Source organism: Humibacter ginsengiterrae (genome assembly GCF_054780115.1).
In genome coordinates this window covers 54,951-108,037 of the sequence record NZ_BAAGWY010000013.1, presented here as the reverse complement: position 1 = coordinate 108,037, position 53,087 = coordinate 54,951, and the positions used below count along the sequence as shown (strand labels likewise).

The 53,087-nt window shown below is 65.3% G+C and carries 53 protein-coding genes, 2 tRNA genes and 1 pseudogene (1 of these 56 only partly in view); 31 read left to right on the top strand and 25 right to left on the bottom strand.

What is annotated here, in order from left to right:
• Together ACYVII_RS15020 and ACYVII_RS15015 are read left to right on the top strand one after the other, a co-directional pair.
• Positions 1-127, top strand: a pseudogene (locus tag ACYVII_RS15020) (IS630 family transposase); the annotation flags it as partial.
• A 163-nt stretch (positions 128-290) separates the two neighbouring features.
• Entirely contained in the window at positions 291-1,160 is an 870-nt protein-coding gene (locus ACYVII_RS15015) for an SDR family oxidoreductase (RefSeq protein ID WP_460536508.1), read from the top strand.
• A gap of 117 nt (positions 1,161-1,277) precedes the next feature.
• Here ACYVII_RS15015 and ACYVII_RS15010 read toward each other — a convergent pair whose 3' ends face one another.
• From ACYVII_RS15010 to ACYVII_RS14995, 4 genes are read right to left on the bottom strand one after another with little or no spacing between them, the layout of a single operon-like run.
• Complete coding sequence (locus ACYVII_RS15010; protein WP_460536506.1) at positions 1,278-1,889, bottom strand: cation diffusion facilitator family transporter; 612 nt, start codon at positions 1,887-1,889, stop codon at positions 1,278-1,280.
• The gene (locus ACYVII_RS15005; RefSeq protein WP_460536504.1) at positions 1,886-2,305 is read right to left on the bottom strand and encodes a hypothetical protein; all 420 of its coding nucleotides are present in this window, start codon (positions 2,303-2,305) and stop codon (positions 1,886-1,888) included. Before ACYVII_RS15005 ends, ACYVII_RS15010 begins: the two co-directional genes overlap by 4 nt.
• Before the next feature lie 59 nt (positions 2,306-2,364).
• The gene (locus tag ACYVII_RS15000) at positions 2,365-3,030 is read right to left on the bottom strand and encodes a cation diffusion facilitator family transporter (RefSeq protein WP_460536502.1); all 666 of its coding nucleotides are present in this window, start codon (positions 3,028-3,030) and stop codon (positions 2,365-2,367) included.
• Between the two features lie 60 nt (positions 3,031-3,090).
• On the bottom strand, positions 3,091-3,714 hold the full coding sequence (locus tag ACYVII_RS14995; protein ID WP_460536500.1) for an NAD(P)-dependent oxidoreductase: 624 nt from the start codon (positions 3,712-3,714) through the stop codon (positions 3,091-3,093).
• Here ACYVII_RS14995 and ACYVII_RS14990 point away from each other — a divergent pair.
• A complete protein-coding gene (locus tag ACYVII_RS14990) occupies positions 3,713-4,357 on the top strand; it encodes a TetR/AcrR family transcriptional regulator (protein WP_460536498.1) in 645 nt (214 codons plus the stop codon). The genes ACYVII_RS14995 and ACYVII_RS14990 overlap by 2 nt on opposite strands.
• Positions 4,358-4,586: 229 nt before the next feature.
• On the opposite strand, the gene ACYVII_RS14985 is transcribed toward ACYVII_RS14990, so the two are convergent.
• Positions 4,587-5,153, bottom strand: a complete 567-nt coding sequence (locus ACYVII_RS14985) for a YbhB/YbcL family Raf kinase inhibitor-like protein (RefSeq protein WP_460536496.1) — start codon at positions 5,151-5,153, stop codon at positions 4,587-4,589.
• Between the two features lie 45 nt (positions 5,154-5,198).
• Positions 5,199-6,368 carry an MFS transporter gene (locus tag ACYVII_RS14980; RefSeq protein WP_460536494.1) on the bottom strand — a complete coding sequence of 390 codons (1,170 nt, stop codon included), beginning with the start codon at positions 6,366-6,368 and terminating at the stop codon, positions 5,199-5,201.
• A gap of 90 nt (positions 6,369-6,458) precedes the next feature.
• Here ACYVII_RS14980 and ACYVII_RS14975 point away from each other — a divergent pair, with 90 nt between their 5' ends.
• On the top strand, positions 6,459-6,914 hold the full coding sequence (locus ACYVII_RS14975; RefSeq protein ID WP_460536492.1) for a MarR family winged helix-turn-helix transcriptional regulator: 456 nt from the start codon (positions 6,459-6,461) through the stop codon (positions 6,912-6,914).
• 78 nt (positions 6,915-6,992) lie between these two features.
• Here ACYVII_RS14975 and ACYVII_RS14970 read toward each other — a convergent pair whose 3' ends face one another.
• The 6 genes from ACYVII_RS14970 to rpsF form a co-directional block, all read right to left on the bottom strand.
• On the bottom strand, positions 6,993-7,133 hold the full coding sequence (locus ACYVII_RS14970; RefSeq protein WP_460536489.1) for a hypothetical protein: 141 nt from the start codon (positions 7,131-7,133) through the stop codon (positions 6,993-6,995).
• Between the two features lie 281 nt (positions 7,134-7,414).
• On the bottom strand, positions 7,415-8,788 hold the full coding sequence (gene dnaB, locus ACYVII_RS14965) for a replicative DNA helicase (RefSeq protein WP_460536487.1): 1,374 nt from the start codon (positions 8,786-8,788) through the stop codon (positions 7,415-7,417).
• Positions 8,789-9,342: 554 nt separating this feature from the next.
• Positions 9,343-9,795 (bottom strand): bL9 family ribosomal protein, encoded by a 453-nt coding sequence (gene rplI / locus ACYVII_RS14960; RefSeq protein ID WP_460536484.1) that lies wholly within the window; start codon positions 9,793-9,795, stop codon positions 9,343-9,345.
• Positions 9,796-9,804: 9 nt separating this feature from the next.
• On the bottom strand, positions 9,805-10,068 hold the full coding sequence (gene rpsR / locus ACYVII_RS14955; protein ID WP_170025587.1) for a 30S ribosomal protein S18: 264 nt from the start codon (positions 10,066-10,068) through the stop codon (positions 9,805-9,807).
• A gap of 56 nt (positions 10,069-10,124) precedes the next feature.
• Positions 10,125-10,619, bottom strand: a complete 495-nt coding sequence (locus ACYVII_RS14950; RefSeq protein ID WP_460536482.1) for a single-stranded DNA-binding protein — start codon at positions 10,617-10,619, stop codon at positions 10,125-10,127.
• A gap of 4 nt (positions 10,620-10,623) precedes the next feature.
• Positions 10,624-10,986, bottom strand: a complete 363-nt coding sequence (rpsF, locus tag ACYVII_RS14945; protein WP_440295106.1) for a 30S ribosomal protein S6 — start codon at positions 10,984-10,986, stop codon at positions 10,624-10,626.
• Positions 10,987-11,153: 167 nt separating this feature from the next.
• On the opposite strand from rpsF, the gene ACYVII_RS14940 reads away from it, so the two are divergent.
• Both ACYVII_RS14940 and ACYVII_RS14935 read left to right on the top strand, forming a co-directional pair.
• The gene (locus ACYVII_RS14940) at positions 11,154-12,365 is read left to right on the top strand and encodes a glycosyltransferase (protein WP_460536480.1); all 1,212 of its coding nucleotides are present in this window, start codon (positions 11,154-11,156) and stop codon (positions 12,363-12,365) included.
• Positions 12,362-13,165 (top strand): PIG-L deacetylase family protein, encoded by an 804-nt coding sequence (locus tag ACYVII_RS14935; RefSeq protein WP_460536478.1) that lies wholly within the window; start codon positions 12,362-12,364, stop codon positions 13,163-13,165. Before ACYVII_RS14940 ends, ACYVII_RS14935 begins: the two co-directional genes overlap by 4 nt.
• A 38-nt stretch (positions 13,166-13,203) precedes the next feature.
• Here ACYVII_RS14935 and ACYVII_RS14930 read toward each other — a convergent pair whose 3' ends face one another.
• Complete coding sequence (locus tag ACYVII_RS14930) at positions 13,204-14,628, bottom strand: CCA tRNA nucleotidyltransferase (RefSeq protein WP_460536476.1); 1,425 nt, start codon at positions 14,626-14,628, stop codon at positions 13,204-13,206.
• A 235-nt stretch (positions 14,629-14,863) separates the two neighbouring features.
• Here ACYVII_RS14930 and ACYVII_RS14925 point away from each other — a divergent pair, with 235 nt between their 5' ends.
• From ACYVII_RS14925 to ACYVII_RS14900, 6 genes are all read left to right on the top strand, one after another.
• Positions 14,864-17,173, top strand: a complete 2,310-nt coding sequence (locus ACYVII_RS14925; protein ID WP_460536474.1) for a DUF6049 family protein — start codon at positions 14,864-14,866, stop codon at positions 17,171-17,173.
• Positions 17,166-18,779 (top strand): murein biosynthesis integral membrane protein MurJ, encoded by a 1,614-nt coding sequence (gene murJ / locus ACYVII_RS14920; protein WP_460536472.1) that lies wholly within the window; start codon positions 17,166-17,168, stop codon positions 18,777-18,779. The genes ACYVII_RS14925 and murJ overlap by 8 nt, the downstream gene beginning before the upstream one ends.
• Positions 18,780-18,865: 86 nt before the next feature.
• Complete coding sequence (trxB, locus tag ACYVII_RS14915) at positions 18,866-19,822, top strand: NAD(P)/FAD-dependent oxidoreductase (protein ID WP_460536470.1); 957 nt, start codon at positions 18,866-18,868, stop codon at positions 19,820-19,822.
• Positions 19,823-19,894: 72 nt separating this feature from the next.
• A complete protein-coding gene (gene trxA, locus ACYVII_RS14910) occupies positions 19,895-20,221 on the top strand; it encodes a thioredoxin family protein (RefSeq protein ID WP_460536468.1) in 327 nt (108 codons plus the stop codon).
• A gap of 132 nt (positions 20,222-20,353) precedes the next feature.
• The gene (locus ACYVII_RS14905) at positions 20,354-21,673 is read left to right on the top strand and encodes an aminotransferase-like domain-containing protein (protein WP_460536466.1); all 1,320 of its coding nucleotides are present in this window, start codon (positions 20,354-20,356) and stop codon (positions 21,671-21,673) included.
• Positions 21,674-21,730: 57 nt separating this feature from the next.
• Positions 21,731-22,702: a D-alanine--D-alanine ligase family protein gene (locus ACYVII_RS14900; RefSeq protein WP_460536464.1), complete on the top strand. Its 972-nt coding sequence runs from the start codon at positions 21,731-21,733 to the stop codon at positions 22,700-22,702.
• Positions 22,703-22,908: 206 nt separating this feature from the next.
• Here the strand turns inward: ACYVII_RS14900 and ACYVII_RS14895 are convergent, their stop codons facing one another.
• The 9 genes from ACYVII_RS14895 to rpmH all read right to left on the bottom strand — a co-directional run bounded on the left by ACYVII_RS14895 (position 22,909) and on the right by rpmH (position 28,878).
• Positions 22,909-23,565: a pyridoxine/pyridoxamine 5'-phosphate oxidase gene (locus ACYVII_RS14895; protein ID WP_460536462.1), complete on the bottom strand. Its 657-nt coding sequence runs from the start codon at positions 23,563-23,565 to the stop codon at positions 22,909-22,911.
• A 171-nt stretch (positions 23,566-23,736) separates the two neighbouring features.
• A complete protein-coding gene (locus ACYVII_RS14890) occupies positions 23,737-24,690 on the bottom strand; it encodes a ParB/RepB/Spo0J family partition protein (protein ID WP_460536460.1) in 954 nt (317 codons plus the stop codon).
• A 91-nt stretch (positions 24,691-24,781) separates the two neighbouring features.
• Complete coding sequence (locus ACYVII_RS14885; protein WP_460536457.1) at positions 24,782-25,708, bottom strand: ParA family protein; 927 nt, start codon at positions 25,706-25,708, stop codon at positions 24,782-24,784.
• Between the two features lie 83 nt (positions 25,709-25,791).
• Positions 25,792-26,424 (bottom strand): 16S rRNA (guanine(527)-N(7))-methyltransferase RsmG, encoded by a 633-nt coding sequence (gene rsmG / locus ACYVII_RS14880; RefSeq protein ID WP_460536455.1) that lies wholly within the window; start codon positions 26,422-26,424, stop codon positions 25,792-25,794.
• A gap of 42 nt (positions 26,425-26,466) precedes the next feature.
• Complete coding sequence (locus tag ACYVII_RS14875; protein WP_460536453.1) at positions 26,467-27,054, bottom strand: Jag family protein; 588 nt, start codon at positions 27,052-27,054, stop codon at positions 26,467-26,469.
• A gap of 5 nt (positions 27,055-27,059) precedes the next feature.
• Positions 27,060-28,043 carry a membrane protein insertase YidC gene (gene yidC, locus ACYVII_RS14870; protein ID WP_460536450.1) on the bottom strand — a complete coding sequence of 328 codons (984 nt, stop codon included), beginning with the start codon at positions 28,041-28,043 and terminating at the stop codon, positions 27,060-27,062.
• A gap of 8 nt (positions 28,044-28,051) precedes the next feature.
• Positions 28,052-28,351, bottom strand: coding sequence for a membrane protein insertion efficiency factor YidD (gene yidD, locus ACYVII_RS14865; RefSeq protein WP_460536448.1), 300 nt, complete (start codon positions 28,349-28,351; stop codon positions 28,052-28,054).
• Positions 28,351-28,710, bottom strand: a complete 360-nt coding sequence (rnpA, locus tag ACYVII_RS14860; protein ID WP_460536446.1) for a ribonuclease P protein component — start codon at positions 28,708-28,710, stop codon at positions 28,351-28,353. The genes yidD and rnpA overlap by 1 nt, the downstream gene beginning before the upstream one ends.
• Before the next feature lie 30 nt (positions 28,711-28,740).
• Positions 28,741-28,878 carry a 50S ribosomal protein L34 gene (gene rpmH, locus ACYVII_RS14855; protein WP_026940492.1) on the bottom strand — a complete coding sequence of 46 codons (138 nt, stop codon included), beginning with the start codon at positions 28,876-28,878 and terminating at the stop codon, positions 28,741-28,743.
• Between the two features lie 470 nt (positions 28,879-29,348).
• Here rpmH and dnaA point away from each other — a divergent pair, with 470 nt between their 5' ends.
• The 13 genes from dnaA to ACYVII_RS14790 all read left to right on the top strand — a co-directional run bounded on the left by dnaA (position 29,349) and on the right by ACYVII_RS14790 (position 42,249).
• Positions 29,349-30,788, top strand: a complete 1,440-nt coding sequence (dnaA, locus tag ACYVII_RS14850) for a chromosomal replication initiator protein DnaA (protein WP_460536444.1) — start codon at positions 29,349-29,351, stop codon at positions 30,786-30,788.
• 384 nt (positions 30,789-31,172) lie between these two features.
• Positions 31,173-32,318: a DNA polymerase III subunit beta gene (gene dnaN, locus ACYVII_RS14845; RefSeq protein ID WP_460536442.1), complete on the top strand. Its 1,146-nt coding sequence runs from the start codon at positions 31,173-31,175 to the stop codon at positions 32,316-32,318.
• A 44-nt stretch (positions 32,319-32,362) separates the two neighbouring features.
• Positions 32,363-33,250, top strand: coding sequence for an NADP(+)-dependent, decarboxylating phosphogluconate dehydrogenase (gene gnd, locus ACYVII_RS14840; RefSeq protein WP_460536440.1), 888 nt, complete (start codon positions 32,363-32,365; stop codon positions 33,248-33,250).
• Between the two features lie 55 nt (positions 33,251-33,305).
• On the top strand, positions 33,306-34,517 hold the full coding sequence (gene recF / locus ACYVII_RS14835) for a DNA replication/repair protein RecF (RefSeq protein WP_460536437.1): 1,212 nt from the start codon (positions 33,306-33,308) through the stop codon (positions 34,515-34,517).
• Positions 34,514-34,996, top strand: coding sequence for a DciA family protein (locus ACYVII_RS14830; RefSeq protein WP_460536435.1), 483 nt, complete (start codon positions 34,514-34,516; stop codon positions 34,994-34,996). The genes recF and ACYVII_RS14830 overlap by 4 nt, the downstream gene beginning before the upstream one ends.
• Positions 34,997-35,119: 123 nt before the next feature.
• Positions 35,120-37,111, top strand: coding sequence for a DNA topoisomerase (ATP-hydrolyzing) subunit B (gene gyrB / locus ACYVII_RS14825; RefSeq protein WP_460536433.1), 1,992 nt, complete (start codon positions 35,120-35,122; stop codon positions 37,109-37,111).
• 106 nt (positions 37,112-37,217) lie between these two features.
• Positions 37,218-39,869 (top strand): DNA gyrase subunit A, encoded by a 2,652-nt coding sequence (gene gyrA, locus ACYVII_RS14820; RefSeq protein ID WP_460536431.1) that lies wholly within the window; start codon positions 37,218-37,220, stop codon positions 39,867-39,869.
• Entirely contained in the window at positions 39,862-40,275 is a 414-nt protein-coding gene (locus tag ACYVII_RS14815; protein WP_460536429.1) for a DUF3566 domain-containing protein, read from the top strand. The genes gyrA and ACYVII_RS14815 overlap by 8 nt, the downstream gene beginning before the upstream one ends.
• Before the next feature lie 158 nt (positions 40,276-40,433).
• A tRNA-Ile gene (locus ACYVII_RS14810) sits at positions 40,434-40,510 on the top strand.
• Positions 40,511-40,521: 11 nt separating this feature from the next.
• A tRNA-Ala gene (locus tag ACYVII_RS14805) sits at positions 40,522-40,594 on the top strand.
• A 624-nt stretch (positions 40,595-41,218) separates the two neighbouring features.
• On the top strand, positions 41,219-41,476 hold the full coding sequence (locus ACYVII_RS14800; RefSeq protein ID WP_460536427.1) for a type II toxin-antitoxin system Phd/YefM family antitoxin: 258 nt from the start codon (positions 41,219-41,221) through the stop codon (positions 41,474-41,476).
• A gap of 1 nt (position 41,477) precedes the next feature.
• Positions 41,478-41,735: a type II toxin-antitoxin system YoeB family toxin gene (locus ACYVII_RS14795; protein WP_460536424.1), complete on the top strand. Its 258-nt coding sequence runs from the start codon at positions 41,478-41,480 to the stop codon at positions 41,733-41,735.
• Positions 41,736-41,850: 115 nt separating this feature from the next.
• Positions 41,851-42,249, top strand: a complete 399-nt coding sequence (locus tag ACYVII_RS14790) for a hypothetical protein (protein WP_460536422.1) — start codon at positions 41,851-41,853, stop codon at positions 42,247-42,249.
• Here the strand turns inward: ACYVII_RS14790 and ACYVII_RS14785 are convergent.
• A complete protein-coding gene (locus ACYVII_RS14785; protein ID WP_460536420.1) occupies positions 42,246-44,858 on the bottom strand; it encodes an AAA family ATPase in 2,613 nt (870 codons plus the stop codon). The two genes, ACYVII_RS14790 and ACYVII_RS14785, sit on opposite strands and share 4 nt — an antisense overlap.
• 854 nt (positions 44,859-45,712) lie before the next feature.
• Between ACYVII_RS14785 and ACYVII_RS14780 the strand changes: the two genes are divergently transcribed.
• Positions 45,713-46,258, top strand: coding sequence for a hypothetical protein (locus ACYVII_RS14780; protein ID WP_460536418.1), 546 nt, complete (start codon positions 45,713-45,715; stop codon positions 46,256-46,258).
• A 91-nt stretch (positions 46,259-46,349) separates the two neighbouring features.
• Here ACYVII_RS14780 and ACYVII_RS14775 read toward each other — a convergent pair whose 3' ends face one another.
• On the bottom strand, positions 46,350-46,994 hold the full coding sequence (locus ACYVII_RS14775; RefSeq protein WP_460536416.1) for a DUF1345 domain-containing protein: 645 nt from the start codon (positions 46,992-46,994) through the stop codon (positions 46,350-46,352).
• A 313-nt stretch (positions 46,995-47,307) separates the two neighbouring features.
• Here ACYVII_RS14775 and ACYVII_RS14770 point away from each other — a divergent pair, with 313 nt between their 5' ends.
• The 3 genes from ACYVII_RS14770 to ACYVII_RS14760 all read left to right on the top strand — a co-directional run bounded on the left by ACYVII_RS14770 (position 47,308) and on the right by ACYVII_RS14760 (position 51,705).
• Entirely contained in the window at positions 47,308-48,558 is a 1,251-nt protein-coding gene (locus ACYVII_RS14770; protein WP_460536414.1) for an LCP family protein, read from the top strand.
• Between the two features lie 74 nt (positions 48,559-48,632).
• Complete coding sequence (locus ACYVII_RS14765; protein ID WP_460536412.1) at positions 48,633-50,201, top strand: glycosyltransferase family 39 protein; 1,569 nt, start codon at positions 48,633-48,635, stop codon at positions 50,199-50,201.
• Positions 50,202-50,466: 265 nt separating this feature from the next.
• Complete coding sequence (locus ACYVII_RS14760) at positions 50,467-51,705, top strand: hypothetical protein (RefSeq protein ID WP_460536410.1); 1,239 nt, start codon at positions 50,467-50,469, stop codon at positions 51,703-51,705.
• An 84-nt stretch (positions 51,706-51,789) separates the two neighbouring features.
• Here the strand turns inward: ACYVII_RS14760 and ACYVII_RS14755 are convergent, their stop codons facing one another.
• Positions 51,790-52,110 carry a response regulator gene (locus ACYVII_RS14755; RefSeq protein WP_460536408.1) on the bottom strand — a complete coding sequence of 107 codons (321 nt, stop codon included), beginning with the start codon at positions 52,108-52,110 and terminating at the stop codon, positions 51,790-51,792.
• A gap of 180 nt (positions 52,111-52,290) precedes the next feature.
• On the opposite strand from ACYVII_RS14755, the gene ACYVII_RS14750 reads away from it, so the two are divergent.
• On the top strand, positions 52,291-52,677 hold the full coding sequence (locus ACYVII_RS14750) for a hypothetical protein (RefSeq protein WP_460536406.1): 387 nt from the start codon (positions 52,291-52,293) through the stop codon (positions 52,675-52,677).
• 185 nt (positions 52,678-52,862) lie between these two features.
• On the top strand, positions 52,863-53,087 hold the start of the coding sequence (locus ACYVII_RS14745) for a phosphatidylglycerol lysyltransferase domain-containing protein (protein WP_460536404.1). 2,301 nt of this gene lie beyond the right edge of the window; the window shows 225 of its 2,526 coding nt (coding positions 1-225); the start codon lies at positions 52,863-52,865; the stop codon falls past the right edge of the window.

Below are 53,087 nucleotides of genomic sequence, written 5' to 3'. Positions count from 1 at the left end.
AGACCTCCGCGACTGGGTCACCGCCTGGAACGAGAACCCGAAACCGTTCATCTGGACCAAAACCGCCGAAGACATCCTCGACTCCATCGCCCGATACCTGAAACGAATTAACGGATCAGGACACTAGGACAGGCCGCCGGGAGTACTCCATCGGTGAATCCGTAACTATCAGGCGACGCGCTGAAACTGGCATCCACGTCAGTAACTTACCAAAAGGTGGGTACCTCAGATCGGGAAGTAATGCGTCGGTGAGCGGGTTCTGACCAGTGACCGATCGAAAGGAACCTCTCATGACCATCGTCATCACCGGTGCAACCGGGCACCTCGGCCACCTCGTCATCGACTCGCTGCTCGAGCGCGGAGTCCCCGCGTCGCACATCCGGGCGACGGGCCGCAACACCGAGCGCTTGGCTTCGTTCTCCGCCCGCGGCATCGAGACCGTCTTGGCCGACTTCGACCGCCCCGAGACCCTGGTGCCGGCATTCACGGGTGCGGAAGCGGTGCTGCTCGTCTCGGGTTCGGAGGTCGGCAAGCGCGTCGACCAGCACCGCAATGCGATCGACGCCGCGCGCAAGGCGGGAGTCGGCCGCGTCGTGTACACGAGCGCGCCGCATGCGACGGACAGCGACCTCGTACTCGCACCCGAGCACGCGGAGACAGAACGGCTTCTGGCGGCCTCCGGGCTGCCTGTGACCATCCTGCGCAACAACTGGTACACGGAGAACTACGCCGGCACGCTCGAAAGCGCGGCGGCCACGGGCGAGATCATCGGCAGCGCCGGAACCGGACGAGTCGCCAGCGCTTCGCGTCGCGATTTCGCCGATGCGGCCGCGGTCGTGCTGACAACCCCCGGTCATGACGGCGCTGTCTACGAGCTGAGCGGCGACGTCGCGTGGACGTTCCACGACCTCGCCCGGGCCGCCGGACCGCTGCTGGGTCGCGAGGTTCGCTACCGGGATGTAACGCCCGAGGCGCACGCGGCCATCCTGACCGCAGCGGGTCTCGACGACGGCACGGCGGGATTCGTGGTCGCGCTCGACGGCAATATCCGCGACGGAGCCCTCGCCGATGTCACCCCCACGCTCAGGGACCTCATCGGCCGGCCGACCACTCCGCTTGCGGAGGGCTTGGCCGCGACTCGCGAAGAGAACGCCGCGTAACCGGATCACTCGGCGCTCTCCGGACGCCTCCGGCAACACCGGCCACCCTCACCATCGAATGACCTTCGGTCGCGAGAATCCGTGGTCGGTCGCCGGTGGATCCAGCACCCGCCGCGCTCATGGGTCTGGTTCAGTCCGTGTTGTGCGGTAAATGTCGATGGCTTCACGGACCGCGTAGTACACGATGACGAGGGAGGCGGCGGAGTCCGCCCACCACCATCCGAGCACGGTGTTCAGCAGCACACCGAGGAGGACAGCGCAGGCCAAGAGCCCGTCGATCATCGTCACGTGCCCTTCGGTGCGCAGCACGGGATTGTTCAGGGCACGCCCTGTTCGGGTCTTCAGCCCGGCGAGTGTGAACATGCATATTGCGGTGATGGCAGTCCAGACGATGCCGGCGATGCTGGCGCCGGGCCGGTGCCCGGTGAGGAGAGCGATCGCGGTCTGCACCAGGAGGTAGACCGCCAGTGCGATGAACGCTGCACCGATCAGTCGCAGCGCGATCCGCTGGCGTTGCTCGCCGGTGCCGGACAGTTCCCACAGCACGACGACGCTCGCGCCAATCTCGATGAGAGAGTCCAGGCCGAACCCGGCCAGAGCGACCGAACCCGACGTGATCGCCAGAACGGCCAGCACGACGACGCCGACGACGTTCCACGCCAGCGTGATTCCCTCCAGGACGAACCCGGTTCGGAGAAGTCGGGCATGAGCGTGTCTGGTCCCTGTCATTGATCTTTCTGTCGTGTTACGGGAGCCGATGTCCGGCGCCGGGCGTCGGTTCCTGGCGGGAAGAAGCTCCGGATCGGGAGCAGAAGACCGATCAGTGAGAGGGCGATGAATGCGTACTGGTGGACATGATCGGTTCCGGGCGGCAGGCGGAAGATCAGGTGGGCTGCCCAGAAGACGGGATAGAACCAGATCGCCCACCACGCCCAAGTCTCACGTCGTCGGTAGGGGATCAGTGTGAGCAGGCCGCCGTATAGGCCGAGCCCGATGCAAGCCAGCCCGTCTGCGATGTAAAGCAACTGGCCGGCGCCCGATGGGACGGCGATCACGATCACGCCGAACGCGAGGATGCCGAGGCTGACGACCGCCAGGCAGATCCAGCCGATGCGTAGGAGAACGATGTCGGTTTTCTGACTCATTACCGCGGAGTCGGTCCACGGCATCCTGTTCCCCCTCTGCGTGGGTGTCTCCGGGGCTGTTAGTCGTCGTCGAAGTCGACGTCTTCGCCGCGCAAGGCCGCCACGGCCTTGATCAATAGTCGCACCGCGGCGATCGCGATGACAGCGGAGATGATCAATGCCAGCACCGGGTCCAGCCAGTACAGGCCTCCCGTGGCCAGGATGATGACCCCGGCGATCGCGACGCCCGCGGCCGCGGAGGCGTCCGCGAGGGCGTCCAGCAGAACTGAACGCATGTGCAGATCCTCGGAGGCGGCCGAGGCGCCCAGCACCCAGGCTCCGGCCAACATGACCAGGATCGTGATCACGGCCACGATCACCACCGGCAGCCCCTCCACAGGCGATGAACCGGCCAGCAGCCGCGCCGCCGCCTCGATCACCACTGAGGCCGTGACCGCCAGCAGCAGCACTGAGTTGATCAATGCCGCAATGGCGATCGGCCGGTGCGCCTGCGGGTGGTCCGGGTCGCGATCGCGCACCGTCACCGCGATCAGTCCGATGATCAGCCCGAAGCAATCACCCACCGTGTCGGCTGCCGCGGCGAGCACACTCACCGAGTTCGCGGCAATGCCGACCACGGCCAGGGCGAGGATCAGTGCGGCGTTCAGTCCCAGCACGATCGACAGCCGCCGGCGCTGACTCCACCGCGATGTCCTACCTCGGCTTTCCAGCCCCGCGTTCCGCACCTGGCGATCATAGGCAATGCGGTATTTCCGTGTACGGATGCCGCCGAGGAGCCGAGGCTTCTAGCCGGTGATGAAGATGGCGTGGCGCGACCAGTCAGAACGTGCTAACGCGTCGATGGCCGCCCGGCCCACGGTGTCAAACCTGGTGTTGTAATGCCACCAGACCGCACGTTCGATTCCGCTTCGGTAACGGGGTGAGCCTTCGCCCGTCACCAGGCGAGAGGGCCGTAGCAGGGTCCATTCGGTGCTGCTTGTCCGGATCACGTCTTCCATCGCACGCGTGTCCACGTTGTTGGCTTTCAGTATTCGCTCCAGTAGAGGCTTGGCGAGGTATCGAGACACGGGATCATCCCCGGCGACGTACGCAGCGGCGGCCGAGATCGCCACCAGGCGTTGCACGCTCGCGACGGCCATGGCTTCGACGAGCGCGGCTGCGCCGTCGCGGAGCAGCGCGGGATCATCCTGGCCTGCAACGTGCCCGACACATGACACCACAGCACCGGCGCCGTGGATCGCCTCGGCCAATGCGGCGGTGTGGCGAGCATCAGCGACGGCAATCATCGTGCCCGCCGGAGCCCTTGCCTGATCGCGTACGACCGAGACAACGTCGTGTCCCGCGGCAAGGGCGTGTTGTACGGCGGCACTTCCCGAGCGTCCGGATGCGCCAAGGACGGCAACGCGCATGGAGTTCTCTCAATCAATGGTGAGTGAATACTTACTTACTATGATATTCAACATGGCTTCTCTTTCCTCCGTCAAGCCGCCTCGTGAACGCATCCTCGATGCCGCCTTCGAGGTGATGCATTCGCTGGGATTGGCGAAGGCGACCACGAAGCAGATCGCGCTCCAGGCCGGCTACTCGGAGGCCATGCTCTACAAGCACTTCGCGGACAAGCAGGAGCTCTTCCTGGCAGTTCTGCAAGAGCGCATTCCGCAAGCCGCTATCAGTGCAGCGGCAGGTGAGGGCGACCTGGTCGAGAACCTCACCGTCCTCGTTGAAGATCTGATGAGTTTCTTCGTCGCGGCGTTCCCGATCGCAGCCTCAGTGTTCAGTTCCCCTTCGCTACTACGTCAGCACCGTGAAGGCATCGCCGAGCGCGGCCAGGGTCCTGATAAGCCGGTTCGTGCGGTGGAGGCATATCTCAAGGCCGAGCAGGCATCAGGCCGTATCGCCCCGGGCGCTGATTGTGCTTCGGCCGCTCGCCTCCTTGTCGGTGCTGCGTTCCACCAGGGCTTCCTCGCTGCGTTCGCCGGCCACGAGACGGTCGACGATGCGCCCGACGTCGCGCGCGGAATCGCACAATCCCTCGGGCGCAGCCTCACCTGACAAGATCACGCCATCGCCCGACAGGTACATGTAGGTCCCGCGTCGGGATGTCGGTGATCGCCGGAGGTTCAGCGGGACTTGGCGGCGATATCGAGCACGGATTCCGCGCGAGATGGCGCATTCCTACAGAAGATATCGGCCACCATGTTTCACAAGGGGGCACGCTCACGAGCGCCTGTACGCGGCGGGCCCGTGCGGATCGAGTTGTGTGGATGACTCGTCGGCTGGGTTAGCGGATTTCGTAGATGCCGTCGAGTCGGGCGCGGGCGATGACGTGGCCGGCGATGGCCTTCAGCACGTCGTCGAGGGTGTAGGTGTCGGGCAGCTCGAGTCGCTGATCGAGGGCGAAGAGCTGAAAGGCATAGGTGTGAGGTCCGTGCGAGCGCATAGGTAGGGGGCCGATGTAGCCACGGTGGCCGAGGGCGCCTTTGCCGTGTGTAAGTCCGGGAACGCTGCTGGGGTGGGCGAGGCCGTTCTCGGGGATGCCCCCGAGGTCGGGGGCGATGCCGATGGCGAGACCGTGGGTGGCGGGCTTGCCGATCGGGGCGTCGGGGTCTTGCACGATGAGCACGAGCTCCGCGCTGCCTGCCGGAGGCGGTGTCCAGGCGAGGGCAGGTGAGATGTTCGGACCGCGCAGATGCCCCCGGTGGCGTTCGGGAATGGAGGTGCCGTGCTGGAACGCGGGGCTGGTGAGGGTGAAGCTCTCAGGTGCCTGCATGTCCGGGCGCCCCCAGGCGAGTCTGTGCTCTCCGGCATGGCGATTGCGCAGCAGGACGCCGAGGGGGTTGGCGGGCATGGTTCCATCTCTTTCTGCCTGTTTCAGGCCTGATTGGTGGGACGTTCAGGTGTGCAGCTGGCGGTCGAGGACCCAGAGCGCCATCGCGAGGACGCTGACGCTGATCATGATGAGCGCGATGAGGTGGAGGCCCGCATCGTTGACGCCGGTGCGGAAGACGATTCCGGTGATCGCGGAGGAGGCGATGGAGCCGATGTATCCGAAGGTGCGGAACAGTCCTGAGGCGACGCCGAGCTTTTCGGGTGGGGCTTGGGTGTAGAGGGCGATCTGGTTGCCGCTGGCCCCGGTACCGAGTGCGACGCCGACGAGCGGGGTGATCAGAACGATCCAGACAATGTTCGTGTCCGACGCGAACAACAACACGCTGGCGGAGCCGACCAGGCTCGCCAAGCCGGCGACGATGACGGGTCCGCGGACAAGGTTGCGGCGAGAGGTCGGCACGACTACGAGACCGGAGATGACGCTCGTCGGAAGAAGGAGCAGTCCTGCGCTGAGAGCGGTCGCGCCGTGCGCGGCTTCCAGCCATTGGCTGAGACCGTAAAGGACGATGTACACACACAGGGCGATGAGCGCATAGCGCAGGTACGTGCGGATCAGCGTCCCGTTGTGCACGAGCAGCCGCACATCCACGAACGGATGCTTCGCGCGCAGCTCCCAGAGGAGTAGCGCGGCGAACAGGACAACGGCCGCCACGAGGATGATCCAGTCCGGTTCGGGGAGCGAGAACAGGAACGCCAGCAGCGCGGTCATCGCCAACGCGAAGCCGATGATGCCGGTCGAGTCGACGCGGGAGACGACCTCATGGCCGTTCCGCGGCGCCTGCTGGGCCGGGTCGCGCGGAATCCAGATCAGCGCTGTGGTCAGGACGATAAGCGCGACGGGGACGTTGACGAAGAACACGGAACGCCATCCGGCGGCCTCGACGAGGACGCCGCCGATGGGCAGACCGAACGCGGCCGTGGCAAGGCCTGCGATCTGCAAACCACCGAGCACGCCACCTGGCGGACGGTCAAACCCGGCGGCCGCTGCACGCCGCGGGATGAGCATCATTGCCGTTGGGCACGCGCAGGAACTGCCCAGGCCGACCAGCGCGGTCGCGATCATCGAACTGTTGATTGCGTTCAACGCCGACCCCACGAACAACGGCGTGGTGAACCGCCACGAGAACGGCTTACCGGTCACGCTCGACGGGTTGGCAGTGATGAGTGATGTCATGGGACGCTCCGGCGAGGACGCATCGGCGATCGGGGGGAGATCCGGTGTTTAGGTGTACTAAAGACTTTCTATTAGGTAGACTAATAACTTATGGAGACGGATGCAAGCCTCGACCAATTCGGTACAGCGGAAGAGTCCGCGCTCGGCGCTCGTGTGCGATCGACGGTCGGGCAGCTCTACCGGCGGTTTCGTAGCGAACGTGCCGAAGGTGCCCTCGGCGACGCCGCACTTGAAGTCCTTACCTTCCTGCAGAAGAGCGGTCCGCACACCCTGACCGAACTCAGCGAACGCGGCCAGGTCTCCCCCGCATCGATGAGTCAGAGCGTGAACCGGCTCACCTCGGCCGGCTACGCTGTCCGCACACCCGATCCAAGCGATCGCCGGAAGGTACTGTTCAGCACCACCCCCGAAGGCGCCGAGCTGGCCGTCGCGACTCGCGCCCAGCGCAACGCCTGGCTGGATGTACAGCTATCCGCACTCAGCCCCGAGGACCAGAACGCAGTCGCTCGTGCCTGCTTTGTGCTCAGCACGATCGCCGACTCGTAGCTCCTGTCTTGGTCCATCTGCAAGCCAACCAGACGTCCGCCATCCGACGATCCGTCCGCGGGCAGTGCGGAGGCGTAGTCATCGAATGTGGTCGAATCCGACTTTGAGGCGGCGCAACTGGTAGTTCCAACGGGTCAGCCGTGGTTGCTCAAGCGCGAGCCCGCGGTCACTGGCGATCCATTCGATCACGTCGTCAGTCGTTCGCTCGTCGGTCTGCACCTGGGTGGCATAGTGAATCGCCCCGGGTTTACTGGAGGGCGGGTTTCTCCCAGCGCCGGCTGGTGCTGGGAATCCGTCTCACGGTAGTACTCGTTATCCTTCTCGATGGGTGTGAGGCGTCCGACTGCGGAGCGCAGCCGGTTCTCGTTGAACCAGTGCGGCCCGTCAACACCTGAGCGCTGGCCGCACCCCAATCGAATCTGGATACCGAGCAACCTGGCCGATCGGCCATCTGGCGGCCATCTTCCGTGGAATCGGCCATCTTCAAGCGGAACCTACAACTACATCGGCGCCATGTCGGCGAACCGCGAGAAGTGCCCCTGGAACGCGACCGTCACCGTGCGAGTCGGCCCGTTGCGGTGCTTCGCAACGATCAGGTCGGCCTCGCCGGCGCGGGGGTTGTCCTTCTCGTAGGCGCTCTCGCGGTGCAACAGGATCACCACGTCGGCATCCTGCTCGATCGATCCGGACTCACGCAGGTCGGCCAGAGCGGGCAGCTTGTCTGCACGCTGCTCGGGGCCACGGTTCAGCTGTGACAGCGCCACCACCGGCACCTGCAGTTCCTTGGCGAGCAGCTTCAGTGCACGAGAGAACTCGCTGACCTCCTGCTGCCGGTTCTCGACGCGCTTGCCGCTCGTCATCAGCTGCAGGTAGTCGATGACCACCATCTTGAGCCCGACCCGCTGCTTGAGCCTGCGGCACTTCGCCCGGATCTCGACCAGCGTCATGTTCGGGCTGTCGTCGATGTACAGGGGCGCGTCGTTGATGCGTCCACGCGTGGCGGCGATGGTCGTCCAGTCGCGCTGGTCGACCGTGCCCTTGCGCATGTTCTGCAGCGGAACGGATGCCTCGGCCGACAGCAGACGCATCGCGATCTCGCTGCGCCCCATCTCGAGCGAGAAGAAGATCGTCGGCAAGTCGTGCTTGATCGCGGCCGCCCTGGCGAAGTCCAGCGCGAGCGTGGACTTTCCGAGCGCGGGACGCGCCGCGACGATGACCATCTGTCCCGGATGCAGGCCATTCGTCAGCTCATCCAGGTCGGCGAAACCGGTCGGCACGCCGGTCATGCTGCCGTCCTTGTGCTTCGCCGCTTCGATCTCGTCGATGGCGGCGGTGACGGCATCCGTCAGCGGGATGTAGTCCTCGCTGTCGTTCGAGCCGGTCACCGAGTAGATCTCGGCCTGCGCCTCGTTGACGAGGTCGAGCACCTCGCCCTCGCCGTTGTAGCCCATCTGCGTGATGCGCGTTCCGGCCTCGACGAGACGGCGAAGCAGCGCGCGCTCGGCGACGATCTCGGCGTAGTAGCCCGCGTTCGCGGCGGTCGGCACCAGGCTGGTGAGCGTGTGCAGGTACTCGGGGCCACCGGCGCGGCTGAGGTCACCGGTCTTGGTCAGCTCGTCGGTGACCGCGATGACGTCCGTCGGCTCCCCGCGCGAGTACAACGACAGGATCGCCTCGTAGATCACCTCGTGCTTGGGAATGTAGAAGTCGCCGCCGCGCACGGTCTCGACGACGTCGGCCACCGCATCCTTGCTCAGCAGCATGCCGCCGAGGGCACTCTGCTCGGCGAGCAGGTCGTGAGGAGGGGTGCGCTCGGTGGAGCGGCTCTCGGATGCTGGCCGGCCATCTGCCAGACCCAGGTGTGCGATCGACACCCAGACCTCCTCCCTCATGACCGGCGTCTCCGACGGTGTTCCTGTTGCGGTGTGCGCTCCCCGTGTCGCTCGCCTTCTGCGGGCACGACGCGGCTGCGGTGGCTTCCGGCCGTGCTCTTACACGGTCTCAGCCACCCCCGACAAAGACCGCGATTCGCGTTCCGGCCACACACCGCGGTGCAACGCTGACCAACACTAGGGAGGGCGGATCATCCGCCACAACTTGCCCTGTGGATAACTTTGTGGAGAGTCTGGGCGAAACGCCGGGGGCGATGTGCAGAAGGTGTGAGTACATCTGGGGATAACTCACTGAATCACACGAGGATGTCTCCACTGATCAGCATAAAAGTTATCCCAGCCCTGTGTGGGAAAACTTGTTGGATGCCTGTGGCGACGACACTCCGCGACACTCCCGAGGTGTGGACAAACATTGCGGAAGAAGCGATCGGATGGTAGCTCCGATCCACGCTTGGCAAGCCCTCAAAAGGGTGCCGACGCAGACGAAACGGGCCGCATCCCACGAGGAGGATGCGGCCCGTTCTCGGCTCGGACGACTACTTGGCGGCGACCACCTGGAGGGTGATCGTAGCGTTGATGTCGTCGCGCAGCTTGATCGTGGCCTCGTGCTGCCCGACCGTCTTGATCGGTGCGCCGATCTCGATCTTGCGCTTGTCGACGGCGCCGATGCCGGCCGCCTCGACCGCTGAGGCGATGTCGGCCGTCTTCACGGAGCCGAAGAGACGACCCTCGGCGCCGGCCTTGACGGTCAGCCTCACCTTGGTGGCCTCGAGCTTCAGCTTGAGGTCCTGGGCCTCTTCGATGGTCGCGTGCTCGCGCGCGGCACGCGCGGACTTGATCTGCTCGACCTGCTTCTCGCCGCCGCGGGTCCACGCGATCGCGAAGCCCTGCGGAATGAGGTAATTGCGGGCGTACCCGTTCTTGACCTCGACGACGTCACCGGCCGAACCGAGGCCGGAGACCTCGTGCGTCAGAATCAGTTTCGACATGGGTGACTCCTAACGGCCCGAGCCTGCGTAGGGCAGCAGGGCCATCTCGCGGGCGTTCTTCACGGCCTTCGCGATGAGGCGCTGCTCCTGTACGGAGACACCGGTGATGCGGCGGGCGCGGATCTTGCCGCGCTCCGAGATGAACTTGCGCAGGGTGGCGACATCCTTGTAATCGATGACGCCGACGCGGACGGTCTTCGCCGGAGCGGCGTTCTTTCCGTCCTTACCCTTGCGGATCGGCTTGCGGCGGTCGCCGCTCGACTTTCCAGCCATGGTCTTTCCTTACTTGTGAGCGGATGCCGTCAGTCAGGCATCCGCAGAAGCGATTGTTAGAACGGGGTCTCGTCGTTGTAGCTGCCCGGCGCGTTCCACACGTCGGAGCTCGAGTCGGACCCCTGCGGGGTGGATGGCGCCCACTGGTCGTCGCTGGGTGCACCGCCGATGCGGCCGCCTCCCGACGACTGAGCGCGCGTGACGGACGCGGTGGCGTAGCGCAGCGACGGCCCGATCTCGTCGATCTCGAGCTCGATCGAGGTGCGCCGCTCGCCTTCCTTCGTCTCGTACGACCGCTGCTTGAGACGCCCGGTCGCGATGACCCGCGAGCCCTTGGTCAGCGATCCCGCCACGTGCTCGGCGAAGTCGCGCCAGACGCTCGCGCGCAGGAACAGGGCCTCGCCGTCCTTCCACTCGTTCGCCGCACGGTCGAAGGTGCGGGGAGTGGATGCGATGGTGAAGTTGGCAACGGCCAGCCCGTTCTGCGTGTAGCGCAGCTCCGGGTCGGCGGTGAGGTTGCCCACCACGGTGATGATGGTCTCGCCAGCCATGGCCTTAGGCGCTCGCCTTGTCGGCCTTGCGGGCCGCCTTCTCGTCGGCACGCTTCTGCGCAGCGGCGACCTGGGCGATGGCTTCCTCGGCACGCAGCACCTTGGTGCGCATGACGGCCTCCGAGAGGTTCAGCTGGCGGTCGAGCTCCTGCGTGGAATCCGAGTTCGCCGTGAAGTCGACGACGGCGTAGATGCCCTCGGACTTCTTGTTGATCTCGTACGCCAGGCGGCGCTTGCCCCAGATGTCTACCTTGTCGATGGTTCCACCATCCGTGCGGATCACGTTGAGGAACTTGTCAAGGCTGGGAGCAACGGTGCGCTCATCGATCTCCGGATCGAGGATGACCATCAACTCGTACTGATGCATGACTAACCCACCTCCTCTGGACTAGAACGGCTGCAGGCTTTCTGCAGCAGGAGGGTATGTGCATCGTCGTCGTGCTCACGGGCGGATGCCTGCGGCCGGACAACCTGGTAAGCATACCGGATGCCGGTCCCGTCGGCGAACCCGCGCCACGTACCTACGCTGGAGACATGGCCGAACGACCCTTGCACATCGCAGTGGTGGCGCTGCACACGTCGCCTTTCGCTGCTCCCGGGTCTGGCGACGTCGGCGGCATGAACGTGCTCGTGCGGGCGACGGCCGAGCGCATGGCCTCCGATGGCCACTGCGTAGAGGTCATCACGCGGCGCTTCACGCCCGACCTGCCCGCGGTGAGCACCCGTCCGTCGGGCGTGGTGCTGCGGCTCATCGATGCCGGGCCCGCCGCACTCCGGCCGAAGGGCGAGCAGGAGGCATTCGTCGCCGCATTCCGCGTCGGCCTCGATGACGTCGACGACGTCGACGTCGTGCATTCGCACCATTGGCTGGCCGGAATGGCCGGGCTGCCGTTCGCGCGCGACCGTTGCGTGCCGCACGTGCAGAGCTTTCACAGCATTGCGGCACATCCGTCCACGCAGCTCGCCGAGGGGGAGCGGCCGGAATCGCCCGGACGCCTCACCGGTGAGGCGCAGCTGGCACGGGAGTCGGATGCCGTCGTCGCGGTCAGCCATGCCGAGCAGCGCACGATCGTGGGCCGGCTCCGCGCGAGCGCCGACAGGGTGCACGTCGTGCTGCCCGGAGTGGATGCCACGCTGTTCCACCGCGGCTCCCGCCGCACTGAGCCTCGTCCGTACGTCGTGACCGCTGCACGCATCGAGCCGCTCAAGGGGCTCGACCTCGCCATCCGCACCATCGCCGCGCTTCCGGATGCCCGGCGGCCCGATCTCGTGATCGCCGGCGGTCCCACAGACGGCTATGAGCGGCACGTCGACGAGCTTCGAGCGCTGGCCGCCGAGCTCGATGTGACCGAGCGCGTGCGATTCGCCGGACCGCTGACGCGCGAGGATCTCGCCGAACTGTTCGCGCACGCCTCCGCGGTGCTCGTTCCGTCGCACTCCGAGACGTACGGACTCGTCGCCCTCGAGGCACAGGCGAGCGGCATTCCTGTGCTGGCGTCGGCGTCCGGCGGCCTGGTCGAGGCGGTCAACCGGCAGGCGGTGCTGCTGTCGTCGCGGGATCCGCGGGAGTGGGCGCAGCGGCTCGGCGCGCTCCTCGACGACCGCCCCTTGTGGGAGGCGCAGTCGGCGGCGGGCATCCGTTTCGCGGCGGAGCGCTCCTGGGATCGCACCGCACGCGAGACGGTGCGGGTGTACCGCGAGCTCCTCGGGCACGCCGACCACGCATCGTGGCGGAACTGCGCATGAGCCAGCTGGAAGAGCCCGGGCCCCCGGCCGACAGTTCGGATGCGGCCGACCCGTTCGAGGGCGCGCGCTCGGTGCTGTTCGTGCACGCGCATCCCGACGACGAGACGCTCTCCTCCGGCGGCGTGATCCTCCGGCTGGTCGAGCGTGGGGTGCGAGTGACCTTGCTCACCGCGACCCGCGGCGAGCGCGGCGGCATCGTGCCCGAGCTGCGGGAGCGGGTGGGCGACGACCCCGACGTGCTCGCGGGCATCCGGCTGGACGAGCTGAGGCGGGCCGTGCACGCGCTGGGAATCGCGGATGCATACTTCCTGGGCGAACCTCCCGCCCGCGCCGACGGTCTTCCGCCGCGCTGCTACAGCGACTCCGGGATGCGATGGGTCACCCCGACGGTTGCCGGTCCGGTCGACGACGCGCCCGCGGACGCCCTCACGTTGGCACCCGAGCCGGAGGTGGTGGCCGACGTGCTCGCTCTCATCCGTCACTCGCGCCCGGATGTCGTCGTGAGCTACGACGACCAGGGAGGGTACGGGCATCCGGACCACCGGTGCATTCGCCGAGCGGCGCTCCTGGCCAGCGGTGCCGCCGACGTGCCGTTCGTCGAACTCGTGGCTCCCGACGCGCCCGGTGCGTTCGTCGTAGACGTCTCAGACCGGCTGGATGCCGTCGCGGATGCCCTGCGTGCGCACGCCACGCAGGTCACGGTCGACGGGGACCACGTGGTGCACTGCGGCGGTCAGCGCGAGCCGATCGCCACGGTCGTCGGTGTGCGGCTGGTGCCGTCCACAACCTCGTCACCGTGACGGACGGCGCCCTCTCGCCGAATGCGTGATCGCCGCCGTCAGTTCCCGCGTGCCCACTCCCGCAGGCGCCGCTCGGCCTCCTCGGCGCCCAGCGGGCCCTCGTCGAGCCGCAGGTCGAGCAGAAACTTCATCGCCTTGCCCACCTCCGGCCCGGGCTTCAGGTCGAGGATGCGCATCACGTCGGTGCCGTCGAGGTCGGGGCGTACGGCTTCCAGTTCCTCCTGGGCCTGCAGCTGGGCGATGCGGTCCTCGAGGTCGTCGTACGCGAATCCGAGCCGGTCGGCCTTGCGGCGATTTCTCGTGGTGACGTCGGCCCTGGTGAGCTCGTGCAGTCGCTCGAGCTGGTCGCCCGCGTCACGCACGTAACGGCGCACCGCCGAGTCGGTCCAGGCGCCGTCGGCGTAACCGAAGAACCGCAGGTGCAACTCGACGAGCCGGCTGACGGCATCCACCGTCTCGTTGTCGAACCGCAGCGCCCGCAGCCGTTTGCGCGCGAGCTTCGCACCGACCACGTCGTGGTGGTGAAAGCTCACCACCCCGCCCGGCTCGAGCCGACGCGTGGCCGGTTTGCCGATGTCGTGCAGCAGCGCGGCCAGGCGCAGCACGAGGTCGGGCGCCTCGCCCGGATGCCGCTCCCGTTCGTACCCGATCGCCTGCTCGATCACGGTGAGCGTGTGGCGGTACACGTCTTTGTGGTGGTGGTGCTCGTCTATTTCCAGGCGTAGCGCCGGCAGTTCGGGGAGGATGCGATCGGCCAGCCCCGTCTGCACCAGCAGTTCGAGCCCCGGTCTCGGGTCGTCGCTCGTCAAAAGCTTCACCAGCTCGTCACGGATGCGCTCGGCACTGACGATCTCGATGCGGTCGGCCATCTCGCCCATGGCCGCCACCGTGTCGTCGCTCACCGAGAACCCGAGCTGGGAGGCGAACCGGGCGGCGCGCAGCATGCGCAGCGGATCATCGCCGAACGACACCTCAGGCGAGATCGGTGTGCGCAGAACCCCGGCCAGCAGGTCGTCCACGCCGTTGGACGGGTCGACCATCACGACCTGCGGCACCCGCAGCGCGAGCGCGTTCACCGTGAAATCGCGGCGCACCAGGTCGCCCTCGAGGGTGTCGCCGAACTCGACCTCCGGCTTGCGGGTCGCCCCGTCATAGCTGTCGGCACGGTACGTCGTGATCTCGACGGTGTCGTCACCGAGCCGGGCGCCCACCGTGCCGAACCTGCGGCCGATGTCCCACCAGGCATCCGCCAGCGGCTTCACGATCTCGATGGTGTGCTCGGGGCGGGCATCCGTGGTGAAGTCCAGGTCATGCACCGCGCGGCCGAGCATGGCGTCGCGCACCGGTCCGCCGACGAGGGCCAGTTCGTGGCCGGCATCGGCGAATGCTCGGGCGAGACGCGAAACGACGGGCGACTCGGCGGTTTCGCGCAGGCGCGCGAGGGACTCGGCGACGCTCTGCATAGTGCCGACAAGTCTAGGGTGTGTCTGAACATCCTCATCCGACCTGTGGATCGCGCTGCGCACCCTGGCAGCCCGCCTGAACGGCTGCCCGGCCGGTCCAGGTTTCCGGCACTGGGGCGCTCAGTACAATTGCGGGCATGCTCCCCGTCGACCCCTGCGCTGCCGCATGCGGTTGAGCAGCGGCGCCGTCGGGTCGCGTGGCGGTAGGAGCGAGCACCGGCGAACCCGAAGCCGCATGAAGGCGGTCGGAGGCGCCCTGCTGGGGGCACTCAGCGTCCTCGTGACAACGAGCGGGATGCTCGTGCCGGCATCCGCCCAGGCGCACGAACCGGCCAAGACGCCGTCGGCTGTTGCGGCCAGCGGCCAGGCTCCGACGGTGTCGCTCTACGCCGGGAATGCCGGAACGGAGTCGCCAGGACAGTCCGTCACCGTCACGATCGGCATCGACAACGCCTCCGCCGATGTCATCGGGCCAGGCACTGCGACCATCTCGATCACCGAGAAGCCCATCGCATCTCGTCAGGGTCTGGATGCCTGGCTCAAGCAGGATTCCGATCACGACGCCTCAACGCGCGCCATCCAGACGGTGGCCACCCAGGCCGTCACCGCTGGCACGAGTCAGCGTGTCGCCACGGTCACGATCCCGGAACAGGCGGTCGGACTGGGCGGCGACACGGCCGTGTACGGGCTCACGGCGACCGTGACAGAGGGCTCGGGCACGGTGGGGACCGGTTACTCGACCCTCACCTACCAGGGCACCGGCGCACAGCACCAGGTCGGCCTCGCGGTGGCCATGCCCATCACGGTGCCGCCGACCTCGACGGGGCTCATCGCCGCCGACGATCTCGCCACCTACACGGCGCCCGACGGTCTGCTCACCCGGCAGCTCGAGCTCGCGCGCGATCATCCGTCGGTCGCCATCGCCATCGACCCGATGATCATCGCGTCCATCCGTGTTCTCGGAACCTCGGCGCCTCAGAGCGCGCAGAACTGGGTCAACGACCTGAGCTCGCTCACCAACGACTCCTTCCCGCTTCAATACGGCGATGCGGACGTCGCCACGCAGCTGCAGTCCGGCGTTACCTCGCTGCTCACGCCGACGTCGTTCGGCTACGCCATGAATCCCAGCAACTTCCCCGGCCAGCTGACCGTCGGCGAGACCCCGCAGCCGACGCCCACACCGACGGCCACCAACCCTTTCGTGACGCCGACGCCGACGGCCACTCCCAAGCAGCCGAACGTTCCCACCACGGCCGAGCTGCTCTCGTGGCCGTACACGTTCAGCGGCATCGCCTGGCCGGCCGACGACAGCCTGCGCACCAGCGACCTCGACGCCCTGGCGGCCGACGGATACAAGTCGACGATCGTGTCCGGCTCCAACACGAATCAGTCCTCACTCTCGGTCACCCCGAATGCGCCGCTGCCGGTGAAGGGAGGAACCGCGCTCGTCACCGATCAGGGCGTCAGCGACGCACTGCGCAACGTGGTCTCTGCCGTCGGCACGGATCAGGAGAACGCCGCACTGGCATCCGTCTCGGCCCAGCTCGCCGAGATCAGCAAGCAGGGCTCCAGCGGCACGATCATCCTGGCCGGGCTCGACCGCGACTGGCCGGCGAACGAGGGGGAGGCGAGCCGCGCCCTGACCTCGGTGTTCACGCTGCCCTGGGTCACCGCGTCGTCGCTTCGGGATGCACTCACCGCACCGGTCTCCGAGGGCCTCAAGCTCGATGACGTCACGCAGGACCCGGCCAGAACGGCCTCCGTCAACCAGCTCACGAGCGCCGCAGGCAACATGGATGCCTTCGCCACCGTTCTCGCCGACCCGACCACCCTGACCGGCCAGACCCGCAATGAGCTGCTGTCACTGCTGTCGGTGGGATGGCGCCAGCCCGACAACAACTGGCCGGGTGCCGTGGCCGGCTTCGTCAAACAGGCGAGCGACACGGTGGGATCGGTCAAGATCGACCCGACCGGAAAGATCACGGTGGCGAGCGCCCAGAGCCTCATCCCGGTCACCGTGACCAACGCTCTGACCCTGCCGAACGGGGTGAAGCCATCGGTCAACATCGTGCTGCGCGCGACTCCCTCCAACAACCGACTCGAGGTCGACTCCGACACCGCGAAGACGATTCCGGCGGATGCCAGCGCGAAGGTGCTCGTGCCGGTCAAGGCGAAGCTCGGCAACGGCAACGTCAAGCTCGGCCTGCAGCTGTACAGCCCCACCGGTCTGCCGATCGGCGCCCCGCAGACGGCCGCGATCGACGTGCACGCGGACTGGGAGGGCCTCGGTGCGCTCATTCTCGGCATCGCGTTCGTGCTCTTCTTCGGCTTCGGCCTGACCCGCAGCATCGTGCGCAGGGTGAACGAGCGCCGCAAGGGGCGGGCGCAGGCGGATGCCTCGGCGGAGCAGGCAAGCGACGACTCCGAGAAACCGGCAGAGCCGGTTACGGATGCCGCGGACTCTGCCCTGCAGGGCGACGAGCCTCTTCCGCCGGCCGAGCCCGCCGAAAACGAACCCACCGACGAAGGGGGACCACGTGGCTAGCGTCGGACGCGCGAGCGCCATGCTCGCCTCCGGCACGATGGTCTCCCGCGTGCTGGGCTTCGTGCGGTCGTGGGTGCTGATCCAGGCGATCGGCGTCATCGCCGTCGGCGCGAACGCGTACGCCACGGCGACGCAGGTGCCGAACAGCATCTACGCGATCATCGCGCAGGGCATCCTCAGCGCGGTTCTCGTGCCGCAGATCGTGCGTGCGTCCGTTCACGCGGACGGCGGCAAGGCTTACATCAACAAGCTCGTCACCCTGGGCATCCTGATCTTCGCCGCGGTCGCGGTCGTCGCCACACTCCTTGCGCCGTTCCTGGTGCAGCTGTTCGGCACGCGCGGCTCCTATGCAGGGCTGGCGACCCTGTTCGCATACTGGTCGCTGCCGCAGATCTTCTTCCTCGGCCTGTACACGCTGCTCGGCGAGGTGCTCAACGCGCGCAAGTCGTTCGGCCCGTTCACGTGGGCGCCGGTGTTCAACAACGTGGTCAGCATCGCGACGCTGGTCGTGTTCATCCTCATGTTCGGTTCCGAAGCACAGCACCCGCGCCCGCACGCGGCGAATTGGACCCCCGGCATGATCGCGGTGCTCGGTGGCGGCGCCACCCTCGGCATCGCGGTACAGGCGCTCGTGCTGTTCTTCTTCTGGCGCAAGGTGGGCCTGACGTTCCGCTTCGACTTCCGCTGGCGCGGTGTCAATCTCGGAAGCGCGGGAAAGGCGGCCGCGTGGACGCTCGCCATGCTCGTGCTCACCCAGCTGGCCGGTCTCATCGAGACGAACGTCGCCAACACCGTGGGCGCCGGCGGCCGCTATGCATCCGTCGCCGCCATGACCCAGTCCTGGCTCATCTTCATGCTGCCGCACTCGATCATCGCGGTCTCCATCGTGACGGCGTTCTACACCCGGATGGCCGAGCACGCCCGCGAGGGGAACGTCGCCTCGTTCCGCACCGACTTCTCCACCGCAACCCGCTCGATTGCAGCTCTGATCAGCTTTTTCTCTGTCGCCATCATTATCGCCGCCTACCCGATCGCGCGGGTCTTCACCTCCGGCGACTATGCAGCAATGGGCAACGTGCTGATCGGGTATGCGGCCGGCCTCGTGCCGTTCTGCATCCTGTTCGTCATCCAGCGTGCCTTCTACTCGATGGGCGACACACGCACCCCGTTCCTGTTCACACTCGCCCAGGTCGTGGTCGTCATCGCCGGCGTGCTGCTCTGCCTGTTGGTTGCGCCTCAGGTGCGCGCCATGTCCATCGCATTCGCGGTGTCGCTCGCCGGCACCGTTCAGGCCATCATCGCGGCCGTGCTCCTGCGACGACGGATGCACGGAGTCGACGGGCGACGCATCCTCCGCGGTCTGTGGCGATTCCTGCTTTCGGCCGTGGTCGCGGGTGTGGTCGGGATGCTCGTGCTCGCTCTCCTCGGGGCGTACACCCGCGGCTTCGCCGTGGCGGGCATCCTCCCCGCCGTGCTCTCGATCGCTGCGGCCGGGGTGGTCATGCTGGCCGTCTACTCCGGGATGCTGCGCCTTCTGCGCACCGAGGAGTTCACGAACGCGTGGAACCTGCTGCGGCGCCGCCTGCCGGGTCGCTCACTGCGCTGATCCGCCCGGGTCGGCGGCCGCTCCGCTGGCTGGAATACCATCCGCCTACACTGTGTTGCACAGCACAGCAAGACGAGGAGCTTTACGTGCGGCAGATCATCATCATCGGTTCCGGCCCAGCCGGTTACACCGCGGCCATCTATGCGGCGCGTGCCAACCTCGAGCCGCTCGTGATCGCCAGTTCCGTCGAGGCCGGTGGCGAGCTGATGAACACTACCGAGGTGGAGAACTTCCCCGGGTTCCCGGACGGCATCATGGGCCCCGACCTGATGGCCAAGCTTCAGGTGCAGGCCGAGAAGTTCGGCGCTGAGGTGCTCTACGACGACGTGGTGTCGCTCGAGCTCGACGGCGAGGTGAAGAAGGTGCACCTCGGCAGTGGCGAGACGCACGAAGCCCGGTCGGTGATCTTCGCGACCGGTTCCGCCTACCGCAAGCTCGGGCTCGCCGAGGAGGAGCACCTCTCCGGCCACGGCCTGTCGTGGTGCGCCACCTGTGACGGATTCTTCTTCCGTGAGAAGACCATCGCGGTGGTCGGCGGCGGCGACTCCGCCATCGAGGAGGCCACCTTCCTGACCCGGTTCGCGTCGAAGGTGTACGTGATCCACCGTCGCGACCAGTTGCGGGCATCCAAGATCATGCAGAACCGTGCGTTCGAGAACGACAAGATCGAGTTCGTCTGGAACAGCGAGGTCGTCTCGATCAACGGTGAAAGCGCCGTCACCGGGGTGACCCTGCGCGACACTGTCACGGGGGAGGAGCGCGACCTCGCGCTCGACGGGCTGTTCGTCGCGATCGGCAATGACCCCCGCACGCACCTCGTGCATGGCCAGCTCGACCTCACCCCGGCCGGCACCATCGCCGTCGACGGTCGTAGCTCGAAGACCAACCTGCCCGGCGTTTTCGCCGCAGGCGACGTGATCGACCCGACCTACCGGCAGGCCGTCACCGCCGCGGGCAGCGGAACCGTCGCCGCCCTCGACGCTGAGCACTACCTGGCGGCACTCGACCAAACGGAACGCGAGGCGCTCACCCTCGCCACCTGACGCAAGGCCCCGGGCCGAACGCGAGAACTCCACCGCCACGTGCGGCGGAACCGAACCGATAGAAGGAGAACAATGTCCAGCGCCAAGTCCGTCACGGATGCCACGTTCCAGCAGGACGTGCTCGATTCCGACAAGACCGTGCTCGTCGACTTCTGGGCCGAGTGGTGCGGGCCGTGTCGTGCGGTCTCACCGATCCTCGACCAGATCGCCGCGGAGCACGGCGACAAGCTCGAGATCGTCAAGTTGAACGTGGACGAGAACCCCCAGACCGCTTTCAAGTACCAGATCACCTCGATCCCTGCGCTGAAGGTCTACCAGGGCGGTGAGGTCGTCAAGACCGTCATCGGCGCCAAGCCGAAGCCCGCCCTCGAAGCCGACCTGGCCGCCTACATCAAGTAGGCCGGTCGGCGCACCCTGAACGCCCGCCCGGCACCCGCCGGGCGGGCGTTCTGCATTTCCGCCCCTACGCCCGAAGGCGACGCCCATCGGGCATCCCATAACATGGAACGCACGCTCAGAACGGAATGACACGTGATTCACAACGGCGGCTCGCACTCTGCGGGCAACAATCTCGACCCCTGGTTCTCGTCGTACGCGCAGCGCACGGCCGGTCTTGCCGCCAGTGAGGTTCGAGCTCTGTTCGCCGTTGCCTCCCGGCCCGAGGTGGTCTCGCTGGCGGGCGGCATGCCGTACGTGTCGGCTCTTCCCGAAGACCTCGTCGTCGGTGCGATGGAGCGGGTCATGCGGGAGCAGGGACCGGTCGCGCTTCAGTACGGATCGGGCCAGGGCGTTCCCCTGCTGCGCGAGCAGATCACCGAGGTGATGGCTCTCGAGGGCATCAGTGCGAGCGCCGACGATGTGATCGTCACGACCGGCTCTCAGCACGGCCTCGAGCTGTTCGCCAAGTTGTTCCTCGACCCGGGTGACCTCGTTCTCGCCGAAGGCCCGAGCTATGTGACCGCCCTCGTGATCTTCAAGTCCTATCAGGCAGAGGTCGACCACGTCCCTTCCGACGAGCACGGACTGATTCCGGATGCCCTGCGCCAGCACATCGCGAACGCGCGCGCCGTCGGCCGCCGCATCAAATTCCTGTACACGATCCCCACCTTCCACAACCCGGCCGGCGTCACGCTGACATGGGAGCGGCGACTGGAGATCCTCGAGATCTGCCGTGAGAACGGCATCCTCGTGCTCGAGGACAACCCGTACGGATTGTTGTACTTCGAGCAGAAGCCGCCGGCCGCGATGCGCTCCATCGACGAAGACGGCGTGGTCTATCTCGGCACATTCTCCAAGACGCTGGCGCCGGGCTTCCGCGTCGGATGGGCGCTCGCGCCGCACGCGATCCGGGAGAAGCTCATCCTCGCCAACGAGGCCGCCGTGCTCAGCCCCAGCTCGTTCACGCAGCTGGTGATCTCGCAGTACCTCAGCGAGGCGAACTGGCGTGGGCAGATCGACACCTTCCGCGGCGTGTACCGGGAGCGCAAGCAGGCGATGATCTCGGCTCTGGAGGAACACCTGCCGGAGCTCAGCTGGACGAACCCGAACGGCGGGTTCTACGTCTGGCTCACACTCCCGGAATCGCTGGATTCCAAGGCGATGCTGCCCCGCGCGGTCACCGAACTCGTCGCCTACACCCCCGGCACGGCGTTCTACGCCGACGGCGACGGAGCCCAGAACATGCGTCTGTCGTTCTGCTACCCGACGCCGGAAGCCATCCGAGTCGGCGTGCGCCGGCTGGCGAACGTGATCAACGGGGAGCTCGACCTGCTCGACACCTTCGCCGGAACGGGATCGTTACGTGCCCAACGCGCAGCCGCCGACACGTTCCCGCCCTCCGACCTCCGCTAGGGCACCGCCGCCGACCCCGTAACCGACCGACATCACCGAACCGCCTGAAGGGTCGCCATGACCGACTTCGAACGACTGAATGTGCTCGTCCTCGCGGGCGGACTCTCCCATGAACGCGACGTCTCGCTGCGCTCGGGCCGCCGTGTCGCAGACGGGCTCTCCGCCCATGGTCACCGCGTCACCGTTCGCGAGCCCGACGGCGAACTGCTCTCCGCTATCCGCACGCTCGAGCCGGATGTCGTGTGGCCCGCCCTGCACGGCGCAAGCGGTGAGAACGGTGCGCTTCGCGCCCTGCTCCAGACCGCCGGGGTCCCCTTCGTGGGAGCGGATGCCGAAGCCGCCCGCCTCGCGTGGCTCAAGCCGGTCGCGAAGACGCTGGTCTCCCGTGCCGGGGTGCAGACACCGGCATCCGTCACGCTGCCGACGGAGACATTCCGAGAACTCGGCGCTGTGAGCGTGCTCGAGGCGCTGGGCGACGCACTCACCGCGCCTCTCGTCGTCAAGCCCGCAGAGGGCGGCTCTGCGCAAGGCGTCACATACGTGGATGACACGGCCGACCTGCCGCGCGCGCTGGTGAACGCGTACACCTACAACGACGTGGCACTCATCGAACGCCGCGTGGTCGGTATCGAGGTGGCAGTGACGGTGCTCGACACCGGAGCCGGCCCGGTCGCTCTTCCTGCCGTGGAGATCGTGCCGCGGAACGGTGCCTACACCTTCGAGGCGCGGTACAACGCGGGGGAGACGAGCTTCTACACGCCGGCGCGGCTGACGGATGCCGCCGCGGACCGGGTGACCGACGTCGCGATCACCGCACACGAGGCTCTCGGCCTGCGGCACCTGTCGCGCGTCGACCTGATCGTGGATCCGGATGGCGTCCCCTGGTTCCTGGAGGCGAACGTGCTGCCCGGGCTCACCGAGACGTCGCTCGTCCCACTTGCCATCGAGGCAGCCGGCTTCGACCTCGGCGCCGTCTACGTCGGACTCGCCGAGCAAGCGATCCGCGAGGCGTCGGCACTCGCCGACTGACGCATGCCGCCCGTGTTTCACGTGAAACATGCAGCCCTTCGCTTTGCGCCGTTAGCCCGCGACAAGAACGGCGAGCCTCACGGGATGTTTCACGTGAAACATCGAGCCCCGGTCCAGAGGCTCTTGCATCGTGTTTCACGTGAAACATCGGTCCCGCCGAGCTCCCGTCGAAGTGCGCGCCGCGAGCTGCGCGCCGAGCGCCGCCATCACGGCCAGAGGCGTTCGCTGTGCCAGGCATCCGCTCCACGGAGATACCGAAGTCGCAAGTGATCCCGGGTCGGGGCACCCTGCCAGAACTCCACGGTGGTCGGGAAGACCCGCCACAATGTCCAGGTGGGGGACACCAGCGTCGGGTCGGCCTCGATCCGGGCGCGCTCTGCCGTGATCAGCTCGACGTGATGAGCCGGATCGGTCATCGGCAGGCTCTGCCGGCCCGTGAGTGCTACTGCTCGGGCGTCGGGATGCCTGGCCAGAAAGTCCCTCGCCGCCTCTTCCCTTGATCCCTGGCTCGCCGTACCGCGAATTCGCACGGCGCGGGCGACCGAAGACCAATAGACGGTCAGCGCACACCGCGGGTCCGCCAGAAGGTGGCGACTCTTCGCGGATTCGGCGCCGGTGGCGAGCTCCAGGCCGAAGTCCTCGGTCACATCCTTCAGCATCACGACCCGGGCATCCGGTGCCCCGATCTCGTCCACGGTCGAGAGCGTGACAGCCAGCGGTTCCGTCACACCGGCGTCGAGTGCCTGGATCAACCACTCGACGAAGAGCTCCCGAGGATGTTTTGGCGCGTCGCTGGGATCCCACGAAGGTGCCGTCCCGGTGACCGACGGCGTCGAACGAAGACGATCGCGCAGAGTACTCATCGCCCCGATCCTGCCACCTTCTGCCCAGATGGCCTCCCGACGATGCCCGGAGTCACCAGGTACTGTCCGGCGTGAGTCAGGCGGTCGACAGCCACCTGCCACCGCCGATGCCCGCGGGCAAGCGTAAGCGCCGAAGCGTTCAGCGATAAGAAGCCACGGCCACGAGCACGCTCAGCCGGCGAACGGACCCTCGCCGATCTCGCCGAGAATGCGGTTGAGGTCCTGCACCGAAGCGAACTCGATGGTGATCTGACCCTTCCGGGCACCGAGCGCCACCTTCACGCGGGTGTTCAGGCGGTCCCCGAGGCGATCGGCGATCTCGTCCAGGTTCGACTGCCGCTTACCCGGCGCGGGGCGGGGCTTCACCTGCTTCGGCTTCGCGCTCACCAGCGCTTCTGCTGCGCGTACCGAGAGGTCTTCGTTGACGATCTTGTCCGCGATGCGCTGCATGGCATCCGTGTCGCCGGCGGCGAGGATGGCGCGTGCGTGTCCGGCGCTCAGCACGCCCGCCGCCACCCGTTGCTGCACCGGCGACGGCAGTTTCAGCAGCCGGATCGTGTTCGTGATCTGCGGGCGCGAGCGACCGATGCGGGTTGCAAGCTCGTCCTGGGTGATGCCGAAGTCGGCCAGCAGCTGCTGGTACGCAGACGCCTCTTCAAGCGGATTCAGCTGCGAGCGGTGCAGGTTCTCCAGAAGGGCGTCCCGCAGCATGTCTTCGTCGGCGGTGTCTTTCACCACCGCCGGAATGGTGGCGAGCCCCAGTGTCTTCGTCGCGCGCAGGCGCCGCTCGCCCATGATGAGCTCATATTTGCCGGGCAGACCCGACAGCGGCCGCACGACGACGGGCTGAAGCACACCTACCTCGCGGATGCTTGCGACGAGTTCGTCCATGGCATCCTGGTCGAACTCGGTACGAGGCTGCTGCGCATTGGGAACTATGTCGTCGGGGGAGAGGTTCGCCAACCGGGCGCCGGGCACGGCCAGCAGACTGCTCGCCGCTGCCTCCCCTTCACCGGATGCCCCGCGGTCGTGGAAGAACACGTCCACCGGTCGCTTCGTGTCCGTGTCTGCTGTGGGGATCAGCGCGCCGATTCCGCGGCCCAAACCCGTGCGCTTCACTGCCATCGTGCTGTGCTTCCTCTTGCCTGCCGCTTCGCGGCCTCTGTCGTCTGCGTTCTTGCTGATTGTGGTCCGAGCGGCCGTCGCCGGCCGCTCGTCAACGCGGTGCGCCGCGCTTGGCGATCTCCGCCGCCGCCTCGAGGTACGAGAGCGCGCCCGGTGAACCCGCGTCGTAGCTGATCACGCTCTGGCCATAGCTCGGCGCCTCCGAGATGCGCACCGATCGCGGTATGACCGCCTGCAGCACCTGCTTCGGAAAGTGGTCGCGCACCTCGTCCGCGACCTGATGCGCGAGATTCGTCCGAGAATCGAACATCGTGAGCAGGATCGTCGATACATGCAGCTTGGGGTTGAGGTGCTTCTCGATCATGGAGATGTTCTTCAGGAGCTGGCTCAACCCCTCCAGCGCGTAGTACTCGCACTGGATCGGGATCAGTACCTCGGTCGCCGCAACGAATGCGTTGATCGTGAGCAGCCCGAGCGAGGGCGGACAGTCGATCAGGACGTAGTCGATGCCCTCGGGAATCTCGTCCAAGAATCTCTGCAACGCTCTCGAGAGTCTTTGCTCACGAGCCACCATGGACACTAGCTCGATCTCCGCCCCCGCCAGATCGATGGTTGCCGGAACACAGAACAGATCGCGTTGGTCGGGGGAGGCCTGGACCACATCCGCCATCTCCGCGTCGTTCACCACGACGTCGTAGACGCTCGGCGTTCCCTCCCGATGCTCCACACCGAGCGCGGTAGACGCGTTGCCCTGAGGGTCCAAGTCGATAACGAGCACCCGTGCGCCCGATCTGGCAAGTGCCGCGGCCAGGTTCACCACGGTGGTCGTCTTCCCGACTCCGCCCTTCTGGTTCGAGATCGTGAAGATCCTCGTGCGCGACGGCAGCGGCAGAGTCGTCTGCTCGATGGCTTGACGCCGGCGGCTGAGGTCGGCGATTTCGCTCGCGAGCGGAGTCGACATATCCACGGGCGCGGTTTCCTCCGTGTGTTCTTCATGCGGATGTTTCACGTGAAACATCCTTTGCCTTGCTGTGGACGAGGCCGCGAGTGCCGGACTGCGAGGGACGCACTCCGCGACCTGTCACCACGGTGCCGTCAGAGCTATCTCACTGTAGCCCGGATGACTCTGGTGACTTCGTCGACGATCCCAGAGCCGAGAATCTCCACAGTCACGTCGTGGATGCGGAAACGCCGGAGCTCTTTTGTCGCCGCCGATACCTCTGCCTCGGCGTTCGCACCCTTCATGAGCACGAGTTCACCGCCATCGCGCACCAGGGGAGCGGTCAACGGGATCAGTTTGCGGAAGGCGCTGACCGCCCGAGCTGTCACCTGGTCCAGTGGCGATTCCAGACGGGCATCCTCGGCGCGGGCTCGGAGCACCTCGACGTTCGTCAGGCCGAGCGCATCCTTCTGTTCCTGCAACCAGGCGATACGGCGTTCCATCGGCTCGATCAGAACGAAGCGCACATCGGGTCGCACAATAGCCAGCACGATCCCTGGAAGCCCTGCCCCGCTGCCGACGTCGCCGACTGCTCCGCCCGTCTGCAACAACGGGGCGACGACGGCGCAGTTCAGCACGTGACGGGTCCATAGACGCGGCGGCTCGAGCGGGCCGATCAGACCGCGTTCCTCACCCTCGCGAGCAAGTGACTCGGTGAAAACGCGAGCCAATCCGATGCGGTCGCCGAACAGTTCGATCGCAGACGCGGGCTCTCGCTCGACGTCAGCGTGCATGTTCCACGTGAAACGTCAGAAGGGTGAGATCCAATGGCCGACCTACGAGCGCGTGATGACCGTGTGGCGCTCGGATGCCTCGCCTACGGAGTGGGACGAGAAACCGCGGTCCGCCACCACGTCGTGCACGATCTTGCGCTCGTACGACGACATCGGCGGCAGTGCCGCCTGTGCGGCGCCCTGATCCAGCCGATCGATCGCTCGATCGACGAGCACGGCCAGTTCCTGCTTGCGTGCGTCGCGGGAACCACCGATGTCCAGGATCAGACGCGAGAAAGCGCCGGTCTTCGACTGCACGGCGAGGCGAGCCAGTTCCTGCAGCGCGCTGACGGTCTCTGCGCGGCTCAGCAGACGAAGTGCCTGCGGATCCTCGGCGGAAACCGAGACGTAGGGACGTTCGTTCTGCACGTCGATGTCGATATCGCCATCGAGATCGCAGATGTCCAAGAGCGCCTCGATGTAGTCCGCGGCGGCGTCGCCCTGGGCATCCAGGCTCTGGTCGTCCTGTTCGGCGGAGACGGTCGCGTCTGCCGACTGCGTGCGCGCGGCATCCTCGCCATCTACTGACCGCTGCTCGGCACCCTCGATCACGGATGTCTCGTCACCGTGAACGGACGTCTCGTCTGTCATGCTCACTATTTCTTTCCCCCGGCCTTCTTGGCTCGGCTCTTGCTCATGGGTTGCTGCCGCTGCGTCGTGATCGGTTTCGCCGGAACCTCGTCGACGATCAGCACGGGAGCGCCCTCCGGCGTCTTCAGCTTGCCCCTTCGTGCCAGTCTCGCCTCGCGCGCCTTCTCGGCCTCGCTGCCCGGGGTCGGCATGTTCCGGATGACCAGCCACTGCTGGCCCATGGTCCAGATGTTCGACGTGAGCCAGTAGAACATGACGCCCAGCGGGAACGCGACACCGGAGAACAGGAAGACGAACGGGAGCAGGTACAGCAGGATGCGCTGCTGCCGGAACTGCGGGCTGGCCTTCGTCTCCGGCGACATGTTCTTCGAGACGATCTGAAGCTGTGTGGTGAACTGCGAGGCCACCATCAGGATGACCATGGTCGCCGCGATCAGCATGACCGAAAGGCTGTAGTCCTTGCCGGCGACCATCAGCGTCCATTGCGACCCGAATGACGCGTTCAGCGGAGCACCGAGGAATTTCGCGTCCTGGAACGACTTGAGCAGATTCGCGCCGCTCAGCAGACCCACGCTGTCGTGTCCGCTCTGCGCATCGTTGAGCACGTGGAAGAGGCTGAAGAACACGGGCATCTGCAGCAACAAGGGAAGGCAGGAGCTCAGCGGGTTCGTGCCCGTGCGCTTGTAGAGCTCCATGGTCTCTCGAGACATCGCCTCGCGAGAGAGCTGGTCCTTCTTGCCCTTGTACTTGTCCTGGATCTTCTTCAGTTGCGGCGCCACCTCGAGCATGCGCCGCTGGTTCTTGATCTGGCGCACGAAGATCGGGATCAGTGCGGCACGGATGACGGCGGTCAAGCCGACGATGGACAGCACCCAGGTGACGCCACCGGCCGGGTCGAGTCCGATCGCGGTCCACAGCATGTGCCAGCCGATCAGAAGCAGCTGAACCAGCCACTCGATCGGCCAGAGGATCGTATAGATGAAGTCCACTTACTCGGTCATCCTTTTGCGTGGCCGCGTGCCACCACGAACCCGAAGGGCGTGACGGAGTAGCGGGGGGTCTTCTTGCGGGGAATGTCGTCGACGCCGCCGGCGGCCCAGGGGTGGCATCGTGCGATGCGCGCTATCCCGAGGGCGGTTCCGACGATCACGCCGTGCTCCTGAATGGCGCCCAGCGCGTAGGCCGAGCATGACGGGTAGTAGCGGCACACGTCTCCGTACAGGGGCGAGATCACGGCTCGATAGGCGCGCAGAAGCAGCACAGCGACGTTTCTCGGAAGAAGGAGAACGGTCGTCATCACGGCATGCATCGGGCGCCTACTTTGTCGACGGCTCGGCGGATCTCACTTTGCAGCGTAATCCAGGATGCCTGCGCGCCGGCTGGCAGAGCCCGCACCACGATGTCGTGACCCGGCGCCAGCTCCGGGAGCAGCTCGCGGCAGACGGCCTTGAGCCTGCGTCGTACCGTGTTGCGCACGACAGCTCCGCCGACCGCCTTGCTCACGATGAACCCGAAGCGCACCGGACTCACGTCTTCGGCAGGCCCCACCGCCGTGCGCACGTAGACGATCGTGTTCGGCCCGTGCACTCGCGCTCCCTTACGGACGGTCAGACGATAGTCGGTCCCGCTCCGGATCCGGTTCGCCTTGGCGAGCACCGCACTGATTCGACTACGTGAAAGGGACGACTACGCGGAAAGCTCGGTGCGGCCCTTGCGACGACGGTTCGCGAGGATCGCGCGACCGGCACGCGTGCGCATGCGCAGACGGAATCCGTGCACCTTGGCGCGACGGCGGTTGTTCGGCTGGAACGTTCTCTTGCTCATCAGACAGGTCTCTCGATCGATGTTTCGGTTCTCTTCGTGAGGCAGGCCTGCAGAGACACGTCTCGCGGCGCCGGAAGGAAGGAAGCTGTGCCGCGCGCTGCAGCGTGCGGTCAACCCATTAACGGTACGGGGTGGCATCCACAAGGTCAAACCGGACGCCGGTGAACCGTTGATTATCCATACCGAGAGGACTAAGCCTGGAGAGGCACGCCGAGAACGGCGCACATCCGGCTCGCACGATGATTTGAGCGTGCGGGCCCGATTCGTTAGCGTGACATGCGAAGTTATCCCCAGGTTGTGAGTCGACCGCTGCCGAAGCCGCGGACGAGCACGCAGAATGCCCTTACGGCATTGGGGATAACGGTGTGGATAAGAGCGGCCGGACCTGCTGCTTCGGCCGAAGAAGATTCACGACGGGGTGGATCGGACTTGCCGTTGCCGGTGGTCCGTGGGAGTGATCTAGGGGAACTATGGCTGACGGCGATCCGTCATTGACGAACGCATGGCGATCCGTGTTGTCGACGCTCGAAGCGGATGATCGGGTCACCCCGCAGCTGTACGGATTCCTCAGCCTCGTCGAGCCCAAGGGCATCATGGCCGGAACCTTCTACCTCGAGGTGCCGAACGAGTTCACGCGGGGAATGATCGAGCAGCGTTGCCGGGTTCCGTTACTGAACTCCATCGGCCGGCTCGACGACACGCTTGCTGTGTCGAACTTCGCGATCGTCGTCAACCCGAACATCACGCACGACTCTCCCCAGCTCGAGCCCGAGCGACTCGAGTCCAGCTATATCGAATCCAGCTATATCGACACGCCGGCAACGGTCAGCCAGCCGTCGGCTCCGGTCACCGATATCAGTGCCGCGCCGCGCAATCCCGATTCCCGGCTCAACCCGAAGTACAGCTTCGACAACTTCGTCATCGGCCAGTCCAACCGGTTCGCGCACGCGGCGGCCGTCGCGGTCGCCGAGGCACCGGCCAAGGCGTACAACCCGCTCTTCATCTACGGCGACTCGGGCCTGGGCAAGACCCACTTGCTGCACGCGATCGGGCACTACGCGATGAGCCTCTACCCGGGCATCCGGGTGCGCTACGTCAGTTCCGAGGAGTTCACGAACGACTTCATCAACTCCATCGCAAACAACCGCGGCTCGTCGTTCCAGGCCCGGTATCGCAACATCGACATCCTTCTGATCGACGACATCCAGTTTCTGCAACGAGCCGTCGAGACCCAGGAGGCGTTCTTCCACACCTTCAACACGCTGCACGACCACAACAAGCAGGTGGTCATCACGAGCGACTTGCCGCCGAAGCATCTCACCGGCTTCGAAGACCGGATGCTCACCCGCTTCGAGTGGGGCCTGATCACCGACGTGCAGGCACCGGACCTCGAGACCCGCATCGCGATCCTGCGCAAGAAGGCGCAGAGCGAGCGCATTCTCGTGCCCGACGACATCCTCGAGTTCATGGCAACCAAGGTGTCGAGCAACATCCGCGAGCTCGAGGGCACGCTCATCCGCGTCACCGCATTCGCGAGCCTGAACAAAACGCCGGTCGATATGAACCTGGTGCAGACGGTGCTGAAAGACCTCATCACGCTCGACGACGACAATGTGGTCGCGCCGGCCGACATCATCACCGCCACCGCCGACTACTTCAAGCTGAGCGTTGACGACCTCTACGGTTCGTCCCGATCGCAGGCGATCGCCACCGCACGACAGATCGCGATGTACCTGTGCCGCGAACTCACGAACCTGTCTCTTCCGAAGATCGGCCAGCTGTTCGGCAACCGCGATCACACGACCGTGATGTATGCGAACAAGAAGATCAGTGAGCTCATGAAGGAGCGCCGCTCGATCTACAACCAGGTCACCGAGCTGACCGCCCGCATCAAGCAGAACCACCGGTAGCCGGATGACGAATATTCACACTGTGGATAACCCTGGGGATAGTTAACGAATAACAGGCTTGCCGGTGTGAGCGGATGCGAGACGCTTGTGAAATCCTTGTCATTCCGCGGCCTCCCATGACCCCGCACCCGGTGCCCTCCTCAACAGCCCATGGACAACTCACACCGATGTAGTTCCCGCTGTCCGCCTCAGATCCACCGAGTTATCCACAGTTTCCACAGCGGTTAAGCCGATTAAGAGAACAACTTCTTTAAGCAGTCGGCCGACAACCTCAACGAACCGCACGATCTCGCGTGGTTGCAGCCGATCGCTGGTCGGCACTGCCCGCTTGCCTCGCAGTAGCATGGAGCGGCACGCGCCCATCGGACGACAGGGGAGACGACGTTGAGGTTTCAAGCCAACCGCGATGTGCTGAGCGAAGCGGTCTCGTTCACCGTCAAACTTCTGCCCCAGCGCACCACCCTGCCGATTCTGAGCGGAATCCTGATCAGCACGACGGATGACGGCATCTCGCTCTCTGCGTTCGACTACGAGGTCTCGGCGCACACCGAGATCTCCGCTGCCGTCGAAGAACCGGGAACGGTTCTCGTCTCCGGTCGCCTGCTCGCGGAGATCGCCTCCAAGCTTCCGAACGCACCTGTCACGTTCGCCACGGAAGAGAACCGCATCGTCGTCAGCTGCGGGACCGCCAACTTCACACTGCTGTCCATGCCGGTCGAGGAATATCCCACGTTGCCGCAGATCTCCGGCGAATCCGGGGTCGTGCCGGCCGACGACTTCTCCCAGGCCGTTGCGCAGGTTGCTGTGGCCGCATCCCGCGACGACGTCACACCCGTGATCACCGGCGTGCAGCTCGAGATCACCGAGAACCGGCTCAGTCTGGTGGCGACCGACCGTTATCGCGTGGCCGTGCGCGAGATCGACTGGGAGGGATCGATCGGCCAGTCCGAGCCCTCCACGGCGCTCGTTCCTGCTCGCACGCTGCAGGAGATCGGCAAGACGTTCGGCCACAACGGAAACATCGACGTGACTCTCGTGGCGAAAGACGACCGCGAGCTCATCGCGTTCACCGCCGAGAAGAAGACCGTGACATCCCTGCTCATCAAGGGCAACTTCCCTCCTGTGAAGCGGCTCTTTCCGGAGAGCGTCGACAACTACGCCGTCATCAACACCGCCGACCTGATCGAGGCGACCCGTCGCGTCTCCCTCGTTCTTGAGCGGGAAGCGGCCCTCCGGTTCTCGTTCAGCACCGACGGGCTGACGCTCGAGGCGATCGGATCGGAGCAGGCACAGGCATCCGAGAGCATCGACGCCCTCCTCACCGGCGATGACACCGTGGTCTCGCTGAAGCCCCAGTTCCTGCTCGACGGTCTGGGCGCGGTGCACTCGGAGTACGTGCGCATCTCGTTCACGAAGACCGACAACCCGAACAAGCCGGGTCCCGTGCTCATTACGAGCCAGACCAGCAAGGAACAGGCGGGAAGCGACAGCTACCGGTATCTGTTGCAGCCGAACCTGCTGTTGCGCTGACCCCGTTCGGTCAGCGGTTCGACTCACACGACGAAGGGCTCCTCATGCACATCGGTCTCATCGGTCTCGGCAGGATGGGCAACAACATGCGCGCCCGGCTCGAGCGCAAGGGCATCGACGTCACCGGGTACGACACGAATCCGGATGTCTCGGATGTCGCCACCCTCGCCGATCTCGTCGCAGCGCTTCCTGCACCCCGCACCGTGTGGGTCATGGTGCCGGCCGGTGCCGTCACCGACAGCGTCGTGAACGATCTCGCAGGACTGCTCGAGGCAGGCGATCTCGTGATCGACGGCGGCAACTCGAAGTTCACCGAGGACTTCAAGCACGCCGAGCTGCTCTCCAAGACGGGGGTCGACTTCGTCGATGCCGGTGTCTCCGGCGGTATCTGGGGACTCGACAACGGGTACGGCCTCATGGTCGGCGGAAGCGACACGCAGGTGCAGCGCGTCATGTCGGTGTTCGACGCGCTTCGCCCGGACGGCCCGCGCGACGAGGGGTTCGTGCACGTCGGCGAGGTCGGCGCCGGCCACTACGCGAAGATGGTGCACAACGGCATCGAGTACGCGCTCATGCAGGCATACGCCGAAGGGTATGAGCTGCTCGACACCCGCAACGACATCATCAAAGACGTCACAGGCACGTTCAAGGCGTGGCAGCGCGGAACCGTAGTGCGCTCCTGGCTGCTCGAACTCCTGGTGCGCGCGCTGGAACAGGATCCCGAGTTCGAGCACATCGAGGGCTACGTCGACGATTCGGGTGAGGGACGCTGGACTGTCGAGGAGGCGCTGAATCACGCAATACCGATGCCCACGATCAGCGCGTCGATCTTCGCGCGATTCGTGTCACGGCAGGAGGACTCGCCCGCCATGAAGGCGGTGGCCGCGCTACGCAACCAGTTCGGCGGTCATGCCGTGAAGGCCGTCGACTGACTCGGTACTCTCGCCGGTTGGGCGGAGCTCAACTTACGGGAAGAGGTGGTGAGCGATGCGCGTGACGCACCTGTCGCTCACCGATTTTCGCAACTACGAGTCCGCCGAGGTTGAGCTGACGGCTGGTCCGAATTTGTTCGTCGGCAGCAACGGCCAGGGCAAGACGAATCTCGTCGAGTCGCTCGTCTTCCTCTCCACCGGCGCATCGCATCGCACGCCGATCGACGCGGCGATGATCCGGCAGGATTCCGCGGCGGCGGTCGTCAGGGTGCGTCTGGAACACGACGGCCGTGCGGTTCTCCTGGAGTTGCAGCTGAACCGGTCGTCGGCGAACAAGGCGATGGTGAACCGCACCTCGTCGCGGCCACGTGAGCTGGTGCGCTACCTGTCCACGGTGCTTTTCGCGCCGGAAGATCTTGCGCTGGTCAGGGGCGAACCCGCCGTGCGGCGCAGGATGCTCGACACGGTGCTCGTGCAACGTATCCCGCGGCTGGCGGGGGTTCTGGCCGACTACGACCGGGTGCTGAAACAGCGCAACACGCTTCTCAAGTCGGCACGGGCATCCGGTGTGCGCGGGTCGGCGTTGTCGACCCTGGATGTCTGGGACGAGCGATTGGTGACGCTCGGCTCCGAGATCATCGACGAACGCTCCGCGCTGATCGACGAGTTGCGTGAGCCGGTGCGGGACGCGTACCGGTCGGTCGCCGGCGACGACCACGATCCGCGGCTGGTGCCGCTGCTGTCGGTGGATGGCGCAACACCCGACGATGACGACGACTCTGCATCGAGGCAGGGCGACGCCGGTGGAACGATCGAACCAGGATCCACCCGCGACAGATTCGCGGCAGCCGTCGCGCGGCTGCGGCCGCGCGAGCTCGATCGAGGCGTGACGCTGGTCGGTCCGCATCGCGACGACGTCTCGTTCCAACTCAATGGGTTACCTGCGAAGGGCTACGCCAGCCACGGCGAGTCGTGGTCGTTCGCGCTGTCGCTGCGGCTGGCATCCGCACAGCTGCTGCGCGAGCACTCGAGCACCGGGGATCCCGTGCTGATCCTGGACGACGTGTTCGCGGAACTGGACCAGAAACGGCGGGCGCGACTGGCGGCATCCGTGCACGATTTCGAGCAGGTACTCGTCACCTCAGCGGTGCTCGACGACGTGCCGGATGCCTTGCGCGCCCACACCGTGCACATCGAGGCCGGCCGTGTGATCGAGTCCGAGCCGAGCGAGGCGGAGGACTCGGGCGCCCAGGAGTCGCTGAGATGAGTGAGGCATCCGACTTCTACCGGCATCTCAAGGAGTTGTTCGGAGCGGATCCACGGCGTGGTCCGCGCCGAAGTGCCCGGACTGCGCGCACAGATCGATCGGGAAGCCAGCCGTTCGAGCCCGGCCGGGAACCGCACGGACTCGGCGGAGTCATCGACTCGCTCACCGACGAACTCGGCTGGAACTCGCCACTGGCCAAGTCGGAGCTGATCGCCGCGTGGACGGAGGTCGTTGGCGAGGAGACCGCCAAGCACTCGGATCCGGTCGAGGTGGAAGGCCACGTGCTGACGGTTCGTTGCGACTCGACGAGCTGGGCGACTCAGCTGCGGCTGATGCGCGGAGAGCTCTTACAGCACATCGAGAAGCGATACCCGGAGGCGGGTGTGGAAAGTATCCGGTTTTTGGGCCCTGACGTCCCCACCTGGAAACGCGGCCCCAGGTCCGTTCCAGGGCGCGGTCCACGCGACACCTACGGTTGAGCGGGCAAATCTGGTCACCCGCGCGATTTCATCGCTTCAGAGGGCCGTTTCACGCCAGATCCTCGGTCCGCTCTTGGTAGAATGAGTGGTCACGAAAAATGTGCGGTCAGGAGCCCTAACCGAATGACGATGGAACCGAAGACGGCTGGAACCGACAACGACTACGGCGCGAGCCAGATTCAGGTTCTCGAAGGACTCGAGGCGGTCCGCAAGCGGCCGGGCATGTACATCGGATCCACGGGTCCGCGCGGTCTGCACCACCTTGTCACGGAGATCGTCGACAACGCCGTAGACGAGTACCTGGCAGGCCACGGCGACCACATCGACATCACGCTCACGAAGGACGGCGGCGTGCGCGTCGTCGACAACGCGCGGGGCATCCCTGTCGACATCCACCAACCCGAGGGCATCTCCACCGTCGAACTCGTTCTCACGGTGCTGCACGCCGGCGGCAAGTTCGGCGGCGGAGCCTATGCGGTCTCCGGTGGTCTGCACGGCGTCGGCTCCTCGGTCGTGAACGCCCTCTCGAGGCGCCTCGAGGTGGAGGTGAAGAACCAGGGACACGTCTGGCGACAGAGCTATCACGACGGTGTTCCGGATGCCCCGCTCGAGCAAGGCGAGGCCACGACCGAGACCGGAACGACCATTACGTTCTGGCCGAGCAGCGACACGTTCGAAACGGTGGAGTTCGACTACGAGACCCTCCGCACCCGGTTCCAGCAGTACGCGTTCCTGAACAAGGGACTGAAGATCTCGCTGTGGGACAAGCGGGAGCGCGAGGCATTGGACGAGGAGGGCGAGGTCGTTCCTGAGCGCAACGACACATTCCTCTACCAGCGTGGGCTCGAGGACTACGTCGAGTACCTCAACTCGGCCAAGCGCGCCGAGGTGGTGAACGACGAGATCATCTCGTTCGAATCCGAAGACACCGAGCGCAAGATCGCGCTCGAGGTCGCGATGCAGTGGACGACGGCCTACACCGAGAGCGTCCACACGTACGCGAACACGATCAACACGCACGAAGGCGGCACCCACGAAGAGGGTTTCCGTGCGGCGCTGACCACGCTGGTCAACAGGTACGCGCGAGACAAGGGCATCCTCAAGGAGAAGGATGACAACCTCTCCGGCGAAGACGTGCGCGAGGGTCTCACCGCGGTGGTCTCCGTCAAACTCGGCGAACCGCAGTTCGAGGGTCAGACGAAGACGAAGCTCGGCAACACCGAGGCGAAGGCATTCGTGCAGAAGGTCGTCGGCGATCAACTCGGCGATTGGTTCGACCGAAACCCGAACCAGGCGAAGGAGATCATCCGCAAGGCCATCCAGGCGGCCAGCGCCCGCATGGCGGCACGCAAGGCGCGCGACACCGCTCGGCGCAAGGGTCTGCTCGAAGGCGGCGGGATGCCGGGAAAGCTCGCGGACTGCTCCAGCCGCAACCCCGCGGAGAGCGAGATCTTCCTCGTCGAGGGCGACTCGGCCGGCGGATCGGCGAAGCAGGGACGCAATCCGGCGACCCAGGCCATCCTTCCGCTTCGCGGCAAGATCCTGAACGTCGAGAAGGCTCGGCTCGACCGTGCGCTCGCGAACGCCGAGATCCAGGCGATGATCACCGCGTTCGGCACGGGCATCGGCGAGGAGTTCAACGGCGAGAAGGCCAGATACCACAAGATCGTGCTGATGGCCGATGCGGATGTCGACGGCCAGCACATCACGACCCTGCTGCTCACGCTGTTGTTCCGCTACATGCGGCCGCTCATCGAGCTCGGCTACGTCTATCTCGCCCAGCCGCCGCTGTTCCGGCTCAAGTGGTCGAACGCCGACCACCAGTTCGTGTACTCCGACCGCGAGAGGGATGCCCTCCTCGCCGATGGGCTTGCCGCCGGCAAGCGCATCCCGAAAGACAATGGCATCCAGCGCTACAAGGGTCTCGGCGAGATGAGCTATCAGGAGCTCTGGGAGACCACGATGAACCCGGAGACGCGCACGCTCAAGCAGGTGACCATGGAGGATGCGGCGGCGGCCGACGAGACCTTCGCCACCCTGATGGGCGAGGACGTCGAGTCGCGACGCCATTTCATCCAGAAGAACGCGAAAGACGTTCGATTCCTCGACATCTGAGTACAGCCGGCCCCGCGGTGGTCGCCGCTGGTCCAGTAGCCGGCGCAGCCGGATATCGAAACAGGCGAGCGTTAGCAAACGAGTAGAAGAGACGAAGAAGAAGTAGATGGCAGACGAGATCGACGGCACTGGCAATCTCGGAAGTGGCGACGTCGACGGTAGCGCGACCGACGTCGATCCCATCGATGACGGCATCGTGCACGGCAAGATCGAGCCGGTCGAGCTGCAGTTGGAGATGCAGCGCAGCTACCTCGACTACGCGATGGCGGTCATCGTCGGCCGTGCGCTTCCCGAGGTGCGCGATGGGTTGAAGCCCGTGCACCGCCGCGTGATCTACGCGATGTACGACGGCGGATACCGTCCGGACCGCGCCTTCTCGAAGTGCTCGCGCGTCGTCGGCGACGTGATGGGTCAGTTCCACCCGCACGGCGACACCGCCATCTACGACACCCTGGTTCGCCTGGTGCAGCCATGGAGCCTGCGGTACCCGCTCGCGCTGGGGCAGGGCAACTTCGGGTCGCCGGGGAACGACGGTGCGGCCGCGATGCGGTACACCGAGACGAAGATGGCACCGCTCGCGCTCGAGATGGTGCGCGACATCGACGAGGACACCGTCGACTTCACCGACAACTACGACGGTCGCACGCAGGAGCCGACCATCCTTCCGAGCCGGTTCCCGAACCTGCTGGTCAACGGTTCGGTGGGCATCGCGGTCGGCATGGCCACGAACATCCCGCCGCACAACATGCGCGAGGTGGCCGCCGGAGCGCTGTGGGCGCTGGAGCACCCGGATGCCTCGCGTGAGGAACTGCTCGAGGCGCTCATGGAGCGCATCAAGGGGCCGGACTTCCCGACCGGTGCGCAGATCCTCGGTGTGAAGGGCATCCACGACGCCTACCGCACGGGACGCGGATCGATCACGATGCGCTCGGTCGTGAACGTCGAGGAGATCCAGGGCCGCACCTGCCTCGTCGTCACCCAGCTCCCCTACCAGGTCAACCCCGACAACCTCGCGATCAAGATCGCCGAGTTCGTGAAGGACGGACGCATCGGCGGCATCGCGGACATCCGCGACGAGTCCAGCGGTCGCACCGGCCAGCGGCTGGTCATCGTGCTCAAGCGCGACGCCGTGGCGAAGGTCGTGCTGAACAACCTGTACAAGCACACGCAGCTGCAGGAGAACTTCGGCGCCAACATGCTCGCCATCGTCGACGGAGTGCCGCGCACTCTTCCGCTCGACGGGTTCGTGAGCGCGTGGGTCGATCACCAGATCGACGTGATCGTTCGGCGCACCCAGTTCCGTCTGCGCAAGGCGGAGGAAGACGCGCACATCCAGCGCGGCCTCGTGAAGGCGCTCGACGCGCTCGACGAGGTCATCGCGCTCATCCGCCGTTCGCCGAGCGCCGACGAGGCGCGTGCGGGACTGATCGAGCTGCTCGACGTCGATCAGGTGCAGGCGGATGCCATCCTCTCCATGCAGCTGCGCCGGCTCGCGGCCCTCGAACGGCAGAAGATCATCGACAACCTCGCCAAGCTCGAGGCGGAGATCGCGGATTACAAGGCGATTCTCGCGGACGACGTTCGCCAGCGATCGATCGTGTCAGAGGAGCTCACCGAGATCGCCGAGAAGTACGGTGACGAGCGACGCACGAACATCCTCTACGGCTTCGACGCCGACATGAGCGTTGAAGACCTCATCCCCGAAGAGGAGATGGTCGTCACCGTCACCCGCGGCGGGTACATCAAGCGCACGCGCAGCGACCACTACCGCTCGCAGCATCGCGGCGGCAAGGGTGTGAAGGGTGCGCAGCTGCGCGGCGAGGATGTCGTCGACCACTTCTTCGTGACGACGACCCACCACTGGTTGCTGTTCTTCACGACCAAGGGGCGTGTCTACCGGGCGAAGACCTACGAGGTGCCGGAGGCAGGTCGGGACGCGAAGGGCCAGCACGTGGCGAACCTTCTCGCCATGCAGCCGGATGAAGAGATCGCAGAGATTCTCGACATCCGCGACTACTCCGCCGCGAAGTACCTGGTGCTCGCGACCCGGGACGGCCTGGTGAAGAAGACCGAGCTCAAGGAGTACGACACCAACCGCACGGGCGGGATCATCGCGATCCGGCTGCGCGAGGAGGACGAGCTCATCTCCGCCCTGCTCGTCGAGGAGGATTCCGACATCCTGCTCGTCTCCCGCAAGGGCATGTCGTTGCGATTCACGGCGACCGACGAGGCGCTTCGTCCGATGGGGCGGTCAACCTCCGGTGTCATCGGCATGCACTTCCGTGACGACGATGCGCTGCTGGATGCAGCCGTGATCGGGACCATGGGCGCGGATCGCAGCGAAACCTCAGCTTCCGCCGATGAAGGTTACGTGTTCGTCGTGACCGAGGGCGGGTACGCGAAGCGAACCGCTGTCGATCAGTACCGACGACAGGGTCGCGGTGGTCTGGGAATCAAAGTGGCAAAGCTGAGCGATGACAGAGGTGACCTCGCCGGCGCCCTGATCGTCGAGGATGAGGACGAGGTTCTCGTGGTTCTTGCCAGCGGCAAGGTGGTACGCTCTGCCGTGGCCGAGGTGCCGGCGAAGGGCCGTGACACCATGGGTGTCGTGTTCGCTCGCTTCGCCGATGACGACAGGATCATCGCCATCGCGCGGAACAGCGAGCGGAATCTGGACGCTCACGACGCCGAACCGGAAGAGGAATCGACCGGTGAGGAGGCCGAGCAGCCCGGAAAGGACAACCCCGTAGATGACTAGTGTGGCGGAACGATTGGCGAAGAAGACATCCTCGTCTCGGAAGGGGCCGGCCAAGCAGGTCAGGCTTCGCCTCGTCTACATCGACTTCTGGTCGGCGGTGAAACTGTCGTTCCTGGTGGGTCTGTGCCTGGCAATCATCTCGATCGTCGGTACGTTCCTGATCTGGATCGTGCTCGATCAGACCGGCATCTTCGACAACCTGAACAGTCTGTTCAAAGACATCTCGGGCACGAGCGGCAGTGACCTGAAGTCGATTCTCAGCCTCGGCACGGTCATGGGCTTCTCGATCGTCGTCGCGATCCTCAACCTGGTGATCACGACCGCGCTCGGCGCCGTGTGCTCGCTGCTGTACAACCTCAGCGTGAAGATCACCGGTGGCCTGCTGATCGGCTTCACCAACAACTGACTGGGGTGAGCGCAGAGCGAGCTTGCTCGCTCTGCCGAGCCGATGGGAGTTGTTGAGCAGCGAAGCTGCGAACACAACTGACCACCTCTCCCGCCACGATTCGCGTGATCGAAGGCGCTCAGGTAGTCTGTCATTCGGCCATTTCGATGGTCCATGTCGGGGATATAGCTCAGGCGGTTAGAGCGCTTCGCTGATAACGAAGAGGTCCGAGGTTCAAGTCCTCGTATCCCCACCAATTCTCCGCACGGGGCCTTAGCTCAGTTGGTAGAGCGCCTGCTTTGCAAGCAGGAAGTCAGGAGTTCGATTCTCCTAGGCTCCACAGTGAATCACTAGGGAAGCGCTCGAGGAGACGGCAACGTATACACATTGGTATACACATCCGAATGGCGTCCTGCATCGTATTGGATCACGTTCCCCGGATACTCCGACGGACCACAGGCGCTGTCCGATCGGCTCCGTTGACCGTCCCCTCGTCAGCGTACGACCGATGCTGCGCGTCCGTCCCGCCGGGCCTGTTTTATGTGACCTCGGATCCCTGACCGTTGAGTGAGGGAGACCTGTCTCCTGCCGTCCCGGTAGCTGCGATCACGAGTGTGCAGCGGGGGTGAAGCGAGGGGAGGGATCGCTTGCTAAGCGCAGGCCGGCACGGCCGGAGTCTGCAAAAAGAGACCGGAACGAACGCAGGCGACGCGGCACGCTACGATCGATCGGCGGCACGGCGCTGCAACGTCGGTAGTGGGCAGGCATCAGCGCCTCTCGGAGTTGGAGCTTGACCGATAGAGACGCGGCACATGGCACGGCGTAGTCAGTGCAGTGTGGGAGCACGTCGCCTGATGGAGTCGGTGTAGGTTACCGACGAGAAACCCCGAGCCCCGCACAGCTCATCGGCCGCTGGCGGAGCCGACGACCACCGGCGTACACTTTTCTGTACAGGAGGTGGATCGTGAAGACGATGAGTTACACGGAGTCCCGCGCGCGCTACGCTGAGGTGTTGGATTCGGTAACGGATGATCGTGAGGAAGTGGTCATCACGCGCGCCGGTCATGATCCAGTAGTGATGGTCTCGCTGGAGGACTACGAGTCGCTTCGTGAGACGGCGTACTTGATGCGCTCTCCGGCGAACGCCCGCCGACTGCTGGATGCGATGGAGCGCTTGGAATCCGGGAACGGCGAGGTTCACGAGCTGATCGAGACGGACTGAGGTGCGGCTGGTCTGGGACGAGAACGCGTGGGAGGACTACCTGTGGTGGCAGGGCCAGGACCGCAGGATTCTGAAACGTGTGAACGCGCTGCTTGCCGACATCCAGCGCCACGGCAACGACGGCATCGGTAAGCCTGAAGCCCTCAAGCACGACTTCGCGGGGTATTGGTCCCGGCGTATCACCGACGAGCACCGCCTGGTCTACAAGGTGGTCGACGACGAAGTCCGCATTGCCGCCTGCCGCTACCACTACGCATAGAGCCTTCGTCTCGGACGAACCGGGGAATGTACTAGAAGGACCCGCCGTGTCCCGGGGTGTGTCGCCTACCGATCGGCTGGTGCATCGCGTCACGAGCTCGCGCGATGATGTTCGTGTGAACGGCGAACGACCTGCTCCGCGTCCGGAAGGGGTCTCAGACCAGCAAGCAGTCGATGTGTGCCGCGAGTGGATGATCTACCTGGGCGAGTTTGACACCATGGTTGCGACGGGAGACGCCGCGCTGGTCTGCGACCTGTATAGCTCGCGATATGTCGCCTTTGTGAGCAACGAGCGCGGCAACATAGGAATGCCTTTGGTCGATCGTGCTGTCGCTCTGGTCGCCTCGGATGGCCGTCGAGGGCTGGTCTTTCACTCCGGAGGAACACGTCCCGCTGCTGGCGAGTTTGCTGACGCAAACGGGATCGCACTGATCATGTTTGATCCGGAGAACGGTGACATCGAGGCGCGAAATCAGGTAGCAGTGCCGATCTGTCGCGAATATCGGCTGGCCTAGATTTGGGGAGCCACCTGTCGGTTGGAACCCGCAAGGCCAGCAGCGGGTCCCGCGGATGAAGCCGCTCGGGTGAGTTCTGCTGCAGCGGCCTTACGTGTTGCGTCCATGGTCGCCTCGACGTTTCCGCGGCGCAGCATGTCGGCGAGCTCACTTTTAGCGCTCCTCGCCGTCGGTGCTGCGATGATGACGTTGTTGTTCTTTCGTCCTCGGGTAAGTCCGACGTAGAGTCCGGCTGCGTTGACGCCGGGGCCAACTAGTGATCGATCAGTTGTTTCGCCCTGGGCGCCGTAAACAGTGGTCGCGTAGCCAAGGTGAAGGTGCTGCCTCGCATACTCGTGACCGATGCGACGGAACTCGGTGGAGTCAGATGCGGAGGTAAGCAGGATCGCGTCATCCGTGATACGTACGACTGTCCAGCTCTGCCGGTTCTCTACCCCGGTGCGGGAGTCATTGCGGCGTGTTTGGACCAGGTCTCCTTCAAGGATCATTTGTTCTCCCTGCCCGGCCACGGTTCGATCCGTGTGCAGCGAACCGTCATGGACACGCCGCGCCTGGATGGCCTCGCTCACTACCTGTGCTTCTGCGTGTGTGGCAGTTACGAGGGAAATGGACTCGCGCGCTCGTGACGCATCGAACCACGCCTCGACCATGACATCGGACGCTTCATTGGTGTTGCTTACCAAGTGCACGTGACCGGTGTCGACAAGCCGGGCAGCGACATTGCGGCGCTCCTCGGCACCATGAGCACGTCTTAGCTCGCGTGTGAACTCGCCCCAGTCCGCATCCTTGAACCGATGGATGTCAGTCAGCTCAACATTGTTCACGCTTGCTCGTCGCATGAGTTCCATGGCGCCGGAGTGGCCGACAGGGAGTGCTTGGTTGGGGTCGCCGACAGCAGTCAGGCTTGCCCCCGTTTCGTGGATGATCGAGAGCAGCGCGTTGGTGGCATCCAGGTCGAGCATGCCTGCTTCGTCGACAACGATTCGGTCGTGTGGTCCCACTCCCTTGTCTCCGGGCCCGAAGTAGGGCAGACCTGTGGTCGCGTCGATCTCGCCGACGCAAAGCCGCGACCACACGGTGCGTCCAGCGGGATCAACATCCCAGCGCCAGCCATAGGTGTGGAGGAGTTGGTGCAGCGAAGAAGCATCGGTTCCGGTCTCGCGACCGGCCACGGTCGCTGCCTTCTTCGTGGGGGCCACCACGATCATCCGGCGACCTTCGAGGTGTAATGCTGCGGCAGCGACCTTTAGCATGGTCGTCTTGCCCGTGCCGGCTGCGCCGATCACTGTCACCAAACGATTCGTCCCGGCGATCGCGGAGGCACCGTCCAGTTGCCCTTCATCGAGTTGCTTGTCTGGGCTGACAACTGCGGCTACCTGGGCGATGACGTCTAGCTTGGCGGCCGCACCCGTTGTCGGGAGGAGCTCGAGGCGCTGCGCAACAGACACCTTCGCGGTCACTGTCTCGGTGGCCACAAGGTGCTTCACATGCTCAGGCGCTGTCCGATCCTCGAGGAGGTGGACTGTGTGGGCGGTCACCGCCTTCTCGACCAGCTCGTCAATCAACGAAGTGAGATTGTCGCGCTCGGTAACAAGACCAACAGAGGAGAGCGCCCGGAGGACGCCGGCGCGGACGTCGAAGACGGAAAACCGGCCGCCGGTGCCGGTGGAGCGGCCGTCCGCATCCACGACAGCTTTCGCGGCCACCAAGTCCGCATCGATGTCCGCCACGGCAACGGGGGTCACCGCTGCCGCTGGCCGCGTGGTCAACTCCGTATCGGTGGTGCGGATCTCTTCCTTGATGATGGCCGCCCAGTCGTCCTCATCGAGGTCGTGCGGCTTGTTCGGCCGACCGGTGGCCCATGCCCACCGGTCGATCTGGTTCAACACGTCTCGCGACGGTTCCTCACCCGGATACTGTGACCGCCACCAGTCGAGACGATTGCTCCGGTTCTGTTCGATTTGGGCTGATCGCTTCGACAACGGCCGTACCAGATGCTGCAGCTGCTCAATCTCTCCGTCCGCGTTCAGGGTGAACCCCTTGGCCGCGAGAGCCTGGATCCAAGCGGGATCGGTTCTAGCGGCGAGATCTCCCTCGGCGTTCACCACGTTCTGGAACCGCAACGCCACCCGGGTGTCCAAGTTCGACCAACGACCGTCTTCGCCTTGGACTTTGACGTTCAACCAGAGGTGTCGGTGCTTGTGCGGATCCAACGACCGAGAACGTTCGTGCTTCAGCTCCACGACCTCAACCCGGGCAAGGTCCTCCCGGACCTTGCCGCCGGCACCACGCCTAGCGTTGAGTTCGGTCTGCCAGAGATGGATGACCCGGTCCCGTAACCGGTCCTGCAGATCCTCGTAAGCAGCGTTGAGTTCCGGATCCAGGAGTGCGGCGATGGAGAACGACTTGGGTGCGTTCACGGTCGCATCAAGGACCAAGTCAGCGGCGGGGGACTCGAGGTCACGGCCGCGGCGTTCCCCGGTGAGTGGGTCGAGACCGTCGACCCACGACCGCAGCTGCTTCCGGCTGAGGAGGTCGTCGCGGATGATGCCGGCTTCGCAGATGTACCGGGTCATCACCGCGTCCGCATAATCCGCGGCGGCGATCACCCCAGCAGCGTCACGAGCCGTGAGGGTGGCGTCACAGACCCCGCCGAAGGCGTACGCGACCGCTTGCCTCACTCCTTGTGAAGCAACCCCGCGCTTCCACCGTGCAACACCGCCACGCACAGCCTCCAGAGTACTCCTGTCACTGCAAAGTGCCTGCGTGCATCACCATCTTTTCGAATCATCATCTTGAGTCACCAATACTTGTTCCCAAGCATCTTCTTAGCTCCGTGGTCGTTCGTCGGAATCTCGCTTGTTGCTTGATCAATCTCGAGATCTGCCCCGTTGTCTCTTCGTTCGTCGTCTTAGCTTCGAGGGATTCTGCGCCGATAGTTCCCGGAGCGAAGGCGGACCGCGTCGAGCCACGTCGCAATTGGTGTGCCGGGTTCCCAGCCCAACGTGGCACTAGATGGGGCTCTTCACGATCGAGGATGTAGGTGGGGTCGGAATGAACCGTCCCAGGTCGAGGTAGCGGACACCGGCCCTGAGGTAACCCCAGCCACCATCCTCGTTGAACCGGCCCTGCGCGCTCTTGTCATTCGACCGGAATCGACACCGGGTTCGAGATAGCAACGTCGCTGCGCCTGTACCCGTCGCGGGGTGTGATGCGGGTCGAACTGGTGGCGGCCTACTCTGCACCGAGCACGGATTCGGCAGTGGTGGACAGCAGAGCATTGATTCGCGGAAACGTATCAGACGCAGACCCAACCGGTCCGCGGGTCCGTGAATAGTCCGTCCCGGATCCGCGGGTACTCATCGCATTCGGTCATGCTTCGCCCAGTTCTGGCGCATAGCGTGATGACCCGCTACTGAACCGGAGGTGCGACCTGAAGAAGCTCTTCATCGCCATACTCACGGTGGTCCTGCTCGCCATTGGTGCCTGCCTCACGGTGTCCCTGGTCGCCACAGGTGGCCTGTCGCGTGTGAGCGAGGCCATGACACCGGCACCGGAATGTCCCCGCGTGCCTCCGGTCACTGTGGGCAGTATCGTCGTTCCCGCGGGGCCGGTCGCCGGGTTTTGCCAGCCCGAGCTAGTGATGGCTGCCCATATCATGAATGCGGCACACGACCAGGGCATCGGAACGCACACCCAAGCAGTTGGCGTCATGACAGCGATCGGTGAGTCCGGGCTACGGAATCTAGACCACGGCGACACCGCCGGGCCGGACAGCCGCGGACTCTTTCAACAGCGGGACAACGGTGCATGGGGGACACTCGCCGACCGAATGGATCCGTACACTGCTGCAACGCACTTCTTCGACAAGCTGACCAGCATCGACGGCTGGCAGACGATGGACCCCAGCGAACTCGCGCATCGGGTACAGGGCAATTCCGATGCCGGCTACTACTCCCAGTTCTGGGCAAAAGCGCAGGCGATCGTCACTGCACTCCAACCTCAATGAATCTGAGTACGATTCGTGCTACTGCTGGAACGGCTGATCGGCAGAGGGATGCCCCGAGGCCGAGAACGCCGCTCGGTAGCCGACTGGTGTGTCAGCCGAGTCCGGCGACGAGGTTGATGACGGTGGCGAGGATCGCCGTACTGAATACGTAGGACAAGAGCGTGTGACGGAGGACGACTCCGCGGAACCGGGCGGTAAGCAGGTTCGTGTCGGACACCTGGAAGGTTTGGCCGAGGTCGAAGGCCAGATAGCCGAAGTCGACATAGCGGGCGTCGTCGACCGGGCCGTGGAAGTCGATTCCCCCGATGGGCTCGGTGTAGTACATCCGGGCGTACCTGAGCATGTATCTGGTGTGGATGATCGCCCACGAGGAAGCGACGGTGAGCAGAGCGAGTGCAGCAGCGAGATCTTGGCCGATTCCGTGTAGTTGGTGAGCACGGATCAGCACCAGGGCGACGGCCCCCAAGCTCGCAATGCTGGCGGCGAGTACGACTGATTCACCAACTGTCCGGCCGGGGTCTTCCCGTGTCGCGTGTGCCCGTGTCGCTCGGGCGTCCATTCGGCCTAGAGCCGACCAGACCCACGTGACATAGAGACCGCTCGCAGCGATCCATCCGGCGGCAAAACCGAAACCAATATCTCCGATGGACCCGACGATCAGTCCAACAATGCATCCGACTGCGGCGACGATGATAAGCCGTACCCAGGCGCGGCCTTGTGAACGTTGTTGAGACATACGTTGAAGCTATCTGCGAGCTGTTGAGGTCTCTCCAAGTTCCTAGCGAGGACGACACCTGGATGTGGGGGACGCCATCGAAGACTGGCCGATTTCCTGCATGAGATTCAGTGCCGACATGTGCGGCTTCTCACCTGGCCGAGGAAGACCTGAGGGATCGTCTCATCCTGGTTCCTCATGCTTACCGGGATGCCTCCCGCGACCGGCGGTCGCACCGCCACTGTCGGGGGCATCTCGAATCTTGTTCGGAGTAAACGATTGGTGGCCGATGGTGCAGCACGAGTCGCGTGCCTCTGCGCGTGATGCGGCGCACGTGCGTCCGGGCATCGCTAGGCACGGGAAGCTGCACCGGCGCCCGTGGGCCACTCTTGCCAAGGTTCTGGGGGCGGTCGTCGCAGTCGCCGTGGTCAGCGTGTTGGGCATCGCCGGAGTCGCCGCGGTCAACCTCGTCAGTGATGTGAAGAAGAGCGTTCATCTGGCCGGGCACGAGCAGCAGATCCCGTCTATCGCGGCGTTGAAGGGCGGAGTGAACATCCTGATGGTCGCCTCCGACACCCGTACCGGGCAAGGCGGCTCGTGGGGCACGTTGGCGGACAGTTCCGGGGTGGGCAACAACGACGACAACGTGCTCATCCATCTCTCCAGCGACCACAGTCGGCTGACGGTTGTGCAGTTTCCTCGTGACCTGATGATCCCGATTCCAGCCTGTCCTTCATCCGGTGGGGGCTCCACGCCGGCGCAGAGCAAAGCGCAATTGAACACCACGCTGTCCGAGGGCGGGCTCTCTTGCGTCGTCCTGACCATAGAGAAGCTCACCGGCATCCAGATCCCATTTGCGGGTCTGATCACGTTCGAGGGCGTGGTGGCGATGTCGAACGCGGTCGGTGGTGTGCCGGTGTGCATCGGTGGGCAAGGCATCCACGACCCTGATACCAGCCTGAACCTGCCACCTGGGCAGGTGACCCTGCAAGGTCAGGATGCGGCGGAGTTCCTGCGCACCCGGCACGGTGTCGGCGACGGCTCTGACCTGTCGCGGCTGAGCAACCAGCAGGTGTTCTTCTCGGCGTTGGCCCGGACGATCATGAGTAACGGCACCCTCGGAAACCCGGTGAAACTGTGGGGTTTGGCGAAAGCAGCATCGAGTAACGTCACTCTGTCAGACAGCCTCGCGAACGTGGCGACGCTCTATCAGATCGCTTCCGCTGCGAAGGATCTGCAATCGTCGAACATCGCCTTCATGCAGTACCCGGTCCTGACCGACCCGGACAACAGCAACCGCGTAGTACCTGACACGGCATCGGCGCAGGCTCTGGACACGGCGCTCGTCAACGACCAACCTGTGGTGCTCACTGGGGGAGTGGGTCAGGGCTCGGTCACCTCCGCGCCGACACCATCACAGCCGCAGAGTGGTGCCACTTCGCCGTCGTCACCAGCAAGCGGTGGTAGCGCGGGGGCGGGAACGCCCACCGGCACCCCAGCACCTGCGTCGACACCTGTGCAACTGGGTGGAAACGTGCACGGCCAAACAGCCGCGACGCAGACGTGCTCAAACGGTGCCGGGTAGTGAAAGCCCTGAAACTATCCGAAGACAGCCGTAACGTGGGTCGTTTCTAGGAGCTGTTCGCATCGACTGGCAGTGTGCTGCTGACCGAGACCGCAACCCGTTCCGAGTCGCGCCTGGTGCTGCAGCATCGCCGCCGTGCGCTGGTTCCGGTGGCTCTGGGTGCGCTGGCCATGCTCGCGAGCGTGACGGGGTCGTGGGTTCCCTCGCTGTGGGGGGATGAGGCGGCCAGCCAACTGGCGGCCAGGCGCTCCCTGACTGGCCTGTTTCAGCTGGTGCAGCATGTGGACGCGGTTCACGGGACCTATTACCTGTTCCTCCACTTCTGGGTGAAGGTCTTCGGGTACGGCCCGTTCGCGATCCGGTTCCCGAGCAGTGTCGCCATGGGCGTGTGCGTCGGCTTGGTGGTGTGGCTCTGCATCCGGGTGGCCACGATGCGTCTCGCGGTGCTGGCCGGTGTCATCTGCGCCGTGCTCCCACGTCTGACCTATGCCGGCGCGGAAGCGCGTTCGTTCGCCTTCGACGCAGCAGTCGCGGCCGGGCTGTGCGTCCTGGTGGTGGAGATCATCCGCAGGCCCGGCCGGCACCGGCGACTGTGGGGCTGCTACGGGATGCTGCTGGCAGTGGGAACGTATTTGTTCCTGTACACCGGGCTGGTGACATTCGCGGTCGGCGTGTTCCTGCTGGTCACCCCGTCGGTGCGGCGGCACTGGCGCGGATGGCTGATCGCTAGTGTGTGCGGCCTCGGCGCTGCGGTACCGATCCTGATCATGGCTTTCCTGGAGCGGGCACAGATCTCCTATCTGAAGGGCGGCGACTACGCGTCCTGGGACGTCCTGTTCAAGCAGATGTGGTTCGGAGATGTCACGTTCGCAGTGGTGGGCTGGACCCTGATCGGAGTCGCGGTGCTGGCGCTGGGGTGGCAGCTGATTCGGATCAAGCGAGGATGGCCGGCACCCGATGCCAGTGTCCTGGCGTTGTCCTGGGTGGCCGTCCCGACCGGTCTGCTGCTGATTGCGAATGCGGTCTTCCCGTTGTTCACCGCGCGGTACGCGGCGATCACCGCACCCGCCGCCGGCATCCTGATCGCGGCAGGGATCCAGGCTCTCGCCCGAGTGGTGGCGCGGGTAGTCCGGTACCCCGCTGCTGCCACCTGGGCGTGCGTCGTCCTGACGGTCGCGGTCGTCGTAGTCGCGTCGCCGAATTGGGCCGGGCAACGCGGCCCGTATTCAGAGAACCAGTCGGATTGGAATGAGGTCGCCGCCACGGTGCGAGCGCACTCCCAGCCCGGCGACGGCATCATGTTCGACGGTGGAGCGCGGCCGTCCCGGCGTCCACGACTGGCGTTGGACACCGCGGCGCCTGGCGCGTTCGGTCCGGCGCGTGACGTTCTGCTGAAAACCCCGTTCACCCGGAACGACACGTGGTACGCGGCCACGTACTCGGTGAAACATGCTGTGGAGCGGGGCCGCTTCGACCATATCCATCGCGTGTGGGTGGTCGAATACCGGACTCCTTCGGGTCTCTCCGTTCCGCACCGTCCCGATTCGTACGGTCTCGCTGCGCTCGAGAAGCTCGGATACCGGAAAGCCGATGCGTTCTCGCTGCATGCCAGCGTCGTCTACCTGCTCACGAAGACCCCGTAACGATGCCGCCCACGTCGGCGTACCTGTGAAGCGGGTTGGCGCTTCTGATCGATCCACTCAGACTGGGCGCTCCGAGCCGTATCTGGATGGTTCCTGTGCAGCATGAGGATGCGATGGGAGCATGGTGCCGGTCCTTGCCCCGAGTCGAACAGCTGAGCATGCCCCGGGCACGCCCGTCACCACTGTCGCCAACGGATCGAGACAGCGGCGGCACGTTGCGGCACGAACTCTGCTCTTCATCGGCTTGGGCGTCGGCGGAGCAGTCTTGCTGTGGTTTCGTCTTCCACCGCTGGCTCACGACACATTGTGGGCGGAAGACGGCAGTCTGTTCCTGGCTGGCGCGGAGCAGCACGGCCTGTTCGGTGCGACCTTCCTCCCGTACGCCGGATACCTGCAGTTCCTGCCCCGGCTGATCGCCGGAGCGGTAGTGCAGTGGCTGCCGATCACCTTCTGGGCATACGGGATGACCGCAGGAGCCTGCCTTGTCACCGGCGCCGCATCGTGCGTGGTGTACGTAGCTTCCCGCGATGTCTTCGGCAGCCGCTTGCTGCGTGTCATGCTCGCCGCCGTTGTGCTGCTGGTCCCGTTGGGTCCGCGGGACGTGCTGGGCAACCCGACGAACCTGCACTCGGTTCTGTTCTGGATGTGCTTCTGGATTCTGCTGTTCAGGCCGCGGAGCCGGCCGAGCGCTGCCGCGTTCACGCTGATCGGATTTGCAGCAGCGGCAAGTGAGATCCAGACCGTCTTCCTCCTGCCGCTGCTGATTCTCGCGCTCCGGCGACGTCACGGCTGGGTTCTCGTGACGGGACCGGCCGTCGGGATCGGCGCGCAACTGGTCGCCACGGTGCTGGCACCGCGAACAGCGGCGACAGCGGCGCAGGATTCACCGGCATCCATCGCAGCCGGCTATCTCGTCAACGCTGTCCTGCCGAACGTGTTCCCGCAGAACATGATCGGAACCGTCCTGGCGCATGGAGGTCTGATCGTCGCCGGTGCGCTGTTGCTCCTGCTGACCGGAGTAGTGCTCATGGCGTGGCGGCACACAGGGACCCCGAAACGGGTGGCGATCATCTCCGCAGCGGCACTCTCGGTGCTGGTGTGGACGGCGTCGGTCGTGGACAACCCGGCACCGTTCTACAACTACGCATCGTTCGCCTCGTCGCAGCTGCTGCACGTGTGGTTGACCAGATACGGGGTCGTGCCCGCGATGCTTCTGCTGGGCATCGCCCTCATCGCCGCGGACGCTCTCCTTCGCGCGCCCGCAAGGCATCGAAGACTCACTCGCGCGATCGCCGTCAGCACCGTTGTCATGATCGGGGTGTGTCTGATCGGCAACTACATCCCGACCTACACGCGTCGTTCCGCCGGGCCGAGCTGGTCGGCGCAGATCCCCGCCGCGCAGGAAGCATGTGAAGGGCAACCGGACGGGAAGCTCGTCAACCTGAATGAGACGCTCGGGTGGAAGGTGCCGGTCTACTGCGGGTACCTTCGCCACGGATCCTGACGGACCGGACTCGCGCGTCTCGGATCGCCAGCGAGCCGGTGCTGTCATCCGATAGTGCGAGATGATGACACCGGTGTTGGTCGTTCAGGCGTGAAGGTGATCAACTCTCGTCCAAGGGGAGGCGGACCAGGAATTCGGCGCCGCTTCCTCGTATTCACCGTCCTTCGCAGTCAGCATGAGGATCGGCACATCCAGCGGTGTGGCCCGGATCTGCCGGCAGACCTCGTAGCCGGAGAGTCCCGGCAGCATGATGTCCAGGACGATGACGTCGAAGTCGCCTTCTTGTGCCTGCCACAACCCATCGACACCATTGCCGGCAACCTCGACCACGAATCCTTCGGCGCGCAGCCCGCGGGCGACAGCGTCGGCGATGACGGGCTCGTCCTCCACGATCAGAACACGCATGGCCATCCTCCGTTCCGCCGTGCTGCTCGCCGTTGTTCTCTGCTCCAGTATCCCGGCAGTGTGTTCCCTGTGAGGTGTCCCGGAACGCTCTCCCAGGGCTTTGGCTGCTGCTCTTATCGGACGCTTATCTGTGCTTGCGACGGTGCTGTCGTGTTGGATCCCCCAACCGAAGGAGATGACATGAACACGTTGAAGAAGGCCACCGTTGCCAGCGCCCTGGCCTTGGGTCTGGTGATGGCCGGAACCGGTGCCGCGTTCGCATCCGGCAGCACTCCGTCACCGAATACGACGCCGGTCACCAGCGCCACTCAGGGAACGACGACCGGCACCGATAAGCCGGAAGTGAACGACCCGAAGGAGACCGCGGACAACGAGAAGGCGGAAGCGAACGATCCCGCCGAGGCGAAGACCGAGGGCACCGAGACCAGCGACGGCAACGACGGCGGGCACCAGGACCCGGACGGTGTCGACGTCGGTTCCACCGGCGGCTCGACCAGCGGTAGCACCGGTGGCAGCAGCTCCAGCACGAGCACACCGTCCGGACACAGAATGGCTGCAGGCCGTTGATGGACACACAGCAGGAAGGAGGTCTGCCGGCAGGCAGCGCTGCTAACCTGTCCCGAGGCCTTCAGTGAAGGCGTCGGGCATGGGGGACCGCCTATCGGGGCGCCTCGCCGGGTTCGATTTCCCGGGTCCTCCACCATCTCCACCGGTCCACGACGTCCGCCCGGCTCTTCTCGCAGGGAGACCTCATGCCCAGTCCTGAGCCGTCCACGAGCGTGCGCTCGCTTCCGCTTACGCCGATGGCGCGCGCCGTCGTCACGTTTGTGCAGAGGCGCCCGTTCACCGTGATCGTGACCGCGGTGATCCTGCTGCTTGCAGTGTTCGAACAATCCCTGTTCGGAACGGTCCGGATGATGCGGTGGGACATGGGTGCCGGTCTCGAGCCGATCGTGGAGCAGGGACATTGGTGGGCT

Bases quoted from the DNA above. Each gene is read 5' to 3' on its own strand.
- ACYVII_RS15015 (WP_460536508.1), top strand. From the start codon at position 291: ATGACCATCGTCATCACCGGTGCAACCGGGCACCTCGGCCACCTCGTC.
- ACYVII_RS15010 (WP_460536506.1), bottom strand. From the start codon at position 1,889: ATGACAGGGACCAGACACGCTCATGCCCGACTTCTCCGAACCGGGTTC.
- ACYVII_RS15005 (WP_460536504.1), bottom strand. From the start codon at position 2,305: ATGAGTCAGAAAACCGACATCGTTCTCCTACGCATCGGCTGGATCTGC.
- ACYVII_RS14990 (WP_460536498.1), top strand. From the start codon at position 3,713: ATGGAGTTCTCTCAATCAATGGTGAGTGAATACTTACTTACTATGATA.
- ACYVII_RS14995 (WP_460536500.1), bottom strand. From the start codon at position 3,714: ATGCGCGTTGCCGTCCTTGGCGCATCCGGACGCTCGGGAAGTGCCGCC.
- ACYVII_RS14985 (WP_460536496.1), bottom strand. From the start codon at position 5,153: ATGCCCGCCAACCCCCTCGGCGTCCTGCTGCGCAATCGCCATGCCGGA.
- ACYVII_RS14980 (WP_460536494.1), bottom strand. From the start codon at position 6,368: ATGACATCACTCATCACTGCCAACCCGTCGAGCGTGACCGGTAAGCCG.
- ACYVII_RS14975 (WP_460536492.1), top strand. From the start codon at position 6,459: ATGGAGACGGATGCAAGCCTCGACCAATTCGGTACAGCGGAAGAGTCC.
- rplI (WP_460536484.1), bottom strand. From the start codon at position 9,795: ATGTCGAAACTGATTCTGACGCACGAGGTCTCCGGCCTCGGTTCGGCC.
- rpsR (WP_170025587.1), bottom strand. From the start codon at position 10,068: ATGGCTGGAAAGTCGAGCGGCGACCGCCGCAAGCCGATCCGCAAGGGT.
- ACYVII_RS14950 (WP_460536482.1), bottom strand. From the start codon at position 10,619: ATGGCTGGCGAGACCATCATCACCGTGGTGGGCAACCTCACCGCCGAC.
- rpsF (WP_440295106.1), bottom strand. From the start codon at position 10,986: ATGCATCAGTACGAGTTGATGGTCATCCTCGATCCGGAGATCGATGAG.
- ACYVII_RS14940 (WP_460536480.1), top strand. From the start codon at position 11,154: ATGGCCGAACGACCCTTGCACATCGCAGTGGTGGCGCTGCACACGTCG.
- ACYVII_RS14935 (WP_460536478.1), top strand. From the start codon at position 12,362: ATGAGCCAGCTGGAAGAGCCCGGGCCCCCGGCCGACAGTTCGGATGCG.
- ACYVII_RS14930 (WP_460536476.1), bottom strand. From the start codon at position 14,628: ATGCAGAGCGTCGCCGAGTCCCTCGCGCGCCTGCGCGAAACCGCCGAG.
- ACYVII_RS14925 (WP_460536474.1), top strand. From the start codon at position 14,864: ATGAAGGCGGTCGGAGGCGCCCTGCTGGGGGCACTCAGCGTCCTCGTG.
- trxA (WP_460536468.1), top strand. From the start codon at position 19,895: ATGTCCAGCGCCAAGTCCGTCACGGATGCCACGTTCCAGCAGGACGTG.
- ACYVII_RS14900 (WP_460536464.1), top strand. From the start codon at position 21,731: ATGACCGACTTCGAACGACTGAATGTGCTCGTCCTCGCGGGCGGACTC.
- ACYVII_RS14895 (WP_460536462.1), bottom strand. From the start codon at position 23,565: ATGAGTACTCTGCGCGATCGTCTTCGTTCGACGCCGTCGGTCACCGGG.
- ACYVII_RS14890 (WP_460536460.1), bottom strand. From the start codon at position 24,690: ATGGCAGTGAAGCGCACGGGTTTGGGCCGCGGAATCGGCGCGCTGATC.
- ACYVII_RS14885 (WP_460536457.1), bottom strand. From the start codon at position 25,708: ATGTTTCACGTGAAACATCCGCATGAAGAACACACGGAGGAAACCGCG.
- rsmG (WP_460536455.1), bottom strand. From the start codon at position 26,424: ATGCACGCTGACGTCGAGCGAGAGCCCGCGTCTGCGATCGAACTGTTC.
- ACYVII_RS14875 (WP_460536453.1), bottom strand. From the start codon at position 27,054: ATGACAGACGAGACGTCCGTTCACGGTGACGAGACATCCGTGATCGAG.
- yidD (WP_460536448.1), bottom strand. From the start codon at position 28,351: ATGACGACCGTTCTCCTTCTTCCGAGAAACGTCGCTGTGCTGCTTCTG.
- rpmH (WP_026940492.1), bottom strand. From the start codon at position 28,878: ATGAGCAAGAGAACGTTCCAGCCGAACAACCGCCGTCGCGCCAAGGTG.
- dnaA (WP_460536444.1), top strand. From the start codon at position 29,349: ATGGCTGACGGCGATCCGTCATTGACGAACGCATGGCGATCCGTGTTG.
- gnd (WP_460536440.1), top strand. From the start codon at position 32,363: ATGCACATCGGTCTCATCGGTCTCGGCAGGATGGGCAACAACATGCGC.
- recF (WP_460536437.1), top strand. From the start codon at position 33,306: ATGCGCGTGACGCACCTGTCGCTCACCGATTTTCGCAACTACGAGTCC.
- ACYVII_RS14830 (WP_460536435.1), top strand. From the start codon at position 34,514: ATGAGTGAGGCATCCGACTTCTACCGGCATCTCAAGGAGTTGTTCGGA.
- gyrB (WP_460536433.1), top strand. From the start codon at position 35,120: ATGACGATGGAACCGAAGACGGCTGGAACCGACAACGACTACGGCGCG.
- gyrA (WP_460536431.1), top strand. From the start codon at position 37,218: ATGGCAGACGAGATCGACGGCACTGGCAATCTCGGAAGTGGCGACGTC.
- ACYVII_RS14815 (WP_460536429.1), top strand. From the start codon at position 39,862: ATGACTAGTGTGGCGGAACGATTGGCGAAGAAGACATCCTCGTCTCGG.
- ACYVII_RS14775 (WP_460536416.1), bottom strand. From the start codon at position 46,994: ATGTCTCAACAACGTTCACAAGGCCGCGCCTGGGTACGGCTTATCATC.
- ACYVII_RS14755 (WP_460536408.1), bottom strand. From the start codon at position 52,110: ATGCGTGTTCTGATCGTGGAGGACGAGCCCGTCATCGCCGACGCTGTC.
- ACYVII_RS14750 (WP_460536406.1), top strand. From the start codon at position 52,291: ATGAACACGTTGAAGAAGGCCACCGTTGCCAGCGCCCTGGCCTTGGGT.